Source organism: Micromonospora sp. NPDC049102, assembly GCF_043197485.1.
Taxonomy (GTDB): Bacteria; Actinomycetota; Actinomycetes; order Mycobacteriales; family Micromonosporaceae; genus Micromonospora.
The window spans coordinates 56,925-112,619 of sequence record NZ_JBICTE010000005.1 but is presented as its reverse complement, the minus strand read 5'-3'; the positions used below and the strand labels follow the sequence as shown (position 1 = coordinate 112,619).

The following is a 55,695-nucleotide window of genomic DNA, read 5'->3' as shown; positions in this document are numbered from 1 at the left end:
TCAACTGGCCGCCGAGGCGCTCGTACCACCGTTGGGCGTCGGCGCGGGCGTCACCGAGCGCGGCGCTCCGCTGGGCCTTGGCCCGGGAGTAGGCGAGCACGGCGGCACCCACCACGCCGGCGAGGATGACCGCGAGGCACAGCACAGCTTCCATGTCAACGAACGTACCCCCGGGTGTCACGTCGTACCCGTCTGGCAAGCTCCGGTGATGGACGTCTCGACGTTGCTGGTGGTGGTCGTCTGCCTCGGTGCCGGCGGGGCGGTGGGCTGGCTCGCGGCCCGGTCCCGGTCGGCGGCCGACATCGCCAGACTGGACGCGACCCTGACCGCGACCCGCGAGGGCGAGGGGCGGCTCGAGCAGTCCATGCGGGCGTTGAGCTACGAGGCAACGGCCCAGTCGCAGGAGGCGGTGGCCCGGGCCGTGGCGCCACTGCACGACAGCCTGCGCCGTTACGAGCAGCGGGTGGCCGAGCTGGAACACGACCGCGTCGACGCGTACGCCGAGCTGCGCGAGCAGGTCCGCTCGATGAACGCGGTCTCCGGTGAGCTGCGCACCGAGACCAAGCAGCTGGTGGCCGCGCTGCGCGCCCCGCAGGTGCGGGGTCGCTGGGGCGAACACCAACTGCGCCGCATCGTCGAGGCCGCCGGGATGCTGGAGCACTGCGACTTCTCCGAACAGGTGACCGCCGCCACCGACGAGCAGGTCGTCCGCCCGGATCTGGTGGTACGCCTGCACGGCGGCCGGTCGGTGGTGGTGGACGCGAAGGCACCCTTCGACGCGTACCTCACCGCCATGGAGGCCCGCGACGAGCGTGGCCGGGACACCTACCTCGATGCGCACGCCCGGCACCTGCGGGGGCACGTCGACGCCCTGGCCGCCAAGTCGTACTGGTCGGCGTTCGACAGCTCGCCCGAGTTCGTGGTGCTGTTCGTCCCGGCCGACCCGTTCCTCGACGTCGCGCTCCAACGCGATCCGACGCTGCTGGAGCACGCGTTCGCCCGCAACGTCGTGCTGGCCACACCGGCCACCCTGGTCGCGCTGCTGCGCACGGTGGCCTACTCGTGGCGGCAGGAGGCGCTGGCCCGCAACGCGGTGGCGGTGCACACCCTCGCCCGGGAGCTGTACGGCCGGCTCTCCACCCTCGGCGACCACGTGAGCAAGCTCGGGTCGTCGCTGGCCGGCGCGGTGACCGCGTACAACCGGGCGGTCGGGTCGTTGGAGGCGCGGGTGCTGGTCAGCGCGCGCAAGCTCGCCGAGTTGGGCGTCTCGGACGAGGAACTGGCGGCCCCCGCCCAGGTCGAGCTGACCCCGCGCCAGCCGCAGGCACCGGAACTGCTCGACGACGCCGACCGCTGACTAGCGGCGGTTGGCACCCTCCACGAGGAACGGGATGCCCTGCTGGCAGGTGGTCATCGTGCCCTTCTCCACCCGACCGGTGACAGTGACCCGGGCACCGGGGGTCAGCACGTCGCGGGGGCCGCCCACCAGCAGGTACTCGTCGAGGAGCACGCAGTTCGGCTCCACCCCGGCGGTGATCGTGCCGGTGATTTCGGTGGCGCCGACCGGCGGCGGGACGCTGGGCCCGCCCGGCGACTTGATCGGCGGGGCGGGACTGCTCGGCGAGGCGGGACTGCTCGGCGACGCGGAGGCGGGCTGCCCGGTCGTCTCCGCGGGCGCGCCGGGGGTGGCGGGGCCGTCGGTCCCACCGCAGGCGCTCAGCGCCGCGCAGACGACCAGGGCGGGAACGACAAACCGAAGTGTCCTCATGTCGCCTTCGACGTACGGGAGGGGCGCGGCGTTCCCACCGAGCCGGAGCTGGGCGTTGTCAGCCGCGAGTCGCGGCGGCCTTCATGTCCCGCTTCAGCTCCTGCGGGAGCGAGAAGGTGAGCCGCTCGTTGGCGGTGGTGATCTCCTCGACGTCGGAGAAGCCGCGCTCGGCCAGGTGCGCCAGCACGTCGCGGACCAGGTCCTCCGGAACGCTCGCGCCGGAGGACACGCCGACCGTCCGGGCGTCGACCAGCCAGGCGTCCTCGATCTCGTGGGCGAAGTCGATCAGGTGGCCCGCGCGGGCTCCGGCGTCCAGGGCGACCTCGACCAGCCGGACCGAGTTGGAGGAGTTCGTCGAGCCGACCACGATCACGACGTCGCACTCCGGGGCGATCTCCTTGACCACGTGCTGCCGGTTGGACGTGGCGTAGCAGATGTCGTCGCTGGGCGGGGACTGGAGCAGCGGCAGCCGCTGTTTGAGGCGGGCGACCGTCTCCAGGGTCTCGTCCACCGAGAGCGTGGTCTGGGAGAGCCAGACCACCTTCTCCGGGTCGCGCACGGTCACCTTGTCGACGCCGTCCGGACCGTCCACGAGCTGGATGTGCGCGGGTGCCTCACCGGCGGTGCCGACGACCTCCTCGTGCCCCTCGTGACCGATCAGCAGGATGTCGTAGTCGTCGGCGGCGAACCGCTTCGCCTCCTGGTGCACCTTGGTGACCAGTGGGCAGGTCGCGTCGATGGCCTTGAGCGAACGCTCCCGCGCCTGCTCGTAGACCTCGGGTGCCACGCCGTGCGCGGAGAAGATCACGGTCGAGCCCTCCGGCACCTCCTCGTTCTCCTCCACGAAGATCGCACCCTGGTCCTCCAGGGTCTGCACGACATGCTTGTTGTGCACGATCTGCTTGCGGACGTAGATCGGGGCGCCGTACAGCTTCAGCGCCTCCTCGACGGTCTGCACGGCGCGGTCCACACCCGCGCAGTAGCCGCGAGGCTTGGCCAGGAGCACGCGCTTGCCGGTCCGGAGATCAGTCACGTCCCCATCGTACGTGCTCGGTCCTCCCCCGCCTCCGGCCCGAACCCCGGTGATCAAGAAGTCCGCGTCAGGAACGCGCCCGGATCTGACGCGAAGTTCTTGATCACCGAGGGCATCCGTAGGGTTGGGGCGTGAGTGGTGTGGGTGGGGGCGCGAGTTCGGCGGAGGAACCTTGGCCGGTTCGGGTTGTCTCGCAGAAGGTCGGGGCGTGGATCGCCAAGCTGGGCTGGGTGTGGGTGGACGGGCAGGTGGCGCAGATCAGTCGGCGTCCCGGGGCCACCACGGTCTTCCTGACCCTGCGTGACCCGTCCGCCGACCTGAGCCTGACCGTCACCACCAACCGTGACGTGCTCGACGCGGGCGCACCGGAGCTGCGCGAGGGCGCCCGGGTGGTGCTGCACGCCAAGCCGGAGTTCTACGCCGCCCGGGGCACGTTGAGTCTGCGGTCCGACGAGATCCGGCAGGTGGGGCTCGGTGAGCTGCTGGCCCGGTTGGAGAAGCTCAAGAAGCTGCTCGCCGCCGAGGGCCTGTTCGACCGGGCCCGCAAGCGCCGGCTGCCGTTCCTTCCCGGCCGGATCGGGCTGATCACCGGCCGGGCGTCCGCCGCCGAGCGGGACGTGCTGACCAATGCCCGTCGGCGCTGGCCAGCCGTGGAGTTCCGGACGGTCAACGTCGCCGTGCAGGGGCCGTCCGCCGTACCGCAGATCGTGGACGCCCTCAAGGTCCTGGACGCGGACCCGACCATCGATGTGATCATCATCGCCCGGGGCGGTGGGGGCATCGAGGATCTGTTGCCCTTCTCCGACGAGGCGCTCTGTCGGGCCGTCTTCGCCTGCCGTACCCCGGTGGTCAGCGCGATCGGCCACGAGACGGACGCGCCGCTGATCGACTACGTCGCCGACCTGCGGGCCTCCACCCCGACCGACGCGGCCAAGCGGGTGGTTCCCGACCTCACCGAGGAGGTACGCCTCATCGGTCAGGCCCGGCACCGACTCCAGCGGGCGGTCCGCCACCTGGTCGACCGCGAGTCCCACCGCCTCGACAGCCTGCGGTCCCGGCCGGTGCTGGCCCGCCCCCAGGTGATGGTGGAGCACCGCGCGACCGAGTTGGCGGCGCTGCGTCAACGCGCCAGCCGCTGCCTGGACCACCGGCTCGCGGCCGCCGACGACGATCTGCGACACACCCTCGCCCGGCTGCGCGCCCTCTCCCCCGCCGCGACGCTGGACCGGGGGTACGCGATCGTGCAACGCGCCGACGGGCACGTCGTCCGCGCGGCGACCGAGGTGGGCAAGGGCGATCCGCTACGGGTACGCCTCGCCGAGGGTGAACTGGCCGCGACTGTCGACGGGGACGTGGCGACGCGGTGACGTCGACCGGGGTGTGCTGAGATGGACGCGATGACTGACGACACGAAGACCGGGCCGGACGAGCGGCTCAGCTACGAGCAGGCCCGCGCCGAACTGGCCTCGGTGGTCGAGCGGCTGGAAGCCGGTGGCACGTCCCTGGAGGAGTCGCTGGCGCTCTGGGAGCGCGGCGAGGCGCTGGCGGTGATCTGCCAACGCTGGCTGGACGGCGCCCGGGAGCGGATCGACGCCGCCCGCCAGGACCCCTCAGCCTGATCGCGGGCCGGAGGTGACGCCGCCGAGCCCGGCGGCGACATCACGACGGCCGCCGGGACCGGCACCGTCGGTGGGGCGACCGGAGCCACCCCACCGACGTACGGCGGTCAGTTGAACAGGCTGTACAGCTCGGCGGGCGCCTCGACGACCTGGTCCGCCGGGGGCTTCTGGGCCGCGGTGGCGGTGCCGTAGTCGGAGTACGTCATCTTGATCTCCTGGGCTGTGGTCTGGCCGGAGGCCGGGAGTTGCAGCACCAGTTCGCTCAGCCGGCCCTGCGGGTCGACCTTCGCGGTGAACGGGACCGTCTTCGCCTGGGTACCGAGCGCGGCGATCGTGGCGGCGTTCAACGAGCCCGCCTCGGCGGCCTTGGTGACGTCGACGGTGCCGGCGTACGTGCCGGTGCCGGTGCTGCGGACCTCGGTGATGCCCTGGGTCAGCACGGTGCTGCCGGCCGGGTCGACCTTGTCGAAGTCGAAGCCGAGGTTCTTGTTGCCCTTGATGCGCGCCTGGTCGAGGTGCTGGTACTTGCCGAGGTTGAGCTGCTTGATCGCGGGCAGGCTGTCGGCGGTGGGGCCGGTCAGTTCCAGCTTCACCCAGCTGTCCGGCTTGGCGTGGATCACGTCGAGCTTCATGGCCAGGTCGGAGGAGGGACCACCGATGGCGAACTTCAGAGCGGCGCTCTGACTCGGCTGGTGCACCTGCCCCTCGGCGGTGGACCCGGCGCCGGAGAGGGTGAACCGGAAGTTGCCGTTGCTGATCTCCTTGGTGGAGTCGAGCAGGGCCTGCTTGGCGTCACCGGACACCGGCGCACCGCCGGACTGGCTCGGCGCGCCGGACGCGCTCACCGTCGGGGACGCGGTCGACCCGGCGGTGCCGGTCGTACCGCCGGCGCAGGCGGCCAGGGCGGGCGTGAACAGGGCGGCGGCTACCAGGCCGGCACCGAGTCGTCGAACAGTCATACGTGTCTCCCAAGGGGTCACCCGACGACCTTGGCGGCGCCGGAAACCGGGCGACGCGGCAGCCCTTCGGCCACGTCGCGCGATCCGGGCCGAGCGGCACGCCCGGATCACTCTCTCCTTGTTCCCTGTCGAGGGGTCGGACAATCACCCTTCTTGTCCGGTTACTCGCGAACAACCGGCGTCGGACGGACCGGACCGGGGTGACCGGTGGCCACCCCGGTCCGTAGACGGCCTACTTGAACAGCTCGTACGTCTCCGCCGAGGCCTCGACGACCTTGTCCGCCGACGGCTTCTGCGCGCCGGTGCCGGTGCCGTAGCCCGCGTACCCGATCTTGATGTCGTGCGCCGCGGTCTCGCCGGCGGCCGGGACCGAGATGACCAACTCGGTGAGGCGGCCCTGCGGGTCGAGCTTGGCGGTGAACGGCAACGCCTTGGCCTGCGCGCCCAGCGCCGTGACGACGTCCTCGTCGAGGGCGACCGACTCGGTGGAGGCGGTGATGTCGATCTTGCCGGCGTAGGTGCCCTCGCCGGTCTTCTGCACCTCGGTCAGGCCCTTGACCAGGGTCTCGCTGTCGAGCGGGTCGAGCGTCTCCGGGTCGAGCTGGAGGTCCTTGATGCCCTTGGCCTTGGTCTTGTCGAGGTGCTGGTACTTGCCCTTGTTCTTGGCCGCGCCGGGGATCATCGCGCCCAGGGCACCGCCGACATCCATCTTCACCCAGCTCTCCGAGTCGATGTAGATGAGGTCCATCTCCATCGACACGTCCTGCGAGGCGTCGCCCAGCTTCATGGTCAACTGCGCGCTGTTGCTGGGCTTGTGCACCAGGCCGCTGCCGGTCAGGTCGGCACCCGCGAGGGTGAAGGTGAAGTCCCCCTTGGCCGCCTCCTTCGTGGAGGCGAGCAGCGCCTCCTTCGGGTCGGCGGGCACGGCCGGTGCGGTCGGGCTGGGCGCGGCGGCCGGCTCGGCAGCGTCCGACTTGCACGCGGCCAGGCCGGGGACGAGCAGGGCGGCGGCGAGGAAGCCGAAGCTCCACCGTCGAATGTTCACTGGGTTCTCACTTCACCGGGAATGGACATGGCCCGGTCGCAGCGTGCGGACCGGACCGAGCCGAGGGAGCGTAACGGATGAGCCCTCCGGCGTGGGGGCCTGTCGACGGTGGACTCGTCAGCGCAGCGCGCCGGCGAGTTCCCGCAGTTCGTTGTCCCGTGCATCGCCGATCACGAGCACCGCGCGGTTCGGCTCGAGCAGGACCAGCGCCTGCTGGTTTCCGCGGGCCGTGTACCGCTGCCAGGTGCGGCCATCCAGCTCGGTCTGGCCCTGTGGCTGGCCCTGGTCGGTCAGTTCGGCCGGGAGCAGCCGCTCGGCCGGCACGCTGCTCTGCACGAGCTGCACACCCCGCCCCTCGGGCGTGAGGTAGCCGATCCGCAGCGTCGCGCCGCCATCGACGGTCTGGTAGCGGGCGCTGACCGTACGCCAGCCGGACCCGAGCCCCTGCGGCTCGCTCACCGCGAAGGCGTTCGCGGAACGCGCCTGCTCGATGGCCGGAGCCGGGTCGACGGTGGTGGCCTGGTCCCCGCCGAGGAAACCCCGGTAGAACGCCAGCAGCAGCGCGATCGGGATGAGCAGCACCAGCAGCGAGATCGCCATGTCCTTGGGTGACCGCTCGGCCTTCGGCGACCGCTCGGCCTTCGGCGACCGCTTGGCCCTGGCCGTCGTCGCCGCAGCGGCCCGGGGCGGCGGCGCGGGACGTTCACCGGTTCCCGCCACGTCGTCGGGCCCACCGGCGAGGTCAGCCGGCACCGGAGGCTGCGCCGACGGGTCCGGCGTCGGCTCACCGGCGACGAGGGCCGGCTCGCCGGCGGCCGGCGTCGCAGGGTCCGTCGCGGCGGGCTCGGAAGCCGCGAGGTCGGCCGGCGGCTGGCCGTCGGGCGGCGTGCGGTCGGCGGGTACGCGGTCGGCAGGCTGTGCGGGTTCCACCCTGCCATCTTCGCAGCAGCCCGACCGGCGGTATCCGGCCCATCACCGCCCCGCACCGTCGCTCGGTCGGCCATCGTGTGAGGATCAGCGACAAAGCCGGCAGCGGTGCCGCTCCGCCGCCGGCTGTCCCCGCACCGTCGCGAGGAGGAGCAGCCGTCATGACGAACACCAGGACGCGGATCCCACAGGATCTCGACCGTAACCTGGCCCTCGACCTGGTCCGGGTCACCGAGGCCGCGGCGATGGCCGCCGGCCGCTGGGTCGGTCGGGGCGACAAGGAGGGCGGCGACGGAGCCGCCGTCGACGCCATGCGCAAACTGATCAACTCGATCCAGATGCGCGGCATCGTGGTGATCGGCGAGGGCGAGAAGGACAACGCCCCGATGCTCTTCAACGGCGAACACGTCGGCGACGGCACCGGCCCGGAGGTGGATGTCGCGGTCGATCCCGTGGACGGCACCACCCTGATGAGCAAGGGCATGCCGAACGCCCTCGCGGTGCTCGCCGTCTCCGAGCGAGGCGCGATGTTCGACCCCAGCGCGGTCTTCTACATGGAGAAGCTCGCCGTCGGCCCGGCGTACGCCGACGTGATCGACATCAACGCCGGAGTGGCCGAGAACCTACGTCGGATCGCCAAGGTCAAGGGCACCGACGTCTCCGAGGTGACGGTCTGCGTACTGGACCGCAGCCGCCACGACGACCTGGTCACCCAGATCCGCCGGACCGGCGCGGGCATCAGGTTCATCTCCGACGGCGACATCGCCGGTTCCATCCTGGCGGCCCGCGGCGAGTCGGACGTCGACGTGCTCATGGGTATCGGCGGCACACCGGAGGGCATCATCTCGGCCTGCGCGCTCAAGTGCATGGGCGGCGCGATGCAGGCCAAGCTCTGGCCGCGCGACGCCGAGGAGCGGGAGAAGGCGCTCGCCGCCGGGCACGACCTGGACCGGGTGCTCGGCACCGACGACCTGGTCACCGGGGACAACTGCTTCTTCGTGGCGACCGGCGTCACCTCCGGCGACCTGCTGCGCGGGGTGCGGTACCGGGCCGGTGGCGCGTACACCCAGTCGATCGTGATGCGCTCGAAGAGCGGCACCATCCGGGTCATCGACTCGTACCACCGGCTCGAGAAGCTGGCACTCTACTCCGCTGTCGACTTCGACGGTCGTCCGCTCGCCGAACAGGAGTGAACGGCACCGGCACCGCGACACCGCCGACCCGGTCCGCCACCCGCCGGATCATCGGTGTCGCGCTGGCCTCGGTCGCCGGGGTCGCGGTGGCGGTGCAGTCCCGGATCAACGGCGAACTGGGCGTACGCCTGGCCGACGGGTTCGCCGCAGCGGTGGTCTCGTTCGGGCTGGGCCTGGTGGTGCTGCTGGTCCTCGTGCCGGCCACCCCCGGCGGACGACGAGGGCTGCTCGCGGTGCGACGCGCACTCACCGCCGGCACCCTGCGCCCCTGGCAGTGCCTGGGCGGGATGTGCGGCGCGCTCCTGGTGGCCACGCAGGGGCTCACCATCGGTGCGCTGGGGGTGGCGGTCTTCACCGTGGCGGTGGTCGCCGGCCAGTCCGGCAGCAGTCTCGCGGTCGACCGCGCCGGCATCGGCCCGACCGGTCGGCAGCCGATCACCCGTCAGCGCCTGGCCGGCGCGGTGCTCACGGTCCTCGCGGTCGTCCTGGCGGTCGCTGACCGGCTCGGCGACCCCGGAGGGTTGGCCCTGGCGGTGCTGCCCCTGCTGGCCGGGGTGGGCATCGCGTGGCAGCAGGCCGTCAACGGCCAGGTCCGCGCTGCGGCCGACAGCGCGTTGACCGCCACGCTGGTCAACTTCGCCGTGGGTACGGTCACCCTGCTGGTCGCGTTCGCGATCGACATCGCCGTACGCGGCTGGCCGACCGGTCACCTGCCGAGCGAGCCGTGGCTCTATCTGGGCGGCCCGATCGGCATCGTGTTCATCGCGATCGCCGCCACGATCGTGCGCTTCACAGGTGTGCTGCTGCTCGGCCTGGCCACCATCGCCGGTCAGGTGATCGGGGCCGTCCTGCTGGACCTGGTGCTGCCCACAGCAGCCTCACACCCGGGGGTGAACACCCTGCTAGGGGCCGCGCTCACGATGCTGGCCGTACTGGTAACCGCCCTGGCACCACCCACCGTCAAACCCTGACCGGGCCGAGGTCGAGGCCCACCAACCCGCGCCGATCTTGCGGTTTCTGTCGCGACCTAAGCCGCATTTGCACACACTTCAGCAACAGAAAGTGCAAGATCGACGCGGGTGGGGGCGCCACGTCGGCCACAGTCAGCCCACGTCGGAGGAGTGCCCGGGGAACAGGTGGGCGCTCGGGTCGATGGCCACCGCAGCGTTGTTGACCGCCGTGGCGGCCTCGCCGAAGCCGGTGGCGATCAGGCGCACCTTGCCCGGGTACTCGGTGATGTCGCCGGCCGCGAAGACCCTCGGCAGGTTCGTCGCCATCGCGCTGTCCACCACGATGTGCCGGCGGTCCAGTCGGAGCCCCCATTCGGCGAGCGGGCCCAGGTCGGCGGTGAAGCCGAGGGCGGCGACGACCGTGTCCACCGGCAGGGTCTCGGCCGCGCCGCCGCGCACGGTCACCTCGGCACCGGTCACCGTGGCGTCCCCGACCAGGCGGGTGACCTCGGCGTTGACCACCACCCGTACCGGCAGGGACAGCACCCGGGCGACCGTCGAGGCGTGTGCCCGGAATTTCTCCCGTCGGTGCACGAGGGTCACCGAGCGGGCCAGCGGTTGCAGCGCCCGCGCCCAGTCGAAGGCCGAGTCGCCGCCGCCGACGATGAGCACGTCCCGGTCGGTCAGCTCGGCCGGGTCGGTCACGAAGTAGACGATGCCGTCGCCGGGGGCGCCGTCCGCGCAGGGCAGCGGCCGTGGGCTGAAGCTGCCGAGCCCGCCGGTGACCACGACCGCGCCACAACCGAGCTGTTCGCCGCCGGCCAGGCCCAGCACCGGCCGGTCGTCGGCGTACGACAGCTTCTCGGCCCTCGTCCCGAGCAGGTACCGCGGACCGAAGGGCGCCGCCTGGGCGACGAGGTTGGCGACCAGGTCTCGCCCCTTGACGGCGGGGAAACCGGCGACGTCGAGGATGAGCTTCTCCGGGTACATGGCGGTGATCTGGCCGCCCGGCTCCGGCAACGCGTCGATCACCGCCACGGACAGCCCTCGGAAACCCGCGTAGTACGCGGCGAAGAGGCCGGCGGGACCGGCTCCGATCACGGCGACATCGACCTCGCGCATGGCGTACCGTCGCTTTCCGCTCGCGGATCAACGCGTGCTGATCACGACGGTAGGCGGGGCGCAGCGGTCGGGCAAGCATGTCCCAGAGGCGCGCCGACGAGCAGGTCAGGGCAGGCTGAGGGTGGACCCCGAGTAGTCCGGACCGTCCACCGTGGGCCGGCGACGACGGAACAGGATCGCCGCCACCACGCCGCCGAGCAGCCCGAACAGGTGCCCCTGCCAGGAGATCCGTTCGTCGGTGGGGAGGATGCCGACGAGCTGCCAGCCGTACAGCAGGCCGACGAGCAGGAAGACGGCGAAGTTCCACCAACTGCGCTCGACGATGCCGCGGGTGAGCAGGATGCCGAGGTAGCCGAAGATCACCCCGCTCGCGCCGACCACGATCGAGTTCGGCGAGCCGGTGAACCAGACCCCCAGCCCCGAGACCAGGATGATGATCAGGGTCGACCACAGGAACCGGCGCGCGCCGGCGGCCAGCACGAAGGTGCCCAGCAGGATCAGCGGGATGCTGTTGCTGTAGAGGTGGTCGAAGCCGTGGTGCAGGAACGGCGAGAAGAAGACCCCGTCGAGGCCGTCGATGCGGTGCGGGATGATGCCGGCGGTCGCGTCCAGACCGAACGCGAGCCCCTGGTCGATCGCCTCGATGAGAAAGAGGAACGGGACCACCGCGCACATGGCGACGAAGGCCCGGCCGAGCGAGGCGTAGAACGCCTCGGTGCCGAACCGGAACGGGTCGCCGCTTGGCGGGTGCAGGCTCACCCCCCAACTGCTATCAGCAAACGGGGCCGACCGCCACTCGCATCCCGACCGGGGTACGCGCGACGGCGGGGCGGATGGTCGTCCATCCGCCCCGCCGTCGGACGTCGTGTCAGTAGTGGCCGTTGTTCTGGAAGTAGGTCCAGGCGCCACAGGGCGACTTGTACTTGCCCTTGATGTAGCCCAATCCCCAGATGATCTGGGTGGCCGGGTTCGTCTGCCAGTCGTCCGCGACCGAGCCCATCTTGCTGCCCGGCAGCGACTGCGGAATGCCGTACGCGCCGGAGGAGCCGTTGCTGGCCTTGTGGTTCCAGCCGCTCTCCTTGGTCCAGAGCTTCTCCAGGCAGGGGAACTCGGAGATGCCGAAGCCCTTCTCGAGCATCAGCGCGCAGCCGATCTTGCGGTTGCCGCTGTACTCCGCGCAGGATGCCGGGATCGGCCCGTCGTACGGCTTGGCGGCCTTCTCCGCCGCGTCCCGCTCGCGCTTGCGCGACGCCGCTGCGGCCTCGGCCCTGCGGGCCCGCTCGGCGGCCTCCTTGGCAGCCTGGGCCGCCCGCAGCTTGGCCTGGTACTCGGCGGCCCGCTGCCGGGCGAACCCGACCTGGTGGCTGGCCTGGCGTTCGCGCTGGTAGGCGAAGTCGACGCGGTCGACCTCGACGCTCTCCTGCGCGGTCAGGCCCTGTTGCTGGGTTTCCCGGTCTTCGCCCAGGTAGAAGCCACCGGCGACGCCCACGGAGAGCAACGCGACAGCGGCCGTACGGGCGCCCAACCGGCTCCACAGCCGACTCACGAAGTGGTCCCTTCGTCGGGGGCAAGGACACGGCGCGGCACCGGGCCATGTCAGCCCTTCAGCCGTGCCGTGAGCGCCCCGACCGGTGAGCCGGTCGCGCCGACGTACCGACCGTCACTGATGCCGTCCCGACCTGGGACCACGATCATCGACGATGCTTGTGGTGCGTGGGCGCTCGTGGGACACCATCGCGCACAGTGAGACACATGGGAAACCGACCACGCCGTTTGTGATCTGTGCCACACCCAGAATGGGGACGAATAGCTACAAAAGCCGCATCACAACGGGATGCCCTCCAACAGGTCGGTCACCATCGCGGCGATCGGCGATCGCTCCGAACGGCTGAGCGTGACGTGGGCGAAGAGCGGATGACCCTTCAATGCCTCGATCACCGCGGTCACGCCGTCATGCCGGCCGACCCGCAGGTTGTCCCGCTGAGCCACGTCGTGGGTGAGCACCACCCGCGATCCCTGCCCGATGCGGGAGAGCACGGTCAGCAGCACCCCGCGCTCCAGCGACTGGGCCTCGTCCACGATCACGAAGGCGTCGTGCAGGCTGCGCCCCCGGATGTGGGTCAGCGGCAGCACCTCGAGGATGCCCCGCGAGGTGACCTCCTCCAGCACGTTCTCGTGCACCACAGCGCCGAGCGTGTCGAAGACCGCCTGCGCCCACGGCGACATCTTCTCCGACTCCGAGCCAGGCAGGTAGCCCAACTCCTGACCGCCGACGGCGTACAGCGGGCGGAACACGATGACCTTCTTGTGCCGGCGACGCTCCATCACCGCCTCCAGGCCGGCGCAGAGCGCCAGTGCCGACTTGCCGGTGCCGGCCCGTCCACCCAGCGAGACGATCCCGATCGTCTCGTCGAGGAGGAGGTCGAGGGCGACGCGCTGCTCGGCGGAGCGGCCGTGCAGCCCGAACGCCTCCCGGTCGCCCCGGACCAGCCGAACCGACTTGTCGGCGAGCACCCGCCCGAGCGCGGAACCACGGGACGAGTGCAGCACCAGCCCGGTGTGGCAGGGCAACCCGGCCGCCTCGTCCACGTCGAGCGTCTCACCGGCGTACAGCGCGGAGATCTGCTCCTCACCGAGATCCAGCTCGGACATGCCCGTCCAGGTGGGGTCACTGGCCTGGCCGTGGCGATACTCGTCGGCGCGCAGACCCACCGAGGCCGCCTTGACCCGCAGCGGCATGTCCTTGCTGACCAGCGTCACGTCCCGTCCCTCGGCGGCGAGGTTGAGCGCCACCGACAGGATCCGGGCGTCGTTGCTCTCGGTGCGAAAGCCGGGAGGCAGCACGCCGTCGTCGGTGTGGTTCAGCTCGACCCGCAGGGTGCCGCCGACGTCGTTGGCGGGCACCGGCGTGTCCAGCCGACCGTGCAGGATGCGCAGTTCGTCGAGCATCCGCAGCGACTGCCGGGCGAACCAGCCCAGCTCCGGATGGTGCCGCTTGCCCTCCAACTCGGTGATGACCACCAGCGGCAGCACCACCTCGTGCTCGGCGAAGCGGTGGAACGCCGCCGGGTCGGACAGCAGCACGGAGGTGTCCAGAACGAATGCCTGCCCCGCTGGTCGGGGCTCCTTGGGATCGGCCGGCGCGGCGGCCGCCGTACGGCGGCTCCGGGTGGCACGGCGGGTCGTGGCAGTCGCGGCCGGGGTCTGGTCGGCACCGGCGGTGGTACGGCGAGTCGTCACAGGCCTGCTCCGACGGATGGGCACCCGGCCACCCGTGTTCCGCCTCGTCCGGTGCCCGGGGACACGGGGTCGGATGCGGAACCCCGTGCGCGAGGTCGCAGATCCGGGCGGACCGGCTGGCTCGGGAGAACCCCGCGCCATGCCTAGACGCTAGCGGCGGCGGACCGTCCCGGCTAGGGGCGATCGTGGATCTCTGGAGACGGCCATGTGAACAGCGCCGAACGGACGAGCCGGCGCGGGGACGTCCCACGACGCGGCGAGCCGGCCGGGATGCATGCCCCCTGCGCGCATCCCGGCCGGCGGGGCCACCGTCACCGGTCTGACGTGGCCCCGACGGTGCGTGTCCGTCGCGGACGACGCACCGCGTTTCCGCGCGCCGGTCGGCGGGACGCTCGCAGCGGCCCGCCGGCCGACTCAGCCGGTCCGTCGAACGAGCGTGCCGGTCGGGTGCCGCCCGGCGATCGGGGCGGCCGGCGCGGTGAACGACGAACCGGTGTAGGTGGTGCCGGGGCGGGCCGCCGTTTCGGGGCGTACCACCGTGCCGGCGGAGCGGACGGCCGCGGGCGAGGAGACCGACAGCGCGCTGGCGATCGCCGCCTGGGCGTCGCGTCGACGGCGGTTCCAGGCGCCCCGGTCGCCGTCGAAGTAGCCCTGGCGGTACCCGAAGCGGTAGCCGATCCGGTAGCTGAGCTGTCCGTGCAGGCGACCGGCGGCGTAGCTGGTGGCACCGAGCACCAGGACGAGGAAGACCACGAGGAACGGGCTCATCGGGCGGCTCCGCCCCGGCCCGGACGCGTGCTCATCGCTCCTCCGGCTCGACGATTGTGGGATCGGCGGTGGTGGGCTCGGCGGTGGGGTCGGCGACCAGCAGCCGGTCCAGGTCGTCGGTGCTGACCTCCTCGACCAGCTCGACGCTGATCCGGCAGCCGTCGAGCACGACCTCGGCGACCGAGGAGCGGCGGATCTCCCCGCCGGCGTCGTAGACCCGGACGCTCAGCTCGGGGCAGCCGAGGTGGGTACGCCAGGCGTTCCACTCGGTGCGGTCGCCAACGCTCAGCGACAGGTATCGGCAGCCTTGGGCGAGGTAGAGGCGCCACGGGGCACTCAACCCCGCGGCCACTCCCTCGGCGATCAGCCCGAAGGCCTGGGCTCGGGTGGCGAGCTCGGTCACCACACCCCCTCGGCACCGGGGGCGTGACGCATGTGAGCACCAATCGTCTCATGCACGTGACACACCGTAGATTGTCCCATGAGCGTGACAGTATCAGCTTTTCGTCCGCTTACGTTCACCACGACGGGCATCTATTATGCCCGGGTGACACCCCTCCAAAGTGATTCTGGATCGTTTACCGCGAATCTGAGAGTGCCGTCACGTCTGCGTGACAGCAGCGTGGCTGGGCAAACACCTGCGGACGCCTGGTCGTACCGTCACGGGGTGACCGAGACGGCCAACGCGCGAAAAATCGCCTTCGCCACCTTCGTTCGGCGCGCCCTCGACGAGGCTCGGGCGACGCGCGCCTGGAGCGGCACCGAGGTGTCACGACGTACCGGCGTCTCGCGGCAGACGATCAACCGGTGGGTTCGTGGCGACTGGGCCAGCGACCCCGAAGCCGAACGCGTGGTCGCGTTCTGCGAGGGCCTCGGGCTGAATCCCGCCGCCGCCTTCGCCGCGCTCGGCTGGGACCGCACCGCGAGCGGTCCACGCGCGGGTCAGCCGGCCCCGCCGATGGACCCGGACGTGGAGGCCCTGCTGCGCCGCCTGGTCGACCCGAACGTGTCGGACGCGGAGAAGTTCCACATCCGCGAAACCATTAGATACCTCGCATACCGCCCAACGTTGCCGGTCGATGTCCGAAAAAGAGGGAATCAGGCCGGGTAGTTCCTCAGATGGCGAAAGAACGCCTGGTCAGGTTCATTCGTTTCGCTCCGGGGCAGGATCGGGCACGCTAGCGTCCCTATTCGTACTGCTTGGGCTCGTCATCGGCGGGGGGACGGGACAAGGCCGAACCTAGCCCTGCGGGACAGAAGGAGGGGTCTGTCCATGACCCTGAAGTGGTGGGCAGTCGTGGTCGCCACGGTGTCGTTGACGCTGTGGGCGACCGGCAACGTGGTGACCCTCGCGGTCAACGGTGGGCAGCTGCCGCTGCTCGTCAACCTGCTCGCGCTCACCAGCGCCGGCACGGCGGTCATCCTGGCCGTCGTCGCGGAGCTGCACGAGCGGCTCAACGACCGGATCAGCGCACTCACCGAGTTCCTGGTGGCACGCCTCACCGAGATAGAGACCCACACCGGGGATCGCAACACCGGCTTCGTGGAGGGCTACCTGCTGAGCCACGGCCAGGAGGCGGCGGTGGTGCCGTTCGGCCGCCGAGGACGAGGGGCCGCCGAACGCTGACGAGCGCCGCCGAGTGGGTCCGCTCGGCCAGGAATAGGCCCCCAACGCCGGGGTACGCTGACGCGCGTGCCGCCGTTGAATCTGGGCAACCACCAGCCGAGGACCCCGCTGAACGCCGACCAGGCGTGGCAGATAACTGCCGGCCGGGCCGCCGGAACCGTGCTCTTCTTCGACTTCGACGGCACACTCGCGCCCGTCGACGACGACCCGACGGCGGTTCGGCCCGCGCCCACCGCGCTCGCCGCCATCGAGGCGCTGGCGCCGGTGGTGCAGCGGATCGCGATCGTCTCCGCGCGACCCGTCGAGTTCCTCCGCGACCGCCTCGGCGAGCTGAGCGGCGTTGACCTCTACGGCCTCTACGGCCTGGAGCACAGCCACTCCGGCGGCGAGACCGTCACCGAGCCCACCGCCCTGCCGTGGGTGCCCACCATGTCCGAGCTGGCCGACCTGGCTCGGGAGGAGCTGCCGCCCGGCGCCCTCGTGGAGTACAAGCGGCTCTCGGTCGCGCTGCACTGGCGTACAGCCCCGCAGCTCGGCACGACGGTGCAGCAGTGGGGTCAGGCGCAGGCCGACCGGCTGGGGCTGCGGGTCCAGGCCGGCCGGATGGTGCTGGAACTCAAGCCACCCGTCGACCGGGACAAGGGCATGGTGATCGGCGAGGTGGTCCAGGGCGCCACCGGCGCGTGGTACTTCGGCGACGACGTCTCCGACATCAAGGCGTTCGCCGCGGTCCGTGCCCGAGCCGAGGCGGACCCGGACTTCTTCGGCGTCTGCGTGGCCGTCGCGAACCCGGAGACGGGCGAGGAGGTGGCCGACGCCGCCGACCTGACCATCGAGTCCCCGGACGCGCTTGGCGACTTCCTGACCCGGGCCCTGAGCCGGCTGCCCTAGGCGCCGTAGCGGCGCTGGCGGGTGGCGTACGAGCGCAGCGCGCGCAGGAAGTCGATGTGCCGGAAATCCGGCCAGTTCAGCTCGCAGAAGTAGAACTCCGAGTGCGCGGACTGCCACAGCATGAACCCGGACAGCCGCTGCTCCCCGCTCGTGCGGATGACCAGGTCGGGGTCGGGCTGACCACGGGTGTAGAGGTGCTCGGCGATGTGTTCGACGTCCAGCACCTCGGCCAACTCCTCGATGGTGCCGCCGGAGGCGGCGTGCTCGAGCAGCAGCGAACGGACGGCATCGGTGATCTCCCGCCGTCCGCCGTACCCGACGGCGATGTTGACCTCCGCGCCGCCGCTGCGGTCCCGGGTACGCTCCTCGGCCCCCTTGAGGGCCGCGGCGGTCTGAGCGGGCAGCAGGTCCAGCGCGCCGACGATGCGCAGCCGCCAGGGATTGCCCTCCTCCGACAGCTCCACCACCAGGTCCTCGATGATCTGGAGCAGCGGATCCAGCTCGCTGGCCGGGCGGCGCAGGTTGTCGGTGGCGAGCAGATAGAGGGTGACGTGCCCGACACCGGCCTGGTCACACCACCCGAGTACGTGCTTGATCTTCGCCGCGCCGACCCGGTGCCCGTCGTTCGGGTCGACGTAGCCCATTTCCCGGGCCCACCGGCGGTTGCCGTCGCACATCACTCCGACGTGTCGGGGCACCGGCTTGCCCGCGAGCTTTGCCGTGAGCCGGCGCTCGTACACGGAGTAGATAAGGTTCCGCAGCGTCATCACCTAGCAGCGTAGCGACCCTCCCGCCGGATCACCCCTTCGGAGGGCGATCCCCGCCGGACAGTTCGATGCCGATCATGCCCAGCGTACGGGCGGTGAGCCGCCCGTCGCCGAGCCCCAACTCGACAACATCGTCGAAGACCCGGTCGTCCCGACGGGCGGCCCGCACGGCCGCGTCGACCACCCGACGCCGCCGTGCCAACCAGGCGGCCACCGAGCTGTGGCGCAGGTGGGTGCCGAGGCGACGACGCAGACCCGCGGCGTAGCGGCGGGCAGCTGCCTCGGGCTCGCGGGCCGCTGCGGCCCCGGCCAGCGCACCGGAGAGCAGCGCGTAGAAGATGCCCTCCCCGGTGAACGGATTGATCAGCGACAGGGCGTCCCCGGCGAGCAGGGTGCGGTCCCGACCCGGCGTCGGCCGGTGCGTGGACAGCGGCAGGTGGTGGGCGCGCAACGCGGTCACCGTCGACAGGTCGGTGCCGGGCAGCAACGCGGCCAAGCGGTCCAGCAGGTACGTCCGGCTCAGCGGCTCGCCACGCAGCACCTCCCCGTACCCGACGTTCGCCCGACCGTCGCCGATCGGAAACGACCAGGCGTACGCCGGCCAGCGCGCCTTGGAGGTGACGATGAGCTGCTCGGGTGGGCCGGGCAGCGCGGGGGCGTACCCACGGATGGCCAGCGCGAGGTGCCGGTCGGGGTTGACCGGATGACCGAGGGCCCTGCGCACCACCGACCCGGCCCCGTCCGCGCCCACCACCACCCGGCCGGACAGCTCCCCGTCGAGCACCACCCGATCGCCGCGCGGCTGGACCCGGCGCACGCTGTGCCGGCGCAGTTGCGCGCCCGCGGCCACCGCGGCGGCCACCAGTCGCGCGTCGAAGACCTCCCGGGGCACGGTGTACGCCGGCCGGGGCAGCGCCCGAGCCACCGCCTGGCCGCCCGGCGCGACCATCCGCAGCGCGGGAAGCGGGGCGTACCCGGCCACCGCGTCGGTCACGCCCAGCTCGGTGAGCACGTCCACCGAGTGCGCCGCGATCCCGTCGCCGCACGCCTTGTCCCGAGGGAAGTCGGCACGGTCCAGCAGCAACACGCTGGCACCCGCCCGGCAGGCCGTCAGCGCGGCGGCCGCTCCGGCCGGACCCGCACCCACCACCACCACGTCGAACTCGTCGCTCACCGCGCACCTCCCGTCCCGACCGCTGTGACCACCGCCACGCAATCTTCCCCCACCCAACCCCGCCCCGCCCCCCGCCCACGCCCACGCCCACGCCCACGCCCACACCCACACCCACGCGATCTTGCACTTTGTGTCGACGCTTCGCACCTTTAAGGACGTTTCGTCGCAGCAGAATCTGCAAGATCGCCGCGCGACGAGGGGGGGTGGGGGTGGGGTGGGGGTCAGGCTGGGGTGGGGTCGGGGGCGCGGGAGGCTCGGCGTAGGCCGTAGAGGGCCAGGGCGGCGGCGGCCAGCAGGGGTGCGCCGTCGCGGATCAGGCCGTCCAGGCCCAGCAGCCACCAGCACAGCGGCAGGTCCACGGCGAGGACGCCCACCGTGACGACGACCAGCAGGCCACGTGCCCAGTCCTTGCCACGCATCAGGAACGCGGTGCAGAACAGCACGGCGTAGCTGGCCGCGATGCCGGCGCCGAACCAGAACAGCACGGCCGGTACGGCGGAGAGCCGATCGTCCAGGATGGCGCCTCCGGCCACCAACGCCGGCACCAGCATCAGCGGGCTGTAGGTGAACGCGGCCACCCGGCTGGTCAACAACCACGCGCTCGCCTGCGGCCGGCGCGGCGGGGTCTCCCGCCACGAGATTCCAGCCCTGTCGATGACGAGGCGGTGCCGATGCCGCACGAGATGCCCGGCGAGCGCAGACGAGCGGTAGAGCAGCCAGACCACCGCCACGCAGAGCGCGCTGAGCACGGCGAAGCCGAGCAGGCCTGGCAGCGGTGGCACCCCCTGTCGAGGGACGATGAGCCGGCCGACGGCGAAGATCGTGGTGACCGCGAGGATCAGCCCGAACGGGCGGGCCACCGTCCGGCCACGGCGCACATGACCGATCAGCAGCAGGAAGCCGAACGAGCGCAGCATGGCCCAGCCGGTGCGTACCGCCAGACCGAAGCCCTGCTCCGGGGCGTACCACCAGTTGAGCAGCTCGACCACGACGGTGGCCGCCGCCGTCGTCGCGAGCAGGAAGGTGAGCGCCCGGACGGCGGACGGCCGCCGAACCTCGGTCTCGGCGGCCGTCCTCATGGGACCCGTTGTTGCCCGCGACGGGCGATGTTCACACCTGGCGCTGGGGCTGCGCCGCGTCGAGTCGGGCACGCAGCGCGTCCAGCTCGGCCCAGAGCACGCCGGGCAGCTTGTCACCGAACTTCTCGAACCACTCGGTGATCATCGGCAGCTCGTTACGCCACTCGTCCGGGTCGACCTTCAGCGCGATCCGGACGTCCTCCGGGGTCATGTCCAGCCCCTCGACGTCGAGCGCGTCCTGTGCAGGGACCATGCCCACCGGGGTGTCGACCGCGTCCGCGGTGCCCTCGATCCGCTCGACGATCCACTTGAGCACCCGGGAGTTCTCCCCGAAGCCCGGCCACAGGAACGAGCCGTCCGGGTCCTTGCGGAACCAGTTGACGTAGTAGATCTTCGGCAGCTTGGCCTCGTCGCCGTCGGCGCCCTTGCCCATCTCGATCCAGTGCCGGAAGTAGTCGCCCGCGTGGTAGCCGATGAACGGCAGCATCGCCATCGGATCGCGGCGGACCACGCCGACCGCGCCGGACGCGGCGGCCGTCGTCTCCGACGAGAGCGTCGCACCCATGTAGACGCCGTGCACCCAGTCGCGGGCCTCGGTGACCAGCGGGACGGTGTCCTTGCGCCGGCCGCCGAAGAGGATCGCGTCGATCGGCACGCCGTTCGGGTCGAAGTACTCGTCGGCGAGGATCGGGCATTGGGTGATCGGGGTGCAGAACCGGCTGTTCGCGTGCGAGGAGAGGCTGTCGCTCTCCGGCGTCCAGTCGTTGCCCTTCCAGTCGATCAGGTGCGCCGGGGGCTCGCCCATGCCCTCCCACCAGACGTCGCCGTCGTCGGTGAGGCCCACGTTGGTGAAGACCGAGTTGCCCCGGTCCAGCGTGCGCATGGCGTTGGCGTTGGTCTTCCAGTCGGTGCCCGGCGCGACGCCGAAGAGGCCGTACTCCGGGTTGACCGCGTAGAGCCGGCCGTCCGGGCCGAACCGCATCCAGGCGATGTCGTCGCCGATGGTCTCGACCTTCCAGCCCGGGATGGTCGGCTCGACCATGGCCAGGTTGGTCTTGCCGCAGGCGGACGGGAAGGCGCCGGCGATGTGGTGGACCTTGCCCTCCGGTGAGGTGATCTTGAGGATGAGCATGTGCTCGGCGAGCCAGCCCTCGTCCCGGCCCATCACGCTGGCGATACGCAGCGAGTAGCACTTCTTGCCGAGCAGCGAGTTGCCGCCGTAACCGGAGCCGTACGACCAGATCTCGCGGGACTCCGGGAAGTGCGAGATGTACTTGGTCTCGTTGCAGGGCCACGGCACGTCCTGCTGGCCCGGGGCGAGCGGGGCGCCGATGGAGTGCAGCGCGTGCACGAAGTCCGCGTCGTCGCCCATCGCCTCGAGGATCGCCGCGCCCATCCGGGTCATGATGCGCATCGAGGCCACCACGTACGGGCTGTCGGTGATCTCGACACCGAACATCGGGCTCTCGGCCTCGACCGGGCCCATCACGAACGGGATGACGTACATGGTGCGACCGCGCATCGAGCCGCGGTACAGCTCGGTCATCGTCCGCTTCATCTCGGCCGGCGCCATCCAGTTGTTGGTGGGGCCGGCGTCCGCCTCGTCGACGGAGCAGATGTAGGTGCGCTCCTCGACCCGGGCGACGTCGGACGGGTCGGTGCGCGCGTAGAACGAGTTCGGCTTCTTCTCCGGGTTCAAGCGGATGAGGGTGCCGGCCTCGACCAGCTCATCGGTGAGGCGACGCCACTCCTCGTCGGACCCGTCCACCCACACGACCCGGTCGGGGGTGGTCAGTTCCGCGACCTCACGGACCCAGGCAAGCAGTTTCGGATGGGACGTCGGGGCCTGATCGATACCCCGCACTACAGCCGGAGCAACCATGACACATCTCCTTGTGGTCGACGCTGACCGATCTATGGGATGCACGAGTCTCAGCGACGCGAAGCGCCGCCTTCGTGGAAACCTGGGATTGGGCTCAGCGTAAACCGGGCAGCCTTCCGAGTCAGTGGGACTGGTTGTGAAGAACTGCACAAGCTACGGCCACGCTGCGGCATCGCGATCTGATACCCGCTTTCCTGCGCAGTTTCACGCAAATCTTGTTGTGCACCCCGGTCGACGCGCGTTGCGGTTGGGCCGTCAACCCACCCCGCCGACCGGTTCGCGGATTCCCGTTCCGAGGCGCGTCAGTCCTCCCACCTGGTTACGCTGCGTTCAACCGCGGCGCACCGGCTGAAAGGGCCCGCATCGGCGACGATGTCCCCCTCGCCGTTGCTCCCCCGCCGACACCTCGACAGCCGGTAGGCTCGCCCCGTGGCCGCCACGATGACCGGGGAGCAACCGGGTCCCCGGCAGACCCGACCGGGTCTGGTCCGTGGACTGCTCGACCGTTTCGGTCACCTCGTGCACGAGCTGAGCAAGTTCGCCACCGTGGGCGGGATCGCCTTCCTCATCGACTTCGCGCTCTTCAACTACCTGACCAGCGCGCGGGGCATGGAGCAGGTGACGGCCAAGACGATCTCGACGGTGATCGCCGCGACCTTCGCCTTCCTGGGCAACCGTTTCTGGACCTGGCGGCACCGCCAGCGCAGCAACCCGGCCCGGGAGTACGCGCTGTTCTTCTTCTTCAACGCTGTCGGCCTGGGGATCGCGGTGGCCTGCCTCGCGATCAGCAGGTACGGGCTCGGCAGCATCTGGCCGGCCGTGTTCCAGACGCAACTGGCCGACAACATCGCCAGCTTCGTCGTGGGCACCGGCCTCGGGACGCTGTTCCGATTCTGGTCCTACCGGCGGTTCGTCTTCGTCGAAGCGGGAACTCCGGTCGTGCCGCAGGTGGAGCTCGACCGGGACCACGGTGCGTGACCTGCCGCTTACCTCGCCCGGCCGGTGATCGCCGGCTTCACCGACTGCCCTAAGGTGTTTCGCATGCGTCTTGTCCGTCTGCTGCCTGAGCGCTGGCAGAAGTTCATCCATGAGGCGCTGAAATTCGGCATCGTCGGCGGCGTGAACACCGTCATCAATTACGCGGTGTTCAATGTCCTTGCACTTACCGTTTTCGTCAACGGTCAGTTGAAGGCGAACGTGATCGCGACGCTCGTCGCGACGATCACGTCGTATCTGATGAATCGTCACTGGACGTACCGGGATCGCCCGAAATCGGCGATGCGTCGGGAGTACGTCCTGTTCTTCCTGTTCAACGGGATCGGCCTGCTCATCGAGCTGGGGGCCGTCGCGGCGGCGAAGTACGGGCTCGGCGTACACGGCCTGCTGGCGCTGAACGTGGCGAAGACCGCTGGTGTCCTGCTGGGCACCCTGTTCCGGTTCTGGTCGTACCGCACCTTCGTCTTCCAGCCCGTCACGCCGGCCGCGGACGCCGCGAAGACCGAGCCCACCTGGCACGACATCCCGCGCGACGAGTGGGACACCATGGCCGAGATGGACCCGGTCGCCGAGCTTGCCGAATCGGTCTCCGAGCTGGAAGAGGCGCAGTCCGCCGAGCGTCCCGAGCCGACACCCGGCCCGACCGGCGCCGCTCCGGTTCAGGGGCGGCCGTTGACCGGCGGCCTTCCGGCCGACCTGGACGCGGAACTCGCCGCGGAGCTGCACGCGGGCACTCGTCGCGCACCCCGCCGGTGACGCCACCCGCCCTCCGCTCCGGCACCGGAGCGCCCGCCGAGCTGTTCTTCGAGGACCTCGTCCCGGGCCTCACCGTCGACCTCGGGACGGTGACCGTGGACGGCGACGAGATGCGGGCGTTCGCCCGGCGCTTCGACCCGCAGTGGTACCACGTCGACCCGGAGCTGGCCGAGGCCAGCCGGCACGGTGGCGTCATCGCCAGCGGCTTCTACACGGTCAGCCTGTTCATGCGGGCGTACGTCGACCACCTGCTGTCCCGCGCGGCGGCCGACGCCTCCCCCGGTCTGGAGGAGCTGCGGTGGCTCGCCCCGGTACGCGCCGGGGACCGTCTCGCCGTGCGGGTCGACGTCATCGGCGCCCGCCCGTCGTCCGCTCGCCCGGGGCTCGGCACCGTCATCCTCACCGGCACCATGCTCCGCCTCGGCCCGGACAACCGGCCCGAGCAGGAGGTGCTGCGTACGCGCTTCCGCGGTTGGTTCGCGCTGCGCCCGGTCGAGACGGACACCGAGCCGGAACCGTCTTCGGCAGAGCCGACGGACGCCGCGCCGCCATCGGCCGAGCCGGCCGGAACCGAGCCTGCCGTGACCGCGCCGGCAGAGGCGGGACCGCAGCAGGCCGGCCCGGTGCAGGCGCGACCATCCGAGCAGACGACCCAGGCCGAGCAGCACGCCTGATCACCCCGGCCCACGCGCGGGCCGGGGTGATCAGTGCCGATCCGATCAGCTCGTGGTGTCGCGCAGCGGCTTGCCCTCGCGCATGTCGGCGAGGATGTCGCGCATCTCCCCGTCGCCCAGCGAGTGCTTGTCGTGCTGCGCCTCGACCAGCTCGTAGAGGGTGGTCTGCACCCGGCTGACCCCCGGTACGTCCTTGAGCACCGACTGACCGCGCTCACCGGCGGACTCGATGGTGAGGGTGCCGCAGCCGAGCATCCGCTCGAAGAAGTGCTGGTTCATCGAGTGGTCGTTGATCCGGGTGAGCGGGAGGTCCCGCCGGTCCCGGGAGAAGACACCCTGCTGCAACAGCACGCGCTCGTTGGTGAACAGGTAATGGGTGGTACGCCAGACCAGGAACGGCCACAGACCGAGCCAGAGCACCGCCACCAGGCCGATCACGCCGATCACGGCCAGCGCGATCGAACCGCCGGAACTCTCGGGTAGCAGCAGCACGCCGACCACCACCGCGGCGATGGCGACGACCAGCACCAGAATCGGCCGGACAAGGGCCTTCCAGTGCGGGTGCAGGTGTAGCACGACGTGCTCGTCCTTCGTGAGCACGTCTTCGGGGAACGCCACGACAACCTCCAACGCCTTTTCTTTGACGCGCCGACGGTAAACCCCGAAAGCCAGTCGGCGACATCCGCCACGCGGCCCCACCCCAGCTTCCGCGATCTTGCACTTTCGGTCGCCGCTACGCGCCCTTGAGCCCGATACGCCACGACAGAAAGTGCAAGATCGCCGCGGAGGGGGGCTAGCGCACGTGTAGGACGTCTCCGGCGGCTATGGACCGGGTTTCCAGCGGGGTGGTTAGTTGGAGTTGGCCGTCGCTGTCGATGCTGGTTGCGGTGCCGGTTCGGGTCTCGCCGTTGGGCAGCAGGACGCGTACGTCGCGGCCGATCGTGGCGCAGGAGGCCAGGTAGGCGGCGCGTAGACCACTCGCCTCGGCGTCTCCGCCGGCGGTGCGCCAACGGTCGTACCAGTCGGCGAGCGCCCGCAGCAACGCCCGCAGCAGTGGGTCCCGGTCGGTGGCCGCCGCGCCGGCCAGTTGCAGCGACGTGGCCGGCAACCCGGTCGGGTTCACCGGTAGCTCGTCGGCGCGCAGGGTCACGTTGAGACCGATGCCGAGGACGATGGCCGGCGGTTGTGCCGGAGAGCGCCCCGGCACCGCCTCGGCCAGCACGCCGGCACACTTCGCATCCCCGATGAGCAGGTCGTTGGGCCACTTCAGGGTCGCGTCCAGCTCGGCCAGCCGGGCCACCGACTCGACAAGCGCGACGCCGGCGAGGAGGGGCAGCCAGCCGTACCCCGTGGGTGGAACGGCCGCCCAGTCGCGGTCCGGCACGGCCTCGCCGGGCCGCAGCAGCACGCTGGTGGTGATGCCGGCGCGCGGTGGCGACTGCCAGACCCGGCCGCGACGGCCGCGCCCGGCGGTCTGCCGCTCCGCGACCACGACCAGACCCTCCGGCTCGCCCGCCGCGGCTGCCTCGGACACGTCCGCGTTGGTGGAGCCGGTCTCGGCGTACAGCTCCAGACGCGTCCAGGGGCCGTTCGGCGCGACCAGCGCGCGCCGCAGCCGGGCCGCCGACAGCGGTGGTCGGTCCAGATCGGTGTACGGGGAGCCCGGCATACCGTCAGCCTACGGCGGCGACCGGTACGGGCGTCGAGGCGTACTGCACAGCCGCACGGACCTGAACCATCGTTATATTCCCTGGGTGACTACCGAGACCGGGACCAACATCCACAGCACTGCCGGCAAGCTGGCGGACCTGGAGCGCCGGGTCGACGAGGCGGTGCACGCCGGGTCGGCGCGTGCGGTCGAGAAGCAGCACGCGCGGGGCAAGAAGACCGCCCGCGAGCGCATCGAGATGCTGCTCGACGAGGGCTCCTTCGTCGAGCTGGACGAGCTGGCCCGGCACCGGTCCACGGCCTTCGGCCTGGAGCGCAACCGCCCCTACGGCGACGGCGTGGTGACCGGCTACGGCACCGTCGACGGCCGGCAGGTCTGCGTCTTCGCCCAGGACTTCACGGTCTTCGGCGGTTCGCTCGGTGAGGTCTTCGGCGAAAAGATCGTCAAGGTGATGGACCTCGCCATGAAGATCGGTTGCCCGGTGGTCGGCATCAACGACTCCGGCGGCGCCCGCATCCAGGAGGGCGTGGTGTCGCTCGGCCTGTACGGGGAGATCTTCTTCCGCAACGTCCGGGCGTCCGGGGTGATCCCGCAGATCTCGCTGGTGATGGGGCCCTGCGCGGGTGGCGCGGTCTACTCCCCGGCGGTCACCGACTTCACCGTCATGGTCGACCAGACCTCCCACATGTTCATCACCGGCCCCGACGTGATCAAGACCGTCACCGGCGAGGACGTCGGGATGGAGGAGCTGGGCGGGGCCCGTACGCACAACACGCGCAGCGGCAACGCGCACTACCTCGCCAGCGACGAGGACGACGCGGTCGACTACGTCAAGGCACTGCTGTCGTACCTGCCGTCCAACAACCTCGACGAGCCGGTCGTCTTCGAGGCCCCGGCGGACCTGGAGATCACCGACGAGGACCGTGCGCTGGACACGCTCATCCCGGACTCGGCCAACCAGCCGTACGACATCCACACCGTCATCGAGCACGTCCTCGACGACGGGGAGTTCCTGGAGGTCCAGCCGCTCTACGCGCAGAACATCGTCGTCGGCTACGGCCGGGTCGAGGGTCGGCCGGTCGGTGTGGTCGCCAACCAGCCGATGCACTTCGCCGGCACCCTGGACATCGCCGCCTCGGAGAAGGCCGCCCGGTTCGTGCGCACCTGCGACGCGTTCAACATTCCGGTGCTGACCTTCGTCGACGTGCCCGGGTTCCTGCCCGGCACCGGCCAGGAGTGGGACGGCATCATCCGCCGGGGCGCGAAGCTCATCTACGCGTACGCCGAGGCGACCGTCCCGAAGGTCACCGTGATCACCCGCAAGGCGTACGGCGGGGCGTACGACGTGATGGGCTCCAAGCACCTCGGCGCGGACCTGAACTTCGCCTGGCCGACCGCACAGATCGCCGTGATGGGCGCGCAGGGCGCGGTGAACATCCTCTACCGCTCGGAGCTGGCCGGTTCCGACGATCCGGCGGCGGTCCGGGCCGAGAAGATCGCCGAGTACGAGGACACGCTGGCCAACCCGTACGTGGCGGCCGAGCGCGGGTACGTCGACTCGGTGATCGCCCCGCACGAGACGCGCACCCAGATCGTCCGGGCACTACGCGTCCTGCGGACCAAGCGCGAGACCCTGCCGCCCAAGAAGCACGGCAACATCCCGCTCTGACCGCTCGCTTGATCCGCTCGCTTGATCCGCTCGCTGTTTTCGCGCAACTTCGGGGAAAGTGCTGCTTCCCTGCCCTGGGAGGCAGCAACATCCCCGAAGTTGAGCGGACGGTCAGCAGGCCGGGTTGGCAGCGGGACACAGTCGCCGGGCAGCGACTCGACCCAGCGCCTCGAGGTCCGCGTCGTGCAGGCCCAGGTCCGGATTGGGCTCCAGCACGGTGAGCAGGTCGCCGACCCGGACCATGACTGTCATCCCGACCGGGCTGGAGCGCTGGAGTGCCCTTTCGGTGGTGGCCGGACCAGCGGGGGCGAACGGTACGTACCGCACCAGGATCGACTCGTCACCGGCGAAGTTGCTCGCCGCCGTCTCCCAGGCATGCCTGCTCTCGTTCGGCGTCGTCTCACCCGCCACCAGGGTGCGCTCGGCGACATACCACTCGGGGCAGGCGTCGAGCAGCACCCTCAGGTGAGTGAAGAGTCGCGTGCTCACCAGCGGGTCGACCCGGTAGATGTCCTGGCTGAGTTCGACCCGCGCCGGCGCGCCACCGTCCTTCGTCGACGACAACAGGGTCTGCGACCGCGAGTAACGGGAGTACGCGGGCACCGCCGGCACGCCACGGTCGTCGCCGCATCTCTGCAACGTCGGATCCAACCGGACGACCTCCCCGAGGCCGGCATCGCCGAGCTGCACGGGGTTCTTCACCGGCACCTCGGTGACCGCCAGCAGGGAGTCCAGGGGAATGTCCGCCCGAGCGGGGCCCTGCGTCGACACGGGCAGGGCGGCATCGGGCGCAGCGGAGGTGCCTCCCGTCAGGGCGTATGCCGGGCCCGTCACCGCCGCGAGCACCGCGACGGTCGCCAGCGCGACGGTACGACGACTGCGGCGACGGGCACGGGCCCGGATCTCCTGCGGCTCCGGCCACTGCACGTCGCTCAGGTCGCGGTGGACCTGTTCGACGAATGCCAGGTCGTCATGCATCGGTGGCCTCCTCCAGCTCAGAGACGGCGAGCAGACCGGCGAGCGCGGTACGCCCCCGGGAGAGGCGGGCCTTGACCGTGCCGACGGGGGCGGCGGTCTCCCGCGCCACCTCGGCGACCGGCATGCCCATCAGGTAGTACAGGGCGATGGCGGTGCGTTGCTCCTCGGGCAGTCGGCGCAGCGCGGCGACCACCTCGACCGTGTCGGTGCCCGGCCCGGGAACGGTCTCGGTCGCGCCGTGCCGCAGGTACGCGCGGGCACGGCTGCGCAGGCTGCGCCACCGGCTGACGGCGATACGGCTGGCGACCACCCGTACCCACGCCTCCGGGTCGTCGTAGGCGCTGATCGTCGACCAGCGCTGCCAGGCCCGGATGTACGCCTCCTGCACGGCATCCTGCGCCTCGACCCGGTCGCCGGTGAGGGCGTAGACGAAACCGAGCAGCCGTTGGCGGCTCCCCCGGTAGAACTCGTCGAACCCGTCGACGTCCGGCACCCCGCTACCTCCCGTGTCGGTCGCAGGGAACACGCGCCGGACGGGGCGCTCGGTTGCCCCGGTCAGGCGATCATCTTCTCCAGCTCGGCGAGTGGGAACGCGCCGGCCCCGATCCGCTCCCGCGTGGCTCGCCGTACCGCCCGCTGCACGGCCACGTTGGCCGGAGTCGGTACGCCATGCAGTCGGCCGAGCAGCGCGATCTCCCCGTTGAGGTGGTCGACCTCGGTCGAGCCCATGCCTCGGGCGAGGCTCTGCCAGGTGGAGCCGCCGGACCGGTTCGCGCCGCCGACCGGGCGCTGCTGCACGAGGTCACCACGTTCGGCCCGTTCCTCCTCGGTGGACGTGTGCGGGATGCGGGCGGCGGCGAGCGCGGCGATGCCCTCGGCGCGTACCCGCTCGATGAGGGCATCCGGAATGTCGTCCCCGAGCAGCGCCTGAAGCCCGTTGCCGAGGTTGCTGAGCAGCTTGCCGTACTTCCAGCGCAGCACGTCCTCGCGTACCGGCGCGACGAAACCGGCGGCGGTCAGGTCAGCGGCGATCGCCCGGTCGGTGTCGTCTGCGCCGCCCGGATAGCGGCCGATGTGGAGCATCCCGGGGTGCGGGTGTCCGTTCGCCACCACCACGCCCGGCTCCAGATGGGTGGCCGGCAGCCAGACGCAGATCGGGTGCACGTCCGCGAAGAGCCGCAGGGCGGCCCGCTCGTTCGCCACCCCGTTCTGCGCGGTGACCAGCGGTAGCCGCTCGCCGGCCGTTCCGCCGCCGGCGACGGGAGCGTCCACCCAGGTCGCCAGCGCGTCCTCGGTGTCCTGGGACTTGACGGTGAGCACCAGCACCGTGTCCGGCGACAGCGGCCGGTCACCCGGGCCGTCGACGGCGGCGAGCCGGGCGGTCACGTCGCCGTCCGGTTGCCGCAGCGTCAGGCCACGCTCCCGGATCGCGTCCAGGTGCGCCCCACGGGCCACCAGTGTCACGTCCCGGTCGGCCTGCGCCAGCCGTACGCCGATGGTCCCGCCGACCGCGCCCGCCCCGATGATCACGTATCGCATCGGCTCATTCTGCCCCGATGGGATCAGAGCGTCAGGCCGGCGTCGGTGAGGATCGGGCCGGCGAGCAGCAGGGCGCCGACGACGAGGGCGACCAGGTTGACCAGGGCGAAGAAGACCACCCAGAAGAACGCCGGAAACGGGGTCAGCCCGGCGAGCTGGTCGGCGTCGGAGGCGGGCATCCGACCACGCGAGCGCAGGCGTTGCAGCTCCACCACCGGCCGCACCCCGCCCAGCAGCAGGAACCACACCCCGGTGTACGCGAACGCGGCCTGCACCTGCGGCGTCGCGTACCAGGAGACGGCGAACACCAGCGCTCCGGTGACCAGGAGCGACACCACGCCGAACGCGTTGCGGATCATGACCAGCATGGCGAGCAGCAGCGCCACCGCGACCCAGAGCAGCAGGGTGATGCGGTTACCGCCGAGCAGCCAGGCGCCGGCCAACCCGATCAGCGGCGGGGCGACGTAGCCGGCGAGCAGGGTGAGGATCATTCCCGGCCCGGAGGGTCGACCGGCGGAGAGCGTCAGTCCCGACGTGTCCGAGTGCAGCCGGATGCCGCGCAGCTTGCGGCCGGTGAGCAGGGCGACGAGGGCGTGCCCGCCCTCGTGGGCGATGGTGATGGCGTTGCGGGCGATGCGCCACGGCAGCCGCGTGGACACCACCACCAACGCGACGGCGGCGGTGATCAGCACCAGCAGTGGGGGCGGGTCCGGCTGCGCGCCGAACAGCGTGTCCCACATCTCGCCCAGTCCGTCGATCGACATCATGGGGCGCGAGCCTACCGGCGGCGTTCCGTGTCGCTACCGAGGCACCGGCTGAAGACGCGTCAGGCCGTTTGAACGAGGAGGGGATCGCGGGTGTGACCTGTACCAGTGGAGCATCACATCGGCCCGTGGACCGAGGCCGACTACTTCGCCCTGGGTGAGACCCCGGACCGGATCGAGCTGCTCGACGGAAGCCTCCTTCTGAGCCCGGTCCCGACCAAGCGACACCAGTTGGTGTCACGGCGGCTGGCCAACCACATCGCGCGTGCCTCCGGCGGTCTGGTGGTCTTCAGCGCGGTGAACGTCCGACTCACAGTGGACCGGATAGTTATCCCGGACGTCGTCGTCGCGGACACGGACGACGAGGGCACGGCGGTGGAGGCCGCCGAGGTGGTGCTGGTGTGCGAGGTCGTCTCGCCCGGCAACGCTGCCGCCGACCGGCTGGTCAAGATGCAGCTCTACGCCATCGCGCGCATCCCCTGGTACCTGCTGGTCGAGCAGGAAGGTGACGGCCACTCGCTGCGCCTCTACCGGCTCGACGGCGAGCACTACGTCGAGGACCAGGTCGCCAAGGCCGGCGAGACGTTGAGCATCGCGGAGCCGTTCCGGTGGCAGCTCGACCCTGCCACCCTGCGCTGACCGTTCAACCACCGCAACCCCCAGCCAGCCACCCACAGCCGTCGATGAAAGTTTTCTCTACAGCTATTGCGATCAAGGGCACTTAGCTCCAAAGATGGGCGTCAATAGACCGGCGTCCCTGGAGGCACTCATGGCCCGTACCCGATCATCGCTGCGCCGCGCGCTCGCGGCCGGCCTCACCGTCCTCGCCACCGCGGCGGCGACAGTGGTCGCGACCGCCGGCCCGGCGGCGGCGGCCACCACCGCCGGTGTCGACGTGTCCCACTACCAGGGCAGCATCAACTGGACCAGCGTCCGCAACGCGGGCATCGAGTTCGCCTTCATCAAGGCGACCGAGGGCACCAGCGTCAAGGACTCCGCGTTCAACACGAACTACGTCAACGCCTACAACGCCGGGGTGATCCGTGGGGCGTACCACTTCGCCCGGCCGAACATCTCCGCCGGCTCGACCCAGGCCAACTACCTGGCGTCCAACGGTGGCGCGTGGTCGGCGGACAGCCGCACCCTGCCGGCGGCGCTGGACATCGAGGCGAACCCGTACAGCGGCGGCTACTGCTACGGCCTGAGCACCACCGGCATGCGCAACTGGGTGCAGGACTTCCTGAACACCTACCGCTCGCGCACCGGCCGGTACGCGGTCATCTACACCACCACGAGCTGGTGGAACCAGTGCACCGGCAGCTGGACCGGCCCGTGGGCCAACCACCCGCTCTGGCTGGCCCGCTGGTCGAGCACCCCGGGTGCCCTGCCGGCCGGCGCGCCGGTGTGGAGCTTCTGGCAGTACACCAGCACGGGTTCCGTCTCCGGGATCAGCGGCAACGTGGACCGCAACTACTGGAACGGCGACCGGAGCCGCCTCGTGGCGCTGGCCAACAACACCTGATCGGGCCGTTGGCGGCAGCGGGATCGACTATCACCTCACGGTGCACAATCGGTCCGGCTGCCGCCACACCACCGTTTTCGGTTCAGGCCCGCCGTCGGCTCAGGGCGGGCACCTGGTTCTCCTCGGGAACCAGTGCGCCACGCCGGGTCAGACGCCACGCGCCGACCCCGCCGACGGCAACGGTCACGACGCTGAGCAGTGCGATGAACGCCGGCATTCCCACCGCGGCCAGCAGCAGGATCGCGTCGCCGAGAGCGACGAGCATCCACAGTGCCAGCCGGGGCCGGGCGTCCCTCCGTCGGTAACCCATGTCGTACATCCTTCCGTCGTCGATGGTCATTTACCCAGGACGACGAAAAGTCATGCGAATGAGTTTCAGTCCTGACGGTCGGGCACGAAGCCCTTGGCGATCCGGTCGAAGTTAGGCAGGTTGGCCTGCCAGTCCTTCTCCGCGATCTCCCACCGCAACGCGTAACCACGGTCGCTGGCCGTCACGAAGCCCCGGTTACGGACATGGATCCTGGTCCCGTCCCGGGTCTCCAGCCACTCCCAGTCCGCGCAGGTCTTCCAGAACGTGCACCGCTTGATGCTGACGTACTGATAATTTTTGACTTCGTCCTTTCGGCCGCCTTCGATGCTCTTCCAGTCCGCGTACGCGTCCTTCTTCGGCGTCGGGGTCCACTGCACGAGCAGCTCGCCCGGCCCGTTGGACTCGTCGAAGACGACCGTGTTCTTACCGGCGTCCTCGCGCACCCAACCGTCGGGCAGGGGCAGGGAGAAGCCCGCAGGATCCTTGTGCAGCTTCCAGCCGGCCGGCAGCGCGTTCGGGTCCGCCGACGGCGTTGCCGAGGGCGTCGCACTCGGTGCGCCAGTGCTGGGCGGAGGCACCGCCGGAGCGGAGGACTGCGCCGGCGCCGACGTCGCGGCCGCCCCGGTCGTCGCGTCGGCCTGCGGGGTCTCGTTGTCATCGCCCTTGGTCAGCATCGGCACGATCACCACGAGGCCGACAAGCAGCAGAGCCACCAGGGCCCCGATCAGCACGTTGCGGCGGGTGTTGTTCGGCTTCGTACCGTCGAACACCGGCACCGCCGCGCGCCCGGCCGGACTCACCGGGGGCATCACGGACGTCGGAGTCGAGGGTTTGCGCTGCTCCGGCGCCACCGGCGGCCCGTCGACGGCCGTCGGCTCGTCGTCGGCGTCGGCGTCGGCGTCGGCGTCGGCCGGACCGTCATCGGGGTTGTCGTCGGCCGCCGCCACAGTCGCGGTCGGCTCGGCGGCCGGCGTGGCCGGGCGGTCGATTTTAGCGGTCGGCTCGGCCGGCACCGTGGCCGTCGGCTCGGCGTCCGCACCCGCGGGCACGACCTCCGTCGGCGAGGCGTCGGCGACGGCGGGCGCGGCAGCCGCGGCGACCGGCGGCGGGGTACGCGGCGCAGGCGGCGACACCGGGCGGGCGGCGCTCTCCTCGGCGGGGCGCGGCGCCGGCACGAGCGGCGGGCGCGGCTCACGCGGGCCGTTCGGCCCCGGCCGGCGTACGCCATCGAGCAGTGAGATCCCCCGCGCCCGCTTGCCCCCGGCGCGGCGCAGCAGCCGCTCCGCCACCTCGGCGGTGATCCGCTCGTTCGGGTCCTTCTGGAGCAGCCCGGTGAGCACCGCCTTGAGCGGGCCGGCGTTCTTCGGCGGTGGCATCGGTTCGGTGGCCAGCGCGGCCAGCGTGGCGATCGCGGACGGCCGCGCGTACGGCGACTTGCCCTCCACCGCCGCGTACAGCGTCGCGCCCAGCGACCACAGGTCGGCCTCCGGCCCGGCGGTGCCCTCCCGGGCCCGTTCCGGCGAGATGTACGCGGGCGAACCGAGCACCATGCCGGTGCGGGTGACATTCGGGTCACCGGGAATCGTCGCGAGACCGAAATCGGTCAACACCACCCGGCCGTCCTCGCCCAGCAGCACGTTGCCCGGTTTGACGTCGCGGTGCATGACGCCCGCCTTGTGCGCCGCGTTCAGCGCGCCGAGCACGCCCAGGCCGATCTCGACCGTCCGGGCCACCGACACCGGCCCGTCCTCGGCGAGGGTGTCCTGCAACGACCTCGACGCCACGTACTCCATGACGATCCACGGGTCGCCGTCGGTCCGCAGAACGTCGAAGATGCGTACCACGTTGACGTGGTTGAGCCGGGCGATGGCCCGCGCCTCGCGCAGCGACCGTTCTCGCATCTCGCGGCGTTCCTCGTCGGTGAGGCCGGGCGGCGGCACCAACTCCTTGATGGCGACGTCCCGGTGCAACACCTCGTCGCGCGCCTTCCACACCCGACCCATGCCGCCCTGGCCGAGCGGCGACAGAAGCCGGTATCGGTCAGCGACGAGTTGGGGAAGCGCGTTCGACATCGGTGAGACGGTACCCGGACCCGCCGACGCTCACACCGCCGGCACGCCACTGTGCGTGTGACGTGACTTCTGGCCGCGTACCCTGGCGGCATGTCTGCCGAAGAGCCGCTGTTCCGGGTCGTCCGCGGCGTGCCGACCGCCGACGAACTGGCCGCCTTGGTAGGGGCGGTCCTCGTCCGGTCCCGCCCGGCCGCGGCAGCCGCACCGGCCACCGTGTCCGCCTGGGCGCGCAGCGGCCGACCGGCGCGCCTCGACACCTGGCGCGCCTCCGGCCTCCCTCGCTGACCACGGCTCGCCCCTCTGCGGGGCTGCCAGGATCGCCGTGCAGCCGTTAACCTCACTCAGGGAGATGGTGCAGTGACGGACAGGGAGGACCGATGATCCCGGAAGAGGACCACCCGGCGCCCTGGCTCAACGGCTACGGCGGCATCGAGGCCGACATCCGTCAACTCCGCGAGTTCGCCGACCGGCTCGCCGCCGAGGTCGAGCGCAACTACGCGCCCCACCTGTCGTACATCGCCGACGACATGTCCGCCAAGGTGCCCAACCCCTGCGATGCGTTCGTCGAACTGGTCACCTTCCTGCACGCCCACCACGAGACACAGCAGGCCACCACCGACATGGTGTACGCCGTCCGCGGTGCCACCGGTCACCTGGCCGCCGTCGCCGACCGGGTCGCCAGCCAGTACGCCGACAGCGACGCCTTCTCCGCCGCCCGAGCCGTGGACGTCCAACGGGCCCTCGCCGACCCGGGGACCGTCCTGTCCGGCGGTCGGACGCCGACACTCAGCGACCCCACCGGCCCCGACAGCGAAAGGCCGGTGGTCCTGCCGTGATCGAGCGTGGTGGCGGCCGCACCTCCGGCCAGACCGACTGGCACCTGATGGACCTCAACAGCATGTGGGCGTGCCTCCAGGACCACGACACCACCAACCACTGGAAACAGGTCGCCGGCTGGCGCAAGGTCTGCGACCTGGCCCAGATCCACCTCGGCCGACTCCAGGAATACCGCCGAGGGCTGGCCGAAGCGTGGCCCCCCGAGACCAGCGCCGCCTCCGGCACGTACCTCGCCCAACTCGACGACCTGATCGCCAAGGTGCGCCACACCCACGACGCCGCCGCCGCCAACTACACCGCGCTGTCCGCCGCCACCCAGGCCATCGGCGCCACCAGGGCCGAGCTTCGCAAGCTCCACGAGGAGTACGCGGTCAAGCTCAAACAGAAGCAGGCGTACGAGGCGACAGCCGCCGACCCGAAGGCCATCATGGGCAACCGGGTCGTCGACGCACCGGTGACGGACAGCGAGCTGGAACGTTTGAACGTGCAGGCACGGGCGATGATGTTCAACCTCAGTGGCGAACTCCAACAAGCCCAAGCCACCCTCCGCCAGCCCCCACCCAGCCCTAGGATTAATCCGGTCATCGACCATAGCGACGCAGATGTTTATGGCGGGCCTTCCGCCGCTCCAATCATTCCTCCAATAGTGCCAATGCCACCTCGAGCGCCATCCATGAACCGTCCGGGCTCTACTGCGGTAAGCTCCGCCGGGACGGCCTCAACCTCTGGCGTCGGACCTGTACTTGGCGGCGTAGGCGGCGCAATCGCAACTACCCCTCCAAATCTAGTCTCACCGACCAGCCTGCCGCTATCACCATCGAACAGTTCGACACCTAGCATCGGGGCGGCTCAAATGCCACCCGCTTTCCCTACACGCGGCTCCGTTCCCGGGACACCCTCATTGCCGAGAACGAACAATCGGTTGGACGCCGGAACAGGGCTTAAAGGGAACCCGTCGGCACAGCCTCGCCCAATGCCGCCTGGGGGCTTAATCGGGGGATTACCCCCTGGAGTCGGGCCTAACCAACCCGGGAACAATGCCGCCTCGCCACGAAGGATCAACCCAGTCGGTGGAGTGATCGGTGGCGGAGGCGCTGGAACCGGACCGACAGGTGGCGCTGGCTCTCGTCCAGGCAGCGGGCGAGGCATAGGCGCCATCAACGGAGTAACGCCGTTTAGCATTAGCACTAGCAGCGGCGGCACGCCAAGCAGTTTCTCAACGCCACAGCGTGCGGTCCCTGGCAAGACCGACGAGGAAATGAGTGGCTGGGATCCAGACCATCCATGGGAGACCAACAAGGGAGTCGCACCAGTTGTTCGACCACCGGACGAGAAGGGCCCCATGGATCCCGGGCCCGCCATTGGATTCGGTCGTTGACTATCCAAACTTTTGGGAAAGCGGTAGCCACTTTAAGTCTACTCGCAGCAACTCTGCATGGCTTGAATCCAATTGGAAGCCAGGCCTTAGGAGAGTCCGATCGAATACGCGGCGATCAGTGGCACCTAACTTTCCTTGAGGCAGCCGAAGCACACTCGATCAGCCGCGGCCGAGGGGTGATCGTGGCTATACCAGACACTGGTATCGAACCACATCCGGACCTGCAGGAAAATTTGTTAACGGGGACCGATATCATCATCGAAGGCAATGGCCAAAGAGACGATACTGGTCACGGTACCGGAATGGCCGGCCTGGTGGCCGCCCACGGCCTATCCAATAACACAGGTGCCCTGGGAATCGCCCCTGAAGCCGAGATCTTACCAATCCGAACGAGTCGCACCGACGAGGATGGCGACAGTGACAACTTAGCCGCAGGAATTGACTTCGCCGTCAGCGAGGGGGCTAAGATTATCAGCATATCCTCCATCGCAGGGCCAAATTCCCGACTCGGAAGTGCCGTCGCGGCAGCGATACAGGCAGACGTAGTAATTGTGGCCGGGGTAGGTAACAAGCCTCGCGACACGGTTGTCGGTTATCCTGCAGCTTATCCCGGAGTCGTCGCTGTTGGTGGCGTGGATCAGCAGGGGAATGTTGCCAGCTTGTCAGTGACTGGTCCCGAAGTTGATGTGGTCGCACCGGCGGTAGACATCTACAGCACGAGCATTAATGGCAAGTATCGCAAGGGCACTGGCACCTCTGATGCCACCGCGATCGTGGCCGGGGCTGCGGCGTTGATCAGGTCGAAGTATCCGTACCTGCCGGCGCAGGAGGTGGCCCATCGACTCACGGCCACGGCCCTTGACAAGGGGCCGCCGGGCCGGGACGACGAGTACGGGTATGGCGTGATCGACCTCGTGGCGGCGCTGACGGCAGACGTACCCCCGTTGGGGTTTGAATCGGTGAGCGCGCCCGCCGACGGTGGGTCGACCACGGCGGCCGGTGCTCGGCCGGGCGAGGATGACGGCGCAACCGCTCGCGGCCTTGCCACCCTCGGAGTGATCGTTGCCATCGGTTCCGGGTGGGCTCTCGTGGCGCGTCGTCGGCGGCGCGGTGATGATCCGCCGCCCAGAATCAGCCGGTAGTCGGACCCGGTGCCTCGATCGACTCGGTTTCCTTGAAGTCGGGGCATCCCACACCATTGGACGCCCCGGTTTGCGGGAAGTCGAGTGGATCACGGCAAAGGGCGGGTTGATCGACTCCGTATCGCCGATGTGGGGGTATGGGAGCGGGTTGATCGCGCGATATCGGCGATGTGGTGTGGATCAAGGACTGGGGCGGGCGGCGGACGCGGCGTTGAGGGCCGCGGACCGGTGTGGTGATGGGCGGGGGCGGTAACGTCGGGCTGGTGTCTGACACTCTGCCGCTCCGCCTCGTGCTCGCCTCTGCCAGCCCTGCTCGCCGGAAATTGCTCCAGGCTGCCGGCATCGAGCCGGACGTGCTGGTCAGCGGGGTGGACGAATCCGTGGTGGTGACCGATCGCGCCGAAGATCTGTGCCTGGAGCTGGCTCGGCTCAAGGCACAAGCGGTGCTTGGCCGGCTGCACCCGGCCGCCACGACGAAAGCCGTCAGCCCGGCCGCCGGCACCGGCAGCACCGCGCCGAACGGCCCAGCCAACGACACCGACGCCAGCCCAGCCGCCGACGCAAGCTCAGCCGCCGACGCAAGGTCAGCCACCGACGCTAACCCAGCCACCGGCAGCGCCGGCGAGGACGCCACTGCCGGGACCGGTCAGCGGACTCTGATCATTGGCTGTGACTCGGTGCTCGCGTTCGACGGGGAGATTCTCGGCAAGCCGACCGATCCGGCGGACGCCACCCGTCGTTGGTTGCGGATGCGGGGGCGCAGTGGCGTCCTGCACAGCGGACACTGCCTGATCGACCTGGTCAGCGGGCAGCGGGCAGAGGCGGTCGCGTCGACTGTCGTCCACTTTGCGGACATCAGCGACGACGAGATCGCCGCGTACGTCGCCACGGGCGAGCCGTTGGCGGTGGCGGGCGCGTTCACCATCGACGGGTTGGGCGGGTCGTTCGTGGAGCGAATCGAGGGTGACCCCGGTGCAGTGGTCGGGTTGTCGATGCCGTTGCTGCGTCGGCTGTTGGCGGAACTGGGTCTGGAGATCACGGACCTGTGGACAAAGGTCGCGCCGGGCGGCCAATCGGTCGAGCCGCTCGGTAACGTCCATTCATGACCACCAAGTCGATCCCACTCACCGACGAGCTGCACGCGTACCTGGTCGCACACGGCGCACCGCCGGACGAGATCATCCAGGATCTGGCCGAGGAGACCCGGTCGGCGCTGCCGGAGCACGCCACCATGCAGGTGGCACCGGAGCAGGCCGCGTTCCTGACGTTCCTGACCCGGCTGCTCGACGTACGGCAGGCTGTCGAGGTTGGCACGTTCACCGGCCTGTCGGCGCTGGCCATTGCGCGGGGGTTGCCCGAAGGCGGGCAGCTGACCTGCTTCGACATCTCCGAGGAGTACACCGGGATCGCCAGGCGTTACTGGGCCCGCGCCGGAGTGCAGGACCGCATCGAGCTGCGCATCGGCCCGGCCGGTGACACGCTGCGCGAGCTGCCGCAGGAGCGCCACCTGGACTTCGCGTTCATCGACGCCGACAAGACCGGGTACCCGGTCTACTGGGCCGAGCTGGTGCCGCGGATGCGGCCGGGCGGGGTGATCGCCGTCGACAACGTGCTGCGCGGCGGGCGGGTCGTCGCACCGCAGGACGTCAACGACCGGGCCATCGCCGCGTTCAACGACGAGGTGCTGGCCGACGTGCGGGTCGACCCGGTGATGCTGCCGATCGCGGACGGTCTCACGCTCGCCCGGGTGCGCTGAACCCCGACAACCCGGCATCGGGGTGCCCCTACGAAGAGGGGCACCCCGATCTACGGCGAAGGGCAAGCGTCAGCGGACGCTGCGGGCGAACTGGCGGGCGGCCCAGAAGACGCCCAGCGCCGCGAGGACCGCGGTGATGGTCAGGCCCTGCCAGACCTTGTCGCTGCCCAGGTCACCGGCGAACAGTGCCCGGGTGCCGTCGACCGCCCAGGAGAACGGGTTCCAGTCTGCGATGCCCTGCAACCAGCCCGGTGCGAAGGTCAGCGGCAGCAGGATGCCGGAGAGCAGCAGCACCGGCTGCGCCACGGTGTTCATCAGCGGGGCCAGGGCGTCCTCGCTCTTGACCTTGAGCGCGACGCCGTAGGACACGGCCGAGGTCATGAGCGCGATGAGGGCGAGCATCAGGTACGCCAGCAGCAGGTCACCGATGTAGACCCGCAGGTCGAACAGGAGCGCCAGCAGGGTGATGATGACGGCCTGCACGATGAGCGACACCACGTCGCGCAGCGAGCGACCGAGCAGCAGGGCGAGCCGGCTGATCGGGGTGACCCGGGAGCGTTCGATGACGCCGGCGCGCAGTTCGGCGATCAGGCCGAAGCCCTGGAACAGGCCGCCGAAGATGGCCAACAGCACCAGCAGGCCCGGTACGAAGATCTTGTAGGCGGCGGCCTGGGTGGGCGCGTTCAGGGCCGGCTTGAGCAGTGGGGCGAAGAGCAGCAGGTACATCACCGGCTGGAACACGCCGACGAAGACCCAGACCGGGTTACGCAGCAGAAGTTGGATCTGCCGCTGGAAGATCAGCCACGTGTCGCGGGCGAATTTCATGAGTCGTCTCTCCGGGGTCAGGACTCGCGCAGCGAGCGGCCGGTCTTGGTCAGGAAGACGTCGTCCAGGCTGGGCCGGTGCAGCTCGATCGAGCGCAGCTCCAGACCGGCGTGGTCGAGGCGGCGCAGCACCTGGGGGATGGCGGTGGCGCCCTCGTCGACGTAGAGGCGCAGGCCGCCCTCGTCGGCGGTCTCCAGCTTGTTGACGTACGGCTCACCGTCGAGCGCCTTGGTGGCCTGGGGGGTGTCCGCCAGGTCGAGGCCGACGAGCACCACGTCCCCGGAGATCTCGCGCTTGAGCTCGGCCGGCGTGCCCTCGGCGACGACCTCGCCGTTGTCCATGATCGCGATGCGGTCACAGAGGGCGTCGGCCTCGTCCAGGTAGTGCGTGGTGATGAAGACGGTCATCCCGTCGTTGCGCAGCCGCCGGATCTCGTCCCACATGTGGGCGCGGCTCTGCGGGTCGAGGCCGGTGGTCGGCTCGTCCAGGAAGACGATCTTCGGCTCGTGGATGATGCCGAGCGCGATCTCGACCCGCCGACGCTGGCCGCCGGAGTACGTCTTGCACTTGCGGTCGGCGTACTCGGTGAGCTGGAAGGCCTCCAGCGCGCGGACGGCGCGCTGCTGTGCGTCGGCCTTGCCGATGCCGTACATCCGGGCGTGCAGGACCAACTCCTCGCGGGCGGTCGACTCGTCCCAGGTGCTGCCGCCCTGCGGCACGTACCCGATCCGGCGGCGGACCTCCGCCGGGTCCTTGCGCAGGTCGGCGCCGGCGATTGTGGCTTCGCCACCGTCGGGCTCGATCAGCGTGGCGAGCATCCGCAGCGTGGTGGTCTTGCCGGCGCCGTTGGGGCCGAGGAAGCCGAAGATCTCGCCCTCGGCGACCTCGAGGTTGACGCCGCGCACGGCGTCCACCGTCTTCGTCTCTCGACCCGCGCGGGAGCGGAACGACTTCCGCAGCCCCCTGGTCTCGATCATTTCTGCTCCTGGTCGGTCGGGCCGGCCGAGCCGGCCGTCGAGTGTCGATCCGGTCGGTCGGGCCGGCCGTCGAGTGGGACGACGCCGGACGGCGCACTCCCCCGCTGTGCCGACAGCAGGCTAACGCGATATAGCGTCTGTAGTCAACGTTGATTATTTCGCGTCACGGTCGAACCGCTCCTCGCCCTCCCGTGGGCCCGACCAACCCTCGGCGTTCGCCAGCTCAGCAGGCAGGTACGACACTCCGGACTCGATCCGCTCCGCGATGCGCTCACACCAGTTCAGCTCCGCCTCCGCCTTCGCCGACCACAGCTCGAACATCCAACCGACGTGCACCGGCTTGGTGTTGCGCACCCAGTCCGACTGGAGCGAGGCGCGCATCGACTCCATGCCGGCGCGCAGCAGGTTGGCCCGGTTGCGCAGCGCCGCCGCCGCCTCGGACCGGGGCATCGCGGGCAGGAAGGAGAAGGCCGCCGTGAAGGGGTCGACCGGCTCGGTGAAGTTCCACCAGAAGTTGCGCAGCAGGGTCTCGAACTCGTCGTCCCCCTTCTGCGTGACCTCGTAGGTCGTACGCGCCGGACGGGCGCCGACCTGCTCGGTCGCGACGGCCCGCAGCAGCCCTTCCTCGGTGAGTTTGCGCAGCGCGTGGTAGATCGAGCCGGGCTGCACGTTCGCCCACTTGTCGGCGCTCCAGCTCAGCAGCTCGCGGCGCACGTCGTAGCCGTGCACGGGCTGCATCCACCGCACCAGCCCGAGGATCATCATCCGAGTCGCAGACACCAGCCAAGCGTAATAGCCAAATTTGACTAAGCTCAGTGCGTCATCCCACACTGAGCGATCGTTAGGGGCCGCCCGGGGTGGCCGATACACTCCCCGTCAGTAACCTGCCGGGAGGAGCCACGAAGGTGCGCAAGGTACTGATCGCCAACCGCGGCGAGATCGCCGTCCGGGTCATCCGCGCCTGTCGTGACGCCGGCCTGGGCAGCGTCGCCGTGTACGCGGACTCCGACCGCGACGCCCTGCACGCCACGCTCGCCGACGAGGCGTACGCGCTCGGCGGGGACAGCGCTACCGAGACGTACCTGCGCATCGACAAGCTGCTCGACATCGCCGCCCGGGCCGACGCCGACGCGGTGCACCCGGGTTACGGCTTCCTCAGTGAGAACGCCGACTTCGCCCAGGCGGTCATCGACGCCGGGCTGACCTGGATCGGCCCCACCCCGCAGGCGATCCGCGACCTGGGCGACAAGGTCACCGCCCGGCACATCGCCCAGCGCGCCGGCGCGCCGCTGGTCCCCGGCACCCCCGACCCGGTGGGCAGCCCGGACGAGGTGATGGGGTTCGCCGTCGACCACGGCCTGCCGGTCGCCATCAAGGCCGCCTTCGGCGGCGGCGGGCGGGGCCTCAAGGTCGCCCGCACCATGGAGGAGATCCCGCAGCTCTTCGAGTCGGCCACCCGCGAGGCCGTCGCGGCGTTCGGTCGCGGTGAGTGCTTCGTGGAGCGCTACCTGGACCAGCCGCGCCACGTCGAGGCGCAGGTCCTCGCCGACCAGCACGGCAACGTGATCGTGGTGGGCACCCGGGACTGCTCGTTGCAGCGCCGACACCAGAAGCTCGTGGAGGAGGCCCCCGCGCCGTTCCTCACCGACGCGCAGCGCGCGCAGATCCACGACAGCGCCAAGGCGATCTGCCGCGAGGCCGGCTACCACGGCGCCGGCACGGTGGAGTACCTGGTCGGCAAGGACGGCACGATCTCCTTCCTGGAGGTCAACACGCGACTCCAGGTCGAGCACCCGGTCACCGAGGAGACCGCCGGCATCGACCTGGTCCGCGAGCAGTTCCGGATCGCCGACGGCGAGAAGCTGCGGATCACCGAGGACCCGACGCCGCGCGGGCACGCCATCGAGTTCCGGATCAACGGCGAGGACCCGGGGCGCAACTTCCTTCCCGCGCCCGGCACCGTCACCACGCTGCGCCTGCCCACCGGGCCCGGCGTCCGCGTGGACACCGGCATCTCGGCCGGCGACGTGATCGGCGGCAACTTCGACTCGCTGCTGGCCAAGGTGATCATCATCGGTGAGACGCGGACCGAGGCGCTGGAACGCGCCCGCCGCGCCCTCGACGAGATGGTCGTCGACGGGATGGCCACCGCGCTGCCGTTCCACCGGCTTGTCGTGCGGGACGAGGCGTTCACCGCCGAACCGTTCACCGTGCACACCCGGTGGATCGAGACCGAGTTCCACAACACCGTGCCGCCGTTCGCCGCCACCGCCGGCACCGCCGACGCGCCGGCCGAACGCGACACCGTCGTGGTCGAGGTCGGCGGCAAGCGCATCGAGGTCAGCCTCCCCGCCGGCTTCGGCGGGAGTACGACCACAGCCGCACCCGCCTCCCGTAAGGCGACCCGGCGCGGCGGCGGCGTCAAGGCCGGCGCACCGGTCGGTGGCGACGCGCTCACCTCCCCGATGCAGGGCACCATCGTCAAGATCGCGTTGGCCGACGGCGACACCGTTGCCGAGGGTGACCTGGTGGTGGTGCTCGAGGCGATGAAGATGGAGCAGCCCCTGCACGCCCACAAGGCCGGTACGGTCAGCGGGCTCACCGCCGAGGTCGGCGCCGTGATCACCGCCGGCGCCGCCATCTGCACCATCGCCTGAGGGGTGGGCTGACTCGGCGGCGGACCCGTCACGTGGTCTGCGGCAGCGGTGCAGGCGCGCTTCGGACGGCGTATCGATGGAGCGTGACGCCCTCGTCGAAGCGCGCCTGCTCGAGCAGGTCCAGCTCGAGCGGCACGTCGTGGCCGTCGAACAGAGGGCGGCCGGCACCGAGGATGACGGGATGCGTGAAGAGCATCAACTCGTCGAGCAGCCCTGCGCGCAAGAGCGCCGTAGCCAGTGTGGCGCCGCCGACACCGATGTCACCGTCGGTCCGCCGCCGTAGCTCCGCGAGCTGACCGATGGCATCGTCGCCGCCGATGATCACGGTGTCGTACTCGGCGCTGGTACGCGTGCGCGAGACCAGCACCTTGGGCTTCGAGGTCCAGATCTCGCCGTACTCGCGCAGGTAGTCGGGCAGCGACTCGTCGTCGCGCGCTGCCGGCCAGAATCCCTCCATCGTCTCGTGGATCGTGCGCCCCTGGACCATGAGCGACAGTGACCGCGCCCGCGCGTTGAACTCGCGGTGCAGTGACTCTCCGATGCGCATCCAGGTGCCGCCACCCTGCTCGCCGTGAGCATGCTCGATCAACAGATCGGTGGACACGTTCATCCAGTACACGAATCGTCCCGGCATGGGCTCTCCCTAAGTGATAGCGATATGCAACTGCTCCGCCCTACCCTAGGATGAGGTGATAGCAAGATGCAATCACTTGCCGGGAGGGCTCGATGGAGTCGGCGCCACGCTCGGGTTGCCCGATCAACCAGGCGGTGGAGGTCCTGGGCGATCCGTGGGCGATGCTCGTACTTCGGGACATCATGTTCGGCAATCGACGGCACTTCCGCGAGCTGCTCACCGGCAGCGAGGAGGGCATCGCGCCGAACATCCTCAGCAGCCGTCTGCGGCGCCTCAGCGACGCGGGCCTGCTCACCCGTGAGGACGCCCGCCGGGGGCAGCGGGCGGCCTACTCGCTGACCGAGGCGGGCATCCAGACACTGCCGGTCATGGCGGCGTTCGGCACGTGGGGGCTGGCCCAGCGCGGCGGCGACCGTCGCCTGCGGGTGCGCGCCGAACTGCTCCGCGACGGCGGCCCCGAACTGCTCGCCCGTTTCATGGACGACCTCCGCGAGCTGCACCTCGGCGTCCCCCGCCCGGACCCGCACGCCCGACGAGCTGTCGACGAACTTCGCGCGGCCTACGAGAGCGCCACCCGCGACTGACCTGATCGACGGGACCGCCCACGTCGCGACGGACCGCTGCCCACGGCCGTGCCGGCGCACGCGACGGCTCGTGACCCACCGCGCAGGACCGGGTGGTGGGGTGGTTTGGACCACCAGCGGCGGCAGGAGTGGGCGCGAGCAGGAATGATGTTCAGGTGCGCTTCCTTCACGGCGCGGTTCCCGCGCACGACCTGACCTACACCGACGTCTTCATGGCGCCGGCCCGCTCCGACCTCGGCTCCCGCCTCGACGTGGACCTGTCCACCGGCGACGGCACCGGCACCACCATCCCGCTGGTGGTGTCGAACATGACGGCGGTCGCCGGGCGGCGGATGGCCGAGACGGTGGCCCGGCGGGGCGCGATCACGGTGATCCCGCAGGACATCCCGATCGAGGTCGTCGCGAACGTCGTCGCCTGGGTCAAGCAGCGGCACCTGATCTACGACACGCCCATCACCCTGGGCCCGACCGAGACCGTCGGCGACGCGATCCACCTGCTGCCGAAGCGGTCGCACGGCGCGGTGATCGTGGTCGACGACGCCGGCCGGCCGATGGGCGTGGTCACCGAGGCGGACACCCTGGGCGTGGACAGGTTCGCCCAGCTCCGGCACGTGATGTCCACCGAGCTGCACACCGTCCCGGCGGACGCGGACCCGCGTACCGGGTTCGACAGGCTCTCCGCCGGCCGACGTCGGCTCGCCCCGGTGGTGGACGCCGACGGCCGGCTCGTCGGCGTCCTGACCCGGCAGGGCGCGCTGCGGGCCACCCTCTACACGCCGGCCGTGGACGACCGGGGTCGGCTGCGCATCGCGGCTGCGGTCGGCATCAACGGGGACGTCACCGGCAAGGCCGCCGCGCTGCTCGAGGCGGGTGTGGACACGCTGGTCGTGGACACCGCGCACGGGCACCAGGAGCGGATGATCTCGGCGTTGCGGGCGGTCCGCAAGCTGGACCCGGGCGTGCCGGTGGCGGCCGGCAACGTGGTCACCGCCGAGGGCGTACGCGACCTGGTCGAGGCCGGTGCGGACATCATCAAGGTCGGTGTCGGTCCGGGCGCGATGTGCACCACGCGGATGATGACCGGCGTGGGCCGGCCGCAGTTCTCCGCCGTCCTCGACTGCTCGACGGCGGCACGGGAGCTGGGGCGGCACGTCTGGGCCGACGGCGGCGTGCGGCACCCCCGCGACGTGGCGCTCGCGCTGGCCGCCGGCGCGTCGAACGTGATGATCGGTTCCTGGTTCGCCGGCACCTACGAGTCCCCCGGTGACCTCTACACGGAGCCGGACGGGCGGCGGTACAAGGAGAGCTTCGGCATGGCCTCGGCGCGGGCGGTCAGCGCGCGTACGGCCGACGACAGCCCGTACGACCGGGCCCGCAAGGCGGTGTTCGAGGAGGGCATCTCCTCGGCCCGGATGCACCTGGATCCGAACCGGCCCGGCGTGGAGGACCTGATCGACGAGATCATCGCCGGAGTACGCAGCGCCTTCACCTACGCCGGCGCCCGCAACCTGACCCAGTTCCACGAGCGGGCGATAGTAGGCGTCCAGAGCGCCGCAGGCTTCACCGAAGGAATGCCCCTCCCCACCAGCTGGTAACCCCCCCCCCCCCCCCCCGCCCCGCCCGCGTTGATCATGAAGTTATTGCCTCTCGCCTCGGCGTGTCACGGCGATAACTTCATGATCAACGGGGGCGGGGGCGGGGGCGGGGGCGGGGTTTGGCGGGTTGGGGGTCAGGCGGGCCAGGACTTCGCGGGCTGCTGTTCGTCGCCACCGCTGTCGGCATTTCGTTTGGGGCCTGACTATCAGGGGACTAATCTACTCCCGTGGAACTCGTCACCCTCCAGGATGTGCCGCTCGGCCGACTGCTGGTCGTGGCCGGGCACCTCGTGGGGCAGCGGTGGAACCGTTACCTCGCCGAGGAGCACGGCCTCACCCAGGCCGGCATGATCACCCTGATGACGCTCGCCCGGCACGGCGAGCTGCCCCACCGCCAGGTCGCCGAGAAGGGCTTCGTCCGCCCGGCCACCCTGACCGGCATCGTCGACACCCTCGAACGCGACGGCCTGGTCGAGCGGCAGCGCGACGACAGCGACCGGCGCAGCATCCGACTCGCCATCACCCCCGCCGGCCGGGAGCGGGTGGCCGCCCTCGGCGCTCTCATGCACTCCGGACGCCCGCTCACCTCGGTCGACGCCGACCCGGCGAAGGCTCAGGTGATCCGGGAGTTCCTACTCGAAGTCATCGGCAGCGGCCACGACCCGCAGATGACCGGACGACCCACCGACGCGGAGGAACCGTCGTGCTGATCCAACTGTTGCGCGATCAACTGCGCCAGTACCAGAGACCACTGCTGGCGGTGGTGCTGCTCCAGTTCGTGGGCACCATGGCCTCGCTCTACCTGCCCAGCCTCAACGCGGACATCATCGACAAGGGCGTGGCGCGGGGCGACACCGGCTACATCGTGCACACCGGCGGCTGGATGCTGCTGGTCAGCCTGATCCAGATCGTCTGCTCGATCGCCGCCGTATACCTCGGCGCGCGGGTCGCGATGGGCTTCGGCCGGGACGTCCGCGCCCGGCTGTTCGCGCACGTCAACCGCTTCTCCGCCCGTGAGGTGGCCCGGTTCGGCGCACCGTCGCTGATCACCCGCAACACCAACGACGTCCAACAGGTGCAGATGCTCGTGCTGATGAGCTGCACCATGCTGGTCGCCGCGCCGATCATGAGCGTCGGTGGGGTGTTCATGGCGCTGCGCGAGGACATCGGGCTCTCCTGGCTGATGCTGGTCAGCGTGCCGGTGCTGGCCGTCGCGCTGAGCGCGATCATCCGGCGGATGGTGCCGGGCTTCCGGCTGATGCAGACCCGGATCGACACGGTCAACCGGGTGCTGCGTGAGCAGATCACCGGCATCCGGGTGGTCCGCGCGTTCGTCCGCGAGCCGTACGAGACGGACCGCTTCGGTGTCGCCAACGCCGACCTGACCGCCACCGCCCTACGTACCGGACGGTTGTTGGCGTTGATCTTCCCGGTGGTCATGCTGGTGCTGAACGTGTCCAGCGTGGCGGTGCTCTGGTTCGGCGCGCAGCGGGTCGACTCGGGCGCGATCCAGATCGGGGCGCTCACCGCCTTCCTGGCGTACCTGATGCAGATCCTGATGGCCGTGATGATGGCCACCTTCATGCTGATGATGGTCCCCCGCGCGGCGGTCTGCGCCGAGCGGATCGTCGAGGTGCTGGACACCGACTCCTCGGTGGTCCCCGCCGCCGCGCCGGTCACCGAACTGCCCAGCCGGGCCGAACTGGAGCTGCGCGGGGTGCACTTCCAGTACCCGGGCGCGGTCGAACCGGTGCTGCGGAACATCTCCTTCACCGCCACCGCCGGCACCACGACGGCGATCATCGGCAGCACCGGCGCCGGCAAGACGACACTGCTGTCGCTCATTCCCCGCCTGGTCGACGTCACCGACGGCGCGGTGCTGGTCGACGGGGTGGACGTCCGCGAATTGGAACCCGACGAGCTGTGGCGACGCATCGGGTTGGTGCCGCAGCGGCCGTACCTGTTCACCGGGACGGTCGCCAGCAACCTGCGCTACGGCAACCCGGACGCCACCGACGAGGAGCTGTGGGCGGCGTTGGAGATCGCCCAGGCGCGCGACTTCGTGGCCCAGATGCCCGGCGGGCTGGACGCGCCGATCGCACAGGGCGGCAGCACCGTCTCCGGCGGGCAGCGCCAACGCCTGGCCATCGCCCGGGCACTGGTCCGGCAGCCGGAGATCTACCTGTTCGACGACTCGTTCTCCGCGCTCGACCTCGGCACCGACGCGCGGCTGCGGGCGGCGCTACGGCCGATCACCGCGCAGTCGGCGGTGGTGATCGTGGCCCAGCGGGTGTCCACCATCGTCGACGCCGACCAGATCATCGTGCTCGAGAACGGAGGGGTCGTCGGAGTGGGACGACATGCCCAGTTGTTGGAGACCTGCCCGACGTACGCCGAGATCGTGGCCTCCCAGCAGACGGCGGAGGTGGCGGCATGAGCGAGCGTGACGAACCACGGACCCCGGCCGTACCCAGTCAGAAGCCGGCCGGCGACGCGCCGACCGCGACCGACGGGGCGCCACAGCCCGGCGGCGACGGGCGGACGCCCAAGCGCCTGCCGGCGGGCCGGCCCGGCGGCGGCCCGCCCTGGATGAGCGCGGGGATGCCCGCCGAGAAGTCGATGAACTTCGGGCCGTCGGCCCGCCGGTTGCTCGGCCGGCTGCGTCCGCACCGCCTGCACCTGAGCGCGATCATCAGCCTCGCTGTGGTGAGCGTCGGCTTCAACGTGGCCGGCCCGAAGATCCTGGGCCACGCCACCGACCTCATCTTCAGCGGCGTGATCGGCCGGCAACTGCCCGCCGGCACCACGGTCGACCAGGCCGTCGCGGCGGCCCGGGCGAGCGGCAACGACAGCTTCGCCGACATGCTGGCCCGGATGGACGTGGTGCCCGGTGTGGGCATCGACTTCGACGCGCTGGGCCGGGTGCTGCTGTTGGCACTCGGGCTGTACCTGGCGGCGAGCGTGCTGTCGTGGTGGCAGGGCTGGCTGCTCAACGGGGTCGTCCAGCGCACGGTGCTGCGGCTGCGCGCCGAGGTGGAGGAGAAGCTCAACCGACTGCCGCTGCCCTACTTCGACCGGCAGCCGCGCGGTGAGCTGCTCAGCCGGGTCACCAACGACATCGACAACATCTCGACCAGCCTCCAGCAGACCCTCAGTCAGCTGCTCACCTCGCTGCTCACCGTGGTCGGCGTGCTTGCCGTGATGTTCTGGATCTCGCCGTTGCTGGCCCTGGTGGCGCTCGTCGCGGTGCCCCTGTCGGTACTGGTCACGCAGCGCATCGCCAAGCGGTCCCAGAAGCAGTTCATCGCCCAGTGGACGCACACCGGCGAGTTGAACGGCCAGATCGAGGAGGCGTACACCGGGCACGAGCTGGTGAAGGTCTTCGGCCGGCAGCGCGAGGTGGAGGCCGCGTTCCACGCGAAGAACGAGGAGCTGTTCAAGGCCAGCTTCGGCGCGCAGTTCATCTCCGGGATCATCATGCCGTCGATGATGTTCATCGGGAACCTGAGCTACGTGGCCATCGCCGTGGTCGGCGGCCTGCGGGTGGCCTCCGGCACGATGAGCCTCGGTGACGTGCAGGCGTTCATCCAGTACTCCCGCCAGTTCACCCAGCCGCTCACCCAGCTCGCGTCGATGGCAAACCTGCTCCAGTCCGGAGTGGCGTCGGCCGAGCGGGTCTTCGCGGTGCTCGACGCCGACGAGCAGAGCCCCGACCCGGCCCAGCCGGCCCGGGTCGTCGACCCGCACGGCCGGGTCGAGTTCGAGGGCGTCTCCTTCCGGTACGCACCGGACAAGCCCCTGATCGACGACCTGTCACTGGTCGCCGAGCCGGGGCACACGGTGGCGATCGTCGGTCCGACCGGCGCCGGCAAGACCACCCTGGTCAACCTGGTCATGCGGTTCTACGAGCTGGACGCCGGCCGGATCACGCTCGACGGTGTGGACATCACCACGATGCGCCGCGACGACCTGCGTGGACGGATCGGCATGGTGCTCCAGGACACCTGGCTGTTCGGTGGCACCATCCGCGACAACATCGCCTACGGCCGCCCCGACGCCACCGAGGAGGAGATCGTCGCCGCGGCCCGGGCCACCTTCGTGGACCGGTTCGTGCGCAGCCTCCCCGACGGCTACGACACGGTCATCGACGAGGAGGGCAGCAACGTCAGCGCCGGCGAGAAGCAGCTCATCACCATCGCCCGGGCGTTCCTCGCCGAGCCGTCCCTGCTGATCCTCGACGAGGCCACCAGTTCGGTGGACACCCGTACCGAGGTGCTGCTCCAGCGGGCGATGGCGGCGCTGCGCTCGGACCGGACGAGCTTCGTCATCGCGCACCGGCTCTCCACCATCCGCGACGCCGACCTGATCCTGATGATGGAGGACGGCCGCATCGTCGAGCAGGGCACCCACGAGCAGTTGCTCGCCGCCCACGGCGCGTACCACCGGCTCTACCGCTCGCAGTTCACCGGCGCCGCGGTGGACGAGGAACCGGCCGCCGCCGCCGCGCAGCCCGCGTCGGTCTGAGGGCGGCCGGTCGTGCACGCAACCGGATCGGCGGGCGGGTCAGCCCGGCGGAAGCAGGTCGGCCGCGCGGGCCGCGACCTGCCCGCCGATCAGGGCGAGCGCGGCGTCGGCGGGCATCGGGGCCAGGGCCCGGCCGTCGCGCAGTCGCAGGGCGAGCGCACCGTCGGCGACCTCGGCGGCACCGAGCACCCCGAGGTACGGGACGCGGCGGCGGGTCGCGTCCCGGACCCGGGCGCCCAGCGAGCCGGCGGTGTCCACCTCGACCCGCAGGCCGGCGTCGACCGCCCGCCGGGCCAGGTCCGCAGCCGCGTCGGCCTGCCCGTCGCCGACCGGCAGCACCACCAACTGCACGGGCGCGTACCAGGCCGGGAACGCGCCCTCGTGCGCCTCGATGAGGTACGCGAACAGCCGTTCCATGCTGCCGACCAGGCTGCGGTGCAGCATCACCGGCCGCCGCCGGCTGCCGTCCGAGTCGGTGTACGACAGGTCGAACCGCTCCGGCTTGTCGAAGTCCACCTGGATGGTGGAGATGGTCGACTCACGGCCAGCCGCGTCGACGATCTGAATGTCGATCTTCGGACCGTAGAAGGCGGCCTCTCCCGGTGCCTCGACATACTCCACGCCGGCCAGCGCGTCGCGGAGTAGTTCCTCCGCGTGGGCCCACTGCGCGTCGTCGCCGACGTACTTTTCCCCGGGCCCGCGCAACGAGAGCCGGAACCCCGCCGGCCGTACGCCGAGCGCGGCGTGCGCGGCGCGGATCAGCCGGAGGATCTCGGCGACCTCCGCGCTGACCTGCTCGGGGGCGCAGAAGGTGTGCGCGTCGTTGAGGGAGATGGCGCGTACCCGGGACAGTCCACCGAGCACCCCTGAGCGCTCCGAGCGGTACATCCCGCCCAACTCGGCGATCCGCAGCGGCAGCTCCCGATAGGAGCGCCCGCGCGCCCGGAAGACCAGCGCGTGGTGCGGGCAGAGCGCCGGCCGGAGTACGAACTCGTCGTCGGCGCTGAGCCGCAACGGCGGGAACATGTCGTCGGCGAAGTAGCCGAGGTGGCCGGAGAGTTCGAACAGCTCGCGTTTGCCCAGCGGCGGCGAGTAGACGTGCTGGTGAGCGGAGCGGCGCTCCAACTCCCGGACGTACTCCTCGACGGCGTGCCGGGCGGCGGCGCCGGCCGGCAGCCAGATCGGCAGGCCGGCTCCGGCCAGCGGATCGGAGACGAACAGGTCCAGCTCACGGCCGAGCTTGCGGTGGTCGATCATGTCGGGCTCCTGGATCGGGTACGACCCGGAGGCGACCTGGGCACCGAACGCCGCACGGCCCTCGGGGGCGGATCGCCCCGGGGCCTGGTCGACGGTGGTTACGTCAGAGCGGCACGCCGGGGACACCCGGCGTCGTCGTCATCACTACCGCGCTGCGCATACGGCGACGCTAGCCGTCGGGCGGTCGTGGACGCACCCGGATTTGCGGCGGTGAGCAGGGAGGCGGGCCGCCGGCGCGGGACCCGCCGGCGGCCCTGGGCGGCCCGCGTCGTCAGGAACGGGGGACCCGACGTGCTGGGCCGCGCCGACCACGGTACGCCGACGAACGCCGATCCGGCGACCACCTCGGGCCGGGCTGGACCCGTCACCAGCGGGTGCCCGTCTCGTTGGAACAGGGTGGCCCTGTGGTGTCGACGGTCACGGCAACACGGGGCTGTCCATGGTGACGCCGGCCATGCCGTCAGGCTCAAGACACCCAATCGGCCGCATCCGGCGAGGTGGCAGGCGTGCCTGAACTACTGACTGACGTCGCATCGCCGACGTGGGCGTACCTGGTGCTGCTCGGGCTCCTCATCGCCGACGCCTTCGTGCCCGTCATCCCCACCCAGATCGTCATGATCACCAGCGGTGCGCTGACCGTGTACGGAGGGCTCAGCCTGCCGGTCACCATCGCCGTCGGCGCGCTCGGCGTCTTCGCCGGTGACCTCGCCTGCTACCTGCTCGGCCGCGTCGCCCCCGACCGGCGGGTGCCCCGGCACGCCGAGCCCAGCCGCGCCCGCCGCGTCGCCAGCCGGGTCACCCAGGGACTCCGACAACCCGGGCCGCTGGTCATCCTGCTCTGCCGGTTCGTACCCGGCGGGCGGATGGCGGCCTGCTTCTCGGCCGGCCGCAGCCGCTACCCGTACCGGCTGTTCGCGCTCTACGAGACGATCGCCGCGCTGGGGTGGGCAACCTACGGCGCGCTGGTCGGGCACCTGGGCGGCACCGCGCTCACCGAGTCGGCCTGGCGGCTGGTCATCATCGCCGTCGCCGCGGCGGCCGGCTTTGCCGCGGCGGGATGGGCGATGACAGCGGTCAGCGCCCGCCACGCCCGCGCCGCCGCCCAAGTCCCCCTCGACTGAGGCTGCACGCTCTCCGCTCTCCGCGATCTTGTACTTTCGGTCGCGACAACTGTGGCGAAAGACCGTAAAACGGCGACTGGAAGTGCAAGATCGCGCGGGTGAGGGCGCGAGGTCCCTCTAGGGGTGGGTTTTAGGGGCGAAGTCGGTGGCGGTCCCGGATCTGGTTGGGGTGTCCACGGCGACAGGCTGAGGCATGCCTGGAACCCGGAGTACCGGCCTGCTGGCCCTCGGCGGGATCGCCGTGGCGGCGTTGCTCACCGTGATCGGTCACCTGGAAGTCAACGACGACCTCAACCCGTGGGCGCTGACCATCAGCGACTTCGCCGTCTCCGACCGGGGCGGTGTCATCGACGCGGCCATGGTGGTGCTGGCGCTCACCACGGTGGCCCTGCTCCACGGGCTGCGGCGCACCGACCCGCCACGATCCGGTCGAGCGATCGAGCTGCTGCTCGGCGCGTGGGTGGCGGGGCTGCTGCTGGCAGCCGTGGTGCCGACGAACGAGCCCGGCGCCACGATGACCACGTCCGCCTACGTGCACCGGTACGCGTCGGTGGTCGCCTTCCTGGCGTTGCCGGTCGGCGGCTGGCTGCTGGCCCGGCGCCCCGACCTGACACCCGCCGCCCGGACGCTCCGCACCCTCGTCGTGCTGAGCCTGGTCCTGGCGGGCGGGATGGTGTGGTCCGCCTACCCCGGCGACCGCCTGCTCATCGGGCTCGCCGAACGCCTCCTGATCCTCACCGAGGTAGCGGTCCTCGCGACGGTAGCGCTGACCCTCACCCGGCGTTCACCCGACGAGGACGGTGCGCTCACTCCAGCTCGTGGAGCATGAGCTGACGGGCGGATTCGGTGATCGAACCGGAGAGGCTCGGGTAGATGGTGATCGTCTGGGCCAGCTCGTTGACCGTCAGATTGTTCTCCACAGCCATCGTGATGGGCAGGATCAGCTCGCTGGCCTTCGGGGCGACCACCACGCCGCCGATCACCTGGCCGCTGGCCGGGCGGCAGAACAGCTTCACGAAACCGTCGGAGAGGTCGTCCATCTTGGCCCGGGCGTTGCCGGACAGCGGCAGCATCACCTGCCGGGCCGGCACCTTGCCGGCGTCCATCTCGTCCTGCGAGACGCCGACGGTGGCCAGCTCCGGGTCGGTGAAGACGTTCGCGGCGACGGTCCGCAGACGCAGCGGGCGGACGGCCTCGCCGAGGGCGTGCCACATGGCGATCCGCCCCTGCATGGCGGCGACGCTCGCCAGCAGCAGCACACCCGTGCAGTCACCGGCGGCGTAGACGCCGGGCACGTTCGTCCGGGAGACCCGGTCGACGGTGATGTAACCGCCCCGGCCCAGCTCCACGCCGTACTCGGCCAGGCCCAGGTCGGCGGTGTTCGGGATCGAACCGACCGCGATGAGAGCGTGCGA

57 protein-coding genes (2 of these 57 running past the window's edge) are annotated in these 55,695 nt (G+C 70.6%); 27 read left to right on the top strand and 30 right to left on the bottom strand.

Translation table 11 applies throughout. The annotated features are described in order from the left end of the window. Positions 1-154: the 5' end (the start) of a hypothetical protein gene (locus ACGFH9_RS07995; protein WP_393216791.1), read on the bottom strand. 662 nt of this gene lie to the left of the window's left edge; the window shows 154 of its 816 coding nt (coding positions 1-154); the start codon lies at positions 152-154; the stop codon falls past the left edge of the window. A gap of 54 nt (positions 155-208) precedes the next feature. Between ACGFH9_RS07995 and ACGFH9_RS07990 the strand changes: the two genes are divergently transcribed. Next, a complete protein-coding gene (locus tag ACGFH9_RS07990) occupies positions 209-1,357 on the top strand; it encodes a DNA recombination protein RmuC (RefSeq protein WP_393216789.1) in 1,149 nt (382 codons plus the stop codon). On the opposite strand, the gene ACGFH9_RS07985 is transcribed toward ACGFH9_RS07990, so the two are convergent. Continuing rightward, positions 1,358-1,768 (bottom strand): hypothetical protein, encoded by a 411-nt coding sequence (locus ACGFH9_RS07985; RefSeq protein WP_393216787.1) that lies wholly within the window; start codon positions 1,766-1,768, stop codon positions 1,358-1,360. A 58-nt stretch (positions 1,769-1,826) separates the two neighbouring features. Then, positions 1,827-2,801 (bottom strand): 4-hydroxy-3-methylbut-2-enyl diphosphate reductase, encoded by a 975-nt coding sequence (locus tag ACGFH9_RS07980; protein ID WP_393216785.1) that lies wholly within the window; start codon positions 2,799-2,801, stop codon positions 1,827-1,829. Between the two features lie 131 nt (positions 2,802-2,932). On the opposite strand from ACGFH9_RS07980, the gene xseA reads away from it, so the two are divergent. After that, positions 2,933-4,168 carry an exodeoxyribonuclease VII large subunit gene (gene xseA, locus ACGFH9_RS07975; protein WP_393216783.1) on the top strand — a complete coding sequence of 412 codons (1,236 nt, stop codon included), beginning with the start codon at positions 2,933-2,935 and terminating at the stop codon, positions 4,166-4,168. Positions 4,169-4,198: 30 nt separating this feature from the next. After that, a complete protein-coding gene (locus tag ACGFH9_RS07970) occupies positions 4,199-4,420 on the top strand; it encodes an exodeoxyribonuclease VII small subunit (RefSeq protein ID WP_393216781.1) in 222 nt (73 codons plus the stop codon). A gap of 107 nt (positions 4,421-4,527) precedes the next feature. Here ACGFH9_RS07970 and ACGFH9_RS07965 read toward each other — a convergent pair whose 3' ends face one another. The 3 genes from ACGFH9_RS07965 to ACGFH9_RS07955 all read right to left on the bottom strand — a co-directional run bounded on the left by ACGFH9_RS07965 (position 4,528) and on the right by ACGFH9_RS07955 (position 7,354). Next, positions 4,528-5,379 carry a hypothetical protein gene (locus tag ACGFH9_RS07965; protein ID WP_393216779.1) on the bottom strand — a complete coding sequence of 284 codons (852 nt, stop codon included), beginning with the start codon at positions 5,377-5,379 and terminating at the stop codon, positions 4,528-4,530. A 232-nt stretch (positions 5,380-5,611) separates the two neighbouring features. Beyond that, entirely contained in the window at positions 5,612-6,424 is an 813-nt protein-coding gene (locus ACGFH9_RS07960; protein ID WP_393216777.1) for a hypothetical protein, read from the bottom strand. 117 nt (positions 6,425-6,541) lie between these two features. Continuing rightward, positions 6,542-7,354: a DUF4245 domain-containing protein gene (locus ACGFH9_RS07955; RefSeq protein ID WP_393216775.1), complete on the bottom strand. Its 813-nt coding sequence runs from the start codon at positions 7,352-7,354 to the stop codon at positions 6,542-6,544. A 158-nt stretch (positions 7,355-7,512) separates the two neighbouring features. Here ACGFH9_RS07955 and glpX point away from each other — a divergent pair, with 158 nt between their 5' ends. Next, positions 7,513-8,544, top strand: coding sequence for a class II fructose-bisphosphatase (glpX, locus tag ACGFH9_RS07950; RefSeq protein WP_393216773.1), 1,032 nt, complete (start codon positions 7,513-7,515; stop codon positions 8,542-8,544). Beyond that, positions 8,541-9,515 (top strand): DMT family transporter, encoded by a 975-nt coding sequence (locus ACGFH9_RS07945; RefSeq protein WP_393216771.1) that lies wholly within the window; start codon positions 8,541-8,543, stop codon positions 9,513-9,515. The genes glpX and ACGFH9_RS07945 overlap by 4 nt, the downstream gene beginning before the upstream one ends. Positions 9,516-9,647: 132 nt before the next feature. Here the strand turns inward: ACGFH9_RS07945 and ACGFH9_RS07940 are convergent, their stop codons facing one another. From ACGFH9_RS07940 to ACGFH9_RS07915, 6 genes are all read right to left on the bottom strand, one after another. After that, positions 9,648-10,616, bottom strand: a complete 969-nt coding sequence (locus ACGFH9_RS07940; protein WP_393216769.1) for an NAD(P)/FAD-dependent oxidoreductase — start codon at positions 10,614-10,616, stop codon at positions 9,648-9,650. 105 nt (positions 10,617-10,721) lie between these two features. Continuing rightward, the gene (locus ACGFH9_RS07935; protein ID WP_355239451.1) at positions 10,722-11,375 is read right to left on the bottom strand and encodes a rhomboid family intramembrane serine protease; all 654 of its coding nucleotides are present in this window, start codon (positions 11,373-11,375) and stop codon (positions 10,722-10,724) included. A gap of 109 nt (positions 11,376-11,484) precedes the next feature. Beyond that, complete coding sequence (locus ACGFH9_RS07930; protein ID WP_393216767.1) at positions 11,485-12,162, bottom strand: lytic transglycosylase domain-containing protein; 678 nt, start codon at positions 12,160-12,162, stop codon at positions 11,485-11,487. 278 nt (positions 12,163-12,440) lie between these two features. After that, a complete protein-coding gene (locus ACGFH9_RS07925) occupies positions 12,441-13,856 on the bottom strand; it encodes a PhoH family protein (RefSeq protein ID WP_393216765.1) in 1,416 nt (471 codons plus the stop codon). Between the two features lie 414 nt (positions 13,857-14,270). Beyond that, a complete protein-coding gene (locus ACGFH9_RS07920) occupies positions 14,271-14,624 on the bottom strand; it encodes a hypothetical protein (protein ID WP_393216763.1) in 354 nt (117 codons plus the stop codon). A gap of 31 nt (positions 14,625-14,655) precedes the next feature. Then, positions 14,656-15,027 (bottom strand): hypothetical protein, encoded by a 372-nt coding sequence (locus ACGFH9_RS07915; protein ID WP_393216761.1) that lies wholly within the window; start codon positions 15,025-15,027, stop codon positions 14,656-14,658. Between the two features lie 264 nt (positions 15,028-15,291). Between ACGFH9_RS07915 and ACGFH9_RS07910 the strand changes: the two genes are divergently transcribed. From ACGFH9_RS07910 to otsB, 3 genes are all read left to right on the top strand, one after another. Continuing rightward, positions 15,292-15,735: an XRE family transcriptional regulator gene (locus ACGFH9_RS07910; protein ID WP_355239439.1), complete on the top strand. Its 444-nt coding sequence runs from the start codon at positions 15,292-15,294 to the stop codon at positions 15,733-15,735. A gap of 162 nt (positions 15,736-15,897) precedes the next feature. After that, positions 15,898-16,251 (top strand): hypothetical protein, encoded by a 354-nt coding sequence (locus ACGFH9_RS07905; RefSeq protein ID WP_355239436.1) that lies wholly within the window; start codon positions 15,898-15,900, stop codon positions 16,249-16,251. Positions 16,252-16,317: 66 nt separating this feature from the next. Continuing rightward, positions 16,318-17,142, top strand: a complete 825-nt coding sequence (gene otsB / locus ACGFH9_RS07900; RefSeq protein ID WP_393216759.1) for a trehalose-phosphatase — start codon at positions 16,318-16,320, stop codon at positions 17,140-17,142. Here otsB and ACGFH9_RS07895 read toward each other — a convergent pair. The 4 genes from ACGFH9_RS07895 to ACGFH9_RS07880 form a co-directional block, all read right to left on the bottom strand. Next, a complete protein-coding gene (locus ACGFH9_RS07895; RefSeq protein WP_355239430.1) occupies positions 17,139-17,909 on the bottom strand; it encodes an isoprenyl transferase in 771 nt (256 codons plus the stop codon). The genes otsB and ACGFH9_RS07895 overlap by 4 nt on opposite strands. 31 nt (positions 17,910-17,940) lie before the next feature. Then, positions 17,941-19,083 carry an NAD(P)/FAD-dependent oxidoreductase gene (locus tag ACGFH9_RS07890; RefSeq protein WP_393216757.1) on the bottom strand — a complete coding sequence of 381 codons (1,143 nt, stop codon included), beginning with the start codon at positions 19,081-19,083 and terminating at the stop codon, positions 17,941-17,943. A 221-nt stretch (positions 19,084-19,304) separates the two neighbouring features. Further along, entirely contained in the window at positions 19,305-20,162 is an 858-nt protein-coding gene (locus ACGFH9_RS07885; protein WP_393216755.1) for a hypothetical protein, read from the bottom strand. A 31-nt stretch (positions 20,163-20,193) separates the two neighbouring features. Continuing rightward, the gene (locus ACGFH9_RS07880) at positions 20,194-22,044 is read right to left on the bottom strand and encodes a phosphoenolpyruvate carboxykinase (GTP) (RefSeq protein ID WP_393216753.1); all 1,851 of its coding nucleotides are present in this window, start codon (positions 22,042-22,044) and stop codon (positions 20,194-20,196) included. Between the two features lie 441 nt (positions 22,045-22,485). Here ACGFH9_RS07880 and ACGFH9_RS07875 point away from each other — a divergent pair, with 441 nt between their 5' ends. The 3 genes from ACGFH9_RS07875 (at position 22,486) to ACGFH9_RS07865 (ending at position 24,470) form a co-directional block, all read left to right on the top strand. Next, on the top strand, positions 22,486-23,022 hold the full coding sequence (locus ACGFH9_RS07875) for a GtrA family protein (RefSeq protein ID WP_393217014.1): 537 nt from the start codon (positions 22,486-22,488) through the stop codon (positions 23,020-23,022). 63 nt (positions 23,023-23,085) lie between these two features. Beyond that, positions 23,086-23,796: a GtrA family protein gene (locus tag ACGFH9_RS07870; RefSeq protein WP_393217013.1), complete on the top strand. Its 711-nt coding sequence runs from the start codon at positions 23,086-23,088 to the stop codon at positions 23,794-23,796. Then, positions 23,793-24,470 (top strand): MaoC/PaaZ C-terminal domain-containing protein, encoded by a 678-nt coding sequence (locus tag ACGFH9_RS07865; protein WP_393216751.1) that lies wholly within the window; start codon positions 23,793-23,795, stop codon positions 24,468-24,470. Before ACGFH9_RS07870 ends, ACGFH9_RS07865 begins: the two co-directional genes overlap by 4 nt. 45 nt (positions 24,471-24,515) lie before the next feature. Here the strand turns inward: ACGFH9_RS07865 and ACGFH9_RS07860 are convergent, their stop codons facing one another. Then, positions 24,516-25,088 carry a PH domain-containing protein gene (locus ACGFH9_RS07860; RefSeq protein ID WP_393216749.1) on the bottom strand — a complete coding sequence of 191 codons (573 nt, stop codon included), beginning with the start codon at positions 25,086-25,088 and terminating at the stop codon, positions 24,516-24,518. A gap of 175 nt (positions 25,089-25,263) precedes the next feature. After that, positions 25,264-26,139, bottom strand: coding sequence for a biotin--[acetyl-CoA-carboxylase] ligase (locus ACGFH9_RS07855; protein ID WP_393216747.1), 876 nt, complete (start codon positions 26,137-26,139; stop codon positions 25,264-25,266). 85 nt (positions 26,140-26,224) lie between these two features. Between ACGFH9_RS07855 and ACGFH9_RS07850 the strand changes: the two genes are divergently transcribed. Then, positions 26,225-27,808 (top strand): acyl-CoA carboxylase subunit beta, encoded by a 1,584-nt coding sequence (locus ACGFH9_RS07850; RefSeq protein ID WP_355239412.1) that lies wholly within the window; start codon positions 26,225-26,227, stop codon positions 27,806-27,808. 111 nt (positions 27,809-27,919) lie between these two features. Here the strand turns inward: ACGFH9_RS07850 and ACGFH9_RS07845 are convergent, their stop codons facing one another. The 4 genes from ACGFH9_RS07845 to ACGFH9_RS07830 form a co-directional block, all read right to left on the bottom strand. Beyond that, positions 27,920-28,786 carry a hypothetical protein gene (locus ACGFH9_RS07845; protein ID WP_393216745.1) on the bottom strand — a complete coding sequence of 289 codons (867 nt, stop codon included), beginning with the start codon at positions 28,784-28,786 and terminating at the stop codon, positions 27,920-27,922. Further along, the gene (locus ACGFH9_RS07840; RefSeq protein ID WP_393216743.1) at positions 28,779-29,279 is read right to left on the bottom strand and encodes a SigE family RNA polymerase sigma factor; all 501 of its coding nucleotides are present in this window, start codon (positions 29,277-29,279) and stop codon (positions 28,779-28,781) included. The genes ACGFH9_RS07845 and ACGFH9_RS07840 overlap by 8 nt, the downstream gene beginning before the upstream one ends. A gap of 62 nt (positions 29,280-29,341) precedes the next feature. Beyond that, positions 29,342-30,325, bottom strand: a complete 984-nt coding sequence (locus tag ACGFH9_RS07835) for a ketopantoate reductase family protein (RefSeq protein ID WP_393216741.1) — start codon at positions 30,323-30,325, stop codon at positions 29,342-29,344. Between the two features lie 23 nt (positions 30,326-30,348). Then, entirely contained in the window at positions 30,349-31,092 is a 744-nt protein-coding gene (locus tag ACGFH9_RS07830; protein WP_355625466.1) for a M50 family metallopeptidase, read from the bottom strand. A gap of 105 nt (positions 31,093-31,197) precedes the next feature. On the opposite strand from ACGFH9_RS07830, the gene ACGFH9_RS07825 reads away from it, so the two are divergent. Together ACGFH9_RS07825 and ACGFH9_RS07820 are read left to right on the top strand one after the other, a co-directional pair. Next, positions 31,198-31,728 (top strand): Uma2 family endonuclease, encoded by a 531-nt coding sequence (locus ACGFH9_RS07825; protein WP_393216739.1) that lies wholly within the window; start codon positions 31,198-31,200, stop codon positions 31,726-31,728. A gap of 130 nt (positions 31,729-31,858) precedes the next feature. Next, positions 31,859-32,611, top strand: coding sequence for a GH25 family lysozyme (locus ACGFH9_RS07820; RefSeq protein ID WP_393217012.1), 753 nt, complete (start codon positions 31,859-31,861; stop codon positions 32,609-32,611). Positions 32,612-32,693: 82 nt separating this feature from the next. Here ACGFH9_RS07820 and ACGFH9_RS07815 read toward each other — a convergent pair whose 3' ends face one another. Both ACGFH9_RS07815 and ACGFH9_RS07810 read right to left on the bottom strand, forming a co-directional pair. Further along, positions 32,694-32,951 (bottom strand): hypothetical protein, encoded by a 258-nt coding sequence (locus ACGFH9_RS07815; RefSeq protein WP_393216737.1) that lies wholly within the window; start codon positions 32,949-32,951, stop codon positions 32,694-32,696. A 35-nt stretch (positions 32,952-32,986) separates the two neighbouring features. Further along, positions 32,987-34,993, bottom strand: a complete 2,007-nt coding sequence (locus ACGFH9_RS07810) for a protein kinase (protein WP_393216735.1) — start codon at positions 34,991-34,993, stop codon at positions 32,987-32,989. 90 nt (positions 34,994-35,083) lie between these two features. Between ACGFH9_RS07810 and ACGFH9_RS07805 the strand changes: the two genes are divergently transcribed. From ACGFH9_RS07805 to ACGFH9_RS07785, 5 genes are all read left to right on the top strand, one after another. Beyond that, positions 35,084-35,278, top strand: coding sequence for an acyl-CoA carboxylase subunit epsilon (locus ACGFH9_RS07805; protein WP_393216733.1), 195 nt, complete (start codon positions 35,084-35,086; stop codon positions 35,276-35,278). A 92-nt stretch (positions 35,279-35,370) separates the two neighbouring features. Further along, positions 35,371-35,829, top strand: coding sequence for a hypothetical protein (locus tag ACGFH9_RS07800; protein ID WP_393216731.1), 459 nt, complete (start codon positions 35,371-35,373; stop codon positions 35,827-35,829). A 1,441-nt stretch (positions 35,830-37,270) separates the two neighbouring features. Next, entirely contained in the window at positions 37,271-38,350 is a 1,080-nt protein-coding gene (mycP, locus tag ACGFH9_RS07795) for a type VII secretion-associated serine protease mycosin (RefSeq protein ID WP_393216729.1), read from the top strand. A 263-nt stretch (positions 38,351-38,613) separates the two neighbouring features. Further along, entirely contained in the window at positions 38,614-39,456 is an 843-nt protein-coding gene (locus ACGFH9_RS07790; protein WP_393216727.1) for a Maf family protein, read from the top strand. Next, entirely contained in the window at positions 39,453-40,106 is a 654-nt protein-coding gene (locus ACGFH9_RS07785) for an O-methyltransferase (RefSeq protein ID WP_393216725.1), read from the top strand. Before ACGFH9_RS07790 ends, ACGFH9_RS07785 begins: the two co-directional genes overlap by 4 nt. Positions 40,107-40,175: 69 nt before the next feature. On the opposite strand, the gene ACGFH9_RS07780 is transcribed toward ACGFH9_RS07785, so the two are convergent. From ACGFH9_RS07780 to ACGFH9_RS07770, 3 genes are all read right to left on the bottom strand, one after another. After that, positions 40,176-40,931 carry an ABC transporter permease gene (locus ACGFH9_RS07780; protein ID WP_355239372.1) on the bottom strand — a complete coding sequence of 252 codons (756 nt, stop codon included), beginning with the start codon at positions 40,929-40,931 and terminating at the stop codon, positions 40,176-40,178. A gap of 17 nt (positions 40,932-40,948) precedes the next feature. Further along, a complete protein-coding gene (locus tag ACGFH9_RS07775) occupies positions 40,949-41,908 on the bottom strand; it encodes an ATP-binding cassette domain-containing protein (protein WP_393216722.1) in 960 nt (319 codons plus the stop codon). A 153-nt stretch (positions 41,909-42,061) separates the two neighbouring features. Further along, positions 42,062-42,673 (bottom strand): PadR family transcriptional regulator, encoded by a 612-nt coding sequence (locus ACGFH9_RS07770; protein WP_393217011.1) that lies wholly within the window; start codon positions 42,671-42,673, stop codon positions 42,062-42,064. A gap of 140 nt (positions 42,674-42,813) precedes the next feature. Between ACGFH9_RS07770 and ACGFH9_RS07765 the strand changes: the two genes are divergently transcribed. Then, the gene (locus ACGFH9_RS07765; protein ID WP_393216720.1) at positions 42,814-44,565 is read left to right on the top strand and encodes an acetyl/propionyl/methylcrotonyl-CoA carboxylase subunit alpha; all 1,752 of its coding nucleotides are present in this window, start codon (positions 42,814-42,816) and stop codon (positions 44,563-44,565) included. 28 nt (positions 44,566-44,593) lie between these two features. Here the strand turns inward: ACGFH9_RS07765 and ACGFH9_RS07760 are convergent, their stop codons facing one another. Further along, positions 44,594-45,199 carry a dihydrofolate reductase family protein gene (locus ACGFH9_RS07760; protein ID WP_393216718.1) on the bottom strand — a complete coding sequence of 202 codons (606 nt, stop codon included), beginning with the start codon at positions 45,197-45,199 and terminating at the stop codon, positions 44,594-44,596. A 92-nt stretch (positions 45,200-45,291) separates the two neighbouring features. On the opposite strand from ACGFH9_RS07760, the gene ACGFH9_RS07755 reads away from it, so the two are divergent. The 5 genes from ACGFH9_RS07755 (at position 45,292) to ACGFH9_RS07735 (ending at position 51,902) form a co-directional block, all read left to right on the top strand. Beyond that, on the top strand, positions 45,292-45,783 hold the full coding sequence (locus tag ACGFH9_RS07755) for a winged helix-turn-helix transcriptional regulator (RefSeq protein WP_393216716.1): 492 nt from the start codon (positions 45,292-45,294) through the stop codon (positions 45,781-45,783). 155 nt (positions 45,784-45,938) lie between these two features. Beyond that, positions 45,939-47,378: a GuaB1 family IMP dehydrogenase-related protein gene (locus ACGFH9_RS07750; RefSeq protein WP_393216714.1), complete on the top strand. Its 1,440-nt coding sequence runs from the start codon at positions 45,939-45,941 to the stop codon at positions 47,376-47,378. A gap of 227 nt (positions 47,379-47,605) precedes the next feature. Beyond that, entirely contained in the window at positions 47,606-48,088 is a 483-nt protein-coding gene (locus tag ACGFH9_RS07745) for a MarR family winged helix-turn-helix transcriptional regulator (RefSeq protein ID WP_393216712.1), read from the top strand. Next, positions 48,082-49,815, top strand: a complete 1,734-nt coding sequence (locus ACGFH9_RS07740) for an ABC transporter ATP-binding protein (protein ID WP_393216710.1) — start codon at positions 48,082-48,084, stop codon at positions 49,813-49,815. Before ACGFH9_RS07745 ends, ACGFH9_RS07740 begins: the two co-directional genes overlap by 7 nt. A gap of 152 nt (positions 49,816-49,967) precedes the next feature. Further along, complete coding sequence (locus ACGFH9_RS07735) at positions 49,968-51,902, top strand: ABC transporter ATP-binding protein (protein WP_393217010.1); 1,935 nt, start codon at positions 49,968-49,970, stop codon at positions 51,900-51,902. A gap of 39 nt (positions 51,903-51,941) precedes the next feature. Here the strand turns inward: ACGFH9_RS07735 and thrS are convergent, their stop codons facing one another. Continuing rightward, positions 51,942-53,159 carry a threonine--tRNA ligase gene (gene thrS, locus ACGFH9_RS07730; RefSeq protein WP_393216708.1) on the bottom strand — a complete coding sequence of 406 codons (1,218 nt, stop codon included), beginning with the start codon at positions 53,157-53,159 and terminating at the stop codon, positions 51,942-51,944. A 506-nt stretch (positions 53,160-53,665) separates the two neighbouring features. Between thrS and ACGFH9_RS07725 the strand changes: the two genes are divergently transcribed. Further along, positions 53,666-54,280 carry a DedA family protein gene (locus ACGFH9_RS07725; protein ID WP_393216706.1) on the top strand — a complete coding sequence of 205 codons (615 nt, stop codon included), beginning with the start codon at positions 53,666-53,668 and terminating at the stop codon, positions 54,278-54,280. Positions 54,281-54,473: 193 nt separating this feature from the next. Beyond that, the gene (locus ACGFH9_RS07720; protein WP_393216704.1) at positions 54,474-55,109 is read left to right on the top strand and encodes a DUF998 domain-containing protein; all 636 of its coding nucleotides are present in this window, start codon (positions 54,474-54,476) and stop codon (positions 55,107-55,109) included. On the opposite strand, the gene ACGFH9_RS07715 is transcribed toward ACGFH9_RS07720, so the two are convergent. Further along, on the bottom strand, positions 55,087-55,695 hold the final stretch of the coding sequence (locus ACGFH9_RS07715) for an NAD(P)H-quinone dehydrogenase (protein WP_393216702.1). It continues 795 nt past the right edge of the window; 609 of the gene's 1,404 nt are visible here — the last part of the coding sequence; its start codon lies beyond the right edge, outside the window; the stop codon is at positions 55,087-55,089. The genes ACGFH9_RS07720 and ACGFH9_RS07715 overlap by 23 nt on opposite strands.

What these genes read in the sequence shown, in the direction of transcription:
- ACGFH9_RS07820 (WP_393217012.1), top strand. Translation starts at nt 31,859, where the DNA reads ATGGCCCGTACCCGATCATCGCTGCGCCGCGCGCTCGCGGCCGGCCTC.
- thrS (WP_393216708.1), bottom strand. Translation starts at nt 53,159, where the DNA reads ATGATCGACCACCGCAAGCTCGGCCGTGAGCTGGACCTGTTCGTCTCC.
- ACGFH9_RS07985 (WP_393216787.1), bottom strand. Translation starts at nt 1,768, where the DNA reads ATGAGGACACTTCGGTTTGTCGTTCCCGCCCTGGTCGTCTGCGCGGCG.
- glpX (WP_393216773.1), top strand. Translation starts at nt 7,513, where the DNA reads ATGACGAACACCAGGACGCGGATCCCACAGGATCTCGACCGTAACCTG.
- ACGFH9_RS07805 (WP_393216733.1), top strand. Translation starts at nt 35,084, where the DNA reads ATGTCTGCCGAAGAGCCGCTGTTCCGGGTCGTCCGCGGCGTGCCGACC.
- ACGFH9_RS07720 (WP_393216704.1), top strand. Translation starts at nt 54,474, where the DNA reads ATGCCTGGAACCCGGAGTACCGGCCTGCTGGCCCTCGGCGGGATCGCC.
- ACGFH9_RS07970 (WP_393216781.1), top strand. Translation starts at nt 4,199, where the DNA reads ATGACTGACGACACGAAGACCGGGCCGGACGAGCGGCTCAGCTACGAG.
- ACGFH9_RS07905 (WP_355239436.1), top strand. Translation starts at nt 15,898, where the DNA reads ATGACCCTGAAGTGGTGGGCAGTCGTGGTCGCCACGGTGTCGTTGACG.
- ACGFH9_RS07990 (WP_393216789.1), top strand. Translation starts at nt 209, where the DNA reads ATGGACGTCTCGACGTTGCTGGTGGTGGTCGTCTGCCTCGGTGCCGGC.
- ACGFH9_RS07775 (WP_393216722.1), bottom strand. Translation starts at nt 41,908, where the DNA reads ATGATCGAGACCAGGGGGCTGCGGAAGTCGTTCCGCTCCCGCGCGGGT.
- ACGFH9_RS07815 (WP_393216737.1), bottom strand. Translation starts at nt 32,951, where the DNA reads ATGACCATCGACGACGGAAGGATGTACGACATGGGTTACCGACGGAGG.
- ACGFH9_RS07770 (WP_393217011.1), bottom strand. Translation starts at nt 42,673, where the DNA reads ATGATGATCCTCGGGCTGGTGCGGTGGATGCAGCCCGTGCACGGCTAC.
- ACGFH9_RS07965 (WP_393216779.1), bottom strand. Translation starts at nt 5,379, where the DNA reads ATGACTGTTCGACGACTCGGTGCCGGCCTGGTAGCCGCCGCCCTGTTC.
- ACGFH9_RS07895 (WP_355239430.1), bottom strand. Translation starts at nt 17,909, where the DNA reads ATGACGCTGCGGAACCTTATCTACTCCGTGTACGAGCGCCGGCTCACG.
- ACGFH9_RS07835 (WP_393216741.1), bottom strand. Translation starts at nt 30,325, where the DNA reads ATGCGATACGTGATCATCGGGGCGGGCGCGGTCGGCGGGACCATCGGC.
- ACGFH9_RS07855 (WP_393216747.1), bottom strand. Translation starts at nt 26,139, where the DNA reads ATGCCGGGCTCCCCGTACACCGATCTGGACCGACCACCGCTGTCGGCG.
- ACGFH9_RS07785 (WP_393216725.1), top strand. Translation starts at nt 39,453, where the DNA reads ATGACCACCAAGTCGATCCCACTCACCGACGAGCTGCACGCGTACCTG.
- ACGFH9_RS07800 (WP_393216731.1), top strand. Translation starts at nt 35,371, where the DNA reads ATGATCCCGGAAGAGGACCACCCGGCGCCCTGGCTCAACGGCTACGGC.
- ACGFH9_RS07885 (WP_393216755.1), bottom strand. Translation starts at nt 20,162, where the DNA reads ATGAGGACGGCCGCCGAGACCGAGGTTCGGCGGCCGTCCGCCGTCCGG.
- ACGFH9_RS07845 (WP_393216745.1), bottom strand. Translation starts at nt 28,786, where the DNA reads ATGCATGACGACCTGGCATTCGTCGAACAGGTCCACCGCGACCTGAGC.
- ACGFH9_RS07880 (WP_393216753.1), bottom strand. Translation starts at nt 22,044, where the DNA reads ATGGTTGCTCCGGCTGTAGTGCGGGGTATCGATCAGGCCCCGACGTCC.
- ACGFH9_RS07870 (WP_393217013.1), top strand. Translation starts at nt 23,086, where the DNA reads ATGCGTCTTGTCCGTCTGCTGCCTGAGCGCTGGCAGAAGTTCATCCAT.
- ACGFH9_RS07780 (WP_355239372.1), bottom strand. Translation starts at nt 40,931, where the DNA reads ATGAAATTCGCCCGCGACACGTGGCTGATCTTCCAGCGGCAGATCCAA.
- ACGFH9_RS07735 (WP_393217010.1), top strand. Translation starts at nt 49,968, where the DNA reads ATGAGCGCGGGGATGCCCGCCGAGAAGTCGATGAACTTCGGGCCGTCG.
- ACGFH9_RS07830 (WP_355625466.1), bottom strand. Translation starts at nt 31,092, where the DNA reads ATGATGTCGATCGACGGACTGGGCGAGATGTGGGACACGCTGTTCGGC.
- ACGFH9_RS07920 (WP_393216763.1), bottom strand. Translation starts at nt 14,624, where the DNA reads ATGAGCCCGTTCCTCGTGGTCTTCCTCGTCCTGGTGCTCGGTGCCACC.
- ACGFH9_RS07810 (WP_393216735.1), bottom strand. Translation starts at nt 34,993, where the DNA reads ATGTCGAACGCGCTTCCCCAACTCGTCGCTGACCGATACCGGCTTCTG.
- ACGFH9_RS07940 (WP_393216769.1), bottom strand. Translation starts at nt 10,616, where the DNA reads ATGCGCGAGGTCGATGTCGCCGTGATCGGAGCCGGTCCCGCCGGCCTC.
- ACGFH9_RS07755 (WP_393216716.1), top strand. Translation starts at nt 45,292, where the DNA reads ATGGAGTCGGCGCCACGCTCGGGTTGCCCGATCAACCAGGCGGTGGAG.
- ACGFH9_RS07875 (WP_393217014.1), top strand. Translation starts at nt 22,486, where the DNA reads ATGACCGGGGAGCAACCGGGTCCCCGGCAGACCCGACCGGGTCTGGTC.
- ACGFH9_RS07760 (WP_393216718.1), bottom strand. Translation starts at nt 45,199, where the DNA reads ATGCCGGGACGATTCGTGTACTGGATGAACGTGTCCACCGATCTGTTG.